The organism is Mesorhizobium sp. M0016, assembly GCF_040324035.1.
In the GTDB taxonomy this organism is placed as follows: domain Bacteria; phylum Pseudomonadota; class Alphaproteobacteria; order Rhizobiales; family Rhizobiaceae; genus Mesorhizobium.
The window spans coordinates 1-57671 of record NZ_JAMYVM010000033.1; the positions used below are offsets into that span (position 1 = coordinate 1).

Below are 57671 nucleotides of genomic sequence, written 5' to 3' on the forward strand. Positions count from 1 at the left end.
CGCGGGGGGTCCTGAACGGGCGCGGGCCCAAATCCGGGCGCCCCCGCCCCCCCCCCGGGCTCGGGGGGGTTGGGGGGGCCGGCACCCGGCTGGGCGGGGGGCTCGACCGTTCACCAAAGCAATGCGGATCATGCTCGGCCCCGCCCACTGTTGCGCCAGACGCCGTCATCGGCCATCAGCTCGCTCAAAATGCCTTCGCGTAAGCCCCGGTCGGCGACGCGCAGCCGCTCCGACGGCCACACCGCACGGATCGCTTCAAGAATAGCACAGCCGGCCAGCACAAGATCGGCACGGTCGGCGCCGATGCACGGGTTGGCGCAGCGCTGCTGGAAGTCCCAGCCGACCAGTTTTTCGACCATGCGGTCGACGCTGTCGCGGTCCATCCACAGCCCATCGACGCGGCGGCGATCGTAGCGTTCGAGGTCGAGATGGACGCCGGCCAGCGTCGTCACCGTGCCTGATGTGCCCAGCAGATGGAATTTCGGGCTGGTCAGCACGTGGCTCAACCGGTCGCGGCCGTCGAAGGATTTTAGCCGCACCGCGACATCGTCGACCATGGCGGCAAAGATCTCGCGCGTCACCGTGCGGCCGCCAAAGCGTTCGGCCAGCGAGACGACGCCGACCGGCAGCGAGGTCCACGACACGATGTGGTTGGCCAGCCGCGGCGAGCGCTGGCCGGTGAGGTCGATCAGCGCGATTTCGGACGAGCCACCGCCAATGTCGAACAGCACCACGCCTTGCGTGTCGCGCTCGACCAGCGAGCCGCAGCCGGATACAGCAAGCCGCGCCTCGGTCTGGCGATCGATGATTTCCAACTTCAACCCCGCCTCTCGTTCGACGCGCTGCAGGAATTCGACGCCATTGTCGGCGGTGCGGCAGGCCTCGGTGGCGATCAGCCGGGCTTTCCTGATCTTGCGGTTGCGCAATTTGTCGCCGCAGATCTTCAGCGCCTCGACGGCGCGGTCCATCGCCGCCTGGCTCAGGTGCCCATTCGCCGTCAGCCCCTCGCCCAGCCTGACGATGCGCGAGAAGGCGTCGATGACGCGGAACTGGCCATGGCGCTGCGGCACCGCGACCAAAAGCCGGCAATTGTTGGTGCCGAGATCGAGCGCGGCAAACACCGGCAGTTCCTGCATCGGCGGACGATGCATTGGCTGTTCCGGTCGGGATTGTGGCGCCGAGGGCAAAGGCACCGGCGCTGGAGCGGCCGGGCCGACGGAGGCCGGCGCACCGACCGCCGCGGCCGTTGCGACAGGGCTGTCGTCGCGCGCAAAAACCTTGCGCCCACGCCGGCGCTTGCGCCGCTTTCTCGCCTTGCCGCGCTGATGCTGGGCGTCGCCGGCCTGTCCGTTGCCGGACTGGGGCCCCGCCTGGCGGGGCCGCCCGGCGGATGGGCTTGGCCCGCCTGATGGCGGCGAAGCCCTGGACACGCCCACTTCCGGCGCGCCAGCACCGGTGTCGTGGTCTTCCACTTCAGTTCCTTCCGGCGCCGCGCGAACCGGTAAACCGGACGCAGCAGGCGCTTCAATCTTTTAAGTTGCCGCCAGAGTAGCAGCGCCGGACCGGATCACCAAGAGCAAGGACTCAAATTTTGCCGGCTGCGTCCTGCCAGATCCCCGCTGCTTTGCAGCGTCCCGGCGTTCGCTAGCCTTTCATCTTGCCACTGGCACGACGAATTCGCCGTTGGCGAACCGGCTGCTCACCCTTGCCGGTTGAATAGCCGGCTTCAATGAGGCATTTCTGAAATGAGGGGGAATTGGTGAATCGCGGACGTTTTAACGCCCGCCTGGGCGATGGGCAGCAACACATGACGACAACTCCATGAATTGGGGGGCCACGAATTGGAAGCGCTATCTGTGGCCGGTCATCGGTGTCGCGGCGGTCATCGGGTCGCTGTTGTTGCTGTGGCATGAACTGCGCGGCATCTCGATCGACGATGTCTGGGACGGCATATCCGCCATCCCGACGCGCGGCTGGATGCTTGCGGCACTGAGCTCGGTGGTCGCCTATGCCTCGCTCGCCGGCTATGACCACATCGCGCTCTTGCATATCGGCAGACGAGTGTCGTGGCTGTTCGTCACCTTCTGCTCCTTCACCACCTACGCGCTGTCGCACAATATCGGCGGCTCGGTGTTTTCGGGCGCCGTGATCCGCTACCGCGCCTACGGCACCAGGGGGCTGACCGGCCAGGATGTCGGCATTCTGGTGGCGATCTGCTGGATCACCTTCGTGCTCTCCAGCATTCTGGTCGGCGGCCTGGTGCTGGTTTTCGAGCCTGCAATCATCGACCGCTTTTCCGGCGCCCCGCACCACGGCCTGGCGATCGCCGCCGGCATCGCTTTGCTGATCCTGGTCGGCGCCTACATCTTCGGCAGCTGGCTGCATCTGAAGCCGCTGAAAATCGCCGGCTTCCAGTTGCACTACCCGGCGCTGCCGATCGTGGCGCGGCAATTGCTGATCGGCCCGATCGAGCTTCTGGCGGCGGCGGCGATCATCTTCTTTGCCCTGCCCGTTGCCGGCAATCCCGGCTATTTCGTCATCCTCGGCGTGTTCCTGGTGTCGTTCTCGGTTGCGCAGATCTCGCATGCGCCCGGCGGGCTTGGCGTGTTCGAGGTCGTGTTCCTCGCCGGCCTGTTTGATATGGACCCGGTCGGCGTGCTGGCGGCACTTTTGGTGTTTCGCCTGTTCTACCTGATCATCCCGCTGCTGATCGCGCTCGGCGTGGTGCTGTTCTTCGAGCATTCGCAATACAGCCGGACAGAGAGCTGAGGATCATTGGGTGCGGCGCGCCACCCGGGCGTAATTGCCCCTATGAAACGCTGTGATTGAAACGCAGCTTAGGCTTGACTATTTTCCGGCGGCGGCTACAAGGCACGCGCGGCTGCTTCGGCGGCCCACCAGCGCGACAGCGCCTGCTGGGGAATAGGTTAACGGTAGACCCACGGACTCTGACTCCGTTAGTCCTGGTTCGAATCCAGGTTCCCCAGCCAAGGCACGTCATGCCCACTGACAGCCAGTACATCCTCGAACGCATCCGCCAAGGATGCGTGGAGTTGTCCGACGACGAGTTCGTCATCGACAGGCTGGTCAAATATGTCGGCAATGGCAGGATCCGCTGGCATGTCGAATTGCGTAGGCACCGCATCGAACTGACGACCGGCCAGATCAAGAAGCAGCCGACCTTTCGCAGGAAAATCCTCGAACAGGCTGGCGTGCTGCCGCCGCAGCGTACCGGGGCCGACTACCGGCGATGGGCTCTCGATCTGAGGCGGAACGCCATCGAGCTTCCCTGGCGGGACAGGCCGGTCGATGCCGGTTTTGCCATCGACAGGCTGACCAGCCACGGCGATGGGCGCTGGACGGTGGAATACCAGGGCAAGGCGATAAAATTCACGACGACCAAACTGCGCAGGCAGCTCAGCTTCCGTAAACGCATGCTGGCCAAAGCCAAGGTGCTGCCGCCCGAACTGGCCCCAGCCGCTTATCGAAAGTGGATGGACTGGCTTATTCAAAACGCCACTGAGGCGGCATCACAGGCCGGCGAAATCTTGATGACGGAGAAAAGCTGGCTGGACGACCTGCCGGAGCTGGCCGGCTGGCAAGATGAGGCGCCGCCCGAGAATTGATTGGGTTCCAATGATGTCATGCGCCGCTGGCGTGCGATCCGGTCGACGCTGTTGGGCACTTCACGTAAACAAGCTAAGATCGGTCCCGGCAGGGAGGACTTATGCAATGGCCGAACGAGAGGACAGAGATATCAGGGAATCGCGCCGCATCCTCCGGGACATCAAGCAACAGAACGGCCCGGCAGGCTTTAGTCGTCTCCCTTACGAGGACCGGTTGCTTAGCCTGAGCGAGAAATATCCTGATCAGATCGTACGGTATTGGCCAGTTGGCCTTATCGTTGTCTTTGGACTCCTCGCCCTGTTGATCTATTTCGCCTAGCGCAGTGGGCATTGCCCTCGGTGCGCTTTGACGAGGTTCCTCGGCATCCCAACGCGGATCTATCCGCATTTTAACTAATGTAGACAATCCTCACGGAGAACGTTCTCCCGGCTGGTGAGCAGTGTGGAATGGACTAACCTTGTGGATGAGGATGAGCTTCCGGCACCCAGCCGATCAGGCCGCTGGCGCACAATAGCTTTGGCGGCACTCCAAATCGTCCCACCGGTCATTTCGGTGGGATGCGCCATCATGGCCGGCTATTTCACCTATGGCTTCAAACAACAAGCCGCCCGCGGACATGGCCGCTTTGGCCGTGTCGATCATGAAATCCGGCGATGCCTCTCCGGAACTGCGCGATTGGGCAGCGGACGTTCTGGGGATACAGACCGATATCGGAATGCCTGCCAAAACTGCCCAGCAATAATCGCCTACCCGCCTCATATTCCTCCGGCGGCAATTTGGTCGCCGCCCAAATCAGCGGCCGGCGCCGCTCATTCAAGAGATGGCCTGAGGAGGCGCCGGCCAGGCGGGCATTGGGGTACCCGCCGACGCTACATTAGCATTCACGCATAGATTTGGTATGGCGCGAACGCGGAAGTGCCTTCACAGCAGCATTACCGCAATTTTTCCCAAGACCAGGAACCCGCAACGGTGCAAGGGTTGGAACGCCCAGCGTTTCGGCGCGGCTTGCCTGGAGACAATCATGGCGACGTTTCTTACCGCTCTCGCATCCGAAGGTCCGCCAGCCGACCGGGCGAAAGACATGGACCTGTATGGATGGTTGATCGGCAGTTGGGACATGGAGACGCTCCACCACCGCAACGACGGCACAATTCAGAAATGGGATGGCGAGTGTCACTTTGGTTGGGTGCTCGAAGGCCGCGCCATTCAGGACATCTGGATCAGGCCCAGGCGCCCTGCCCCGTCCACCATGTATGGCACGACCTTGCGCGTCTTCGATCCCGGGATCGGTGGCTGGCACATTATCTGGAGCGATCCGCTCAACCAGGATTACTCGCGCCAGATCGGGCGGGCCGAAGGCAAGGACATCGTCCAGATGGGCGCCGACTCGCGCGGCCTGCAGGCGCGGTGGCGGTTCACCGAGATCACCGCCGACGGCTTTCACTGGATCGGCGAGGAGAGACGCGCGGAGAGCGACCCCTGGCGCGTGACCTATGAACATTTCGCCCGCCGGGCGGGTTTCTGAAGCACGCCTGCGCGTTCCGCCCTCGTGCCCTTGCGCAACGCTCGATCATTTTCCCAACCGGCGCGATAACCCTCGTCCCGGTCGACGCCCCCGGCGAGAGCACGAAGGCGGTGGTCCCGCCGCCTGCCCCGCCCGCGAAAGGCAACAGCGCGCATACCGGCGTTTGAGCGAAAGACGGAAGCTTACTCCGCCGCTTTCGTAGCCTGCGATGCCCCTGATCGAGAGGAAATCCTCGAGCCTGTATCCGGCGTATTCGGCCGTTGCCGGATTGCTTTGCGCCGCCCGACCGGCAGCCTGCGCCAGCCGGGATGGTTGATGCAGACATTGTGGTGCGCATGGCGGGCGAGGTACGACCATAGATTAGCGATAGCTCAATTAACACCAAACGAGTATCTCAAAACCCGCCGGTACAAGCGCGCCCAAGAACCTTCATATGTACTGAGCGCGAACAGAGGCTAGACAAGCGAAGATTCCAATAGCATTGTTGGCACTGGGACGGGGCTCGACCGGCAAACGCAAACGATGCTTGTCGGTGGTTGGCAACTGCTAAACCGTACAGCCGTAATTGCCACGGCTGCGAGACCAAGGAGTCCCAAGGATGCCGAACCCAAGCCAAACCAGCGATCAATGGTGGGTCAACGACCAGACGCCGGACAACCCGTACGGCAAAAGCGAAGATTACGGAGCCTTCCTCACCTATCTTGGAGCGCTGGACCGGTCGATAACGCCGGCGATCGCGGCGGGAACGCTGAGGATCAATGTCTCCGAGCTCAATGACCATCCCGAATACAAGGCCGCCGCGATCGGCGCCTTGCAGATGTGGGCCAGTGTCACCCCGTTGAAGTTCGAAATCGTCGACAATGCACCATACAACAGCGCAACGGACTGGATGCAGGTTGTCAGCCCCGAACTGGGCGAAGAGGACGACGGCAGCGCCTATTCCAACGACCGCTATGTCAGCATCGGCCAGCGTTTCCACGACACCGAGGTCAACAAGACGGATATTGGCGGCTATGTCTTCGATTCCTTCATCCATGAATTCGGTCATGAGTTCGGCCTGAACCACCCCGGGCTCTACAATTACAGCGGCCCCGGCGGCGTACAGATCAATTATCTGAACAATGCGACCTGGACCTACGACCGTCAGCAATACAGCGTCATGTCCTATTTCGACGGGATCGATGTCGGTGAAACCAGCCGCTGGTCGGCGTCAACGCCGATGATGGCCGACATCGAGGCAGTCATCCGCCGCTTTTTCTCCACCGTCGACGAGAACGGCGTGCGCACCTATCAGCATATCGATCTCAACACGGGCGACAACGTCTACGGCTTCGGCAGTGCCGTGGATGGCTACCGGCTGACCTCGTCGGGCATGCAGCACGATATCGGTTTCGTCATCCATGACACCGGCGGAACCGACACGATCGACTTCTCCGGCTCGACGGCCGGCACGATCCTCGATTTGCGCGCCGGACAGTTCTCCAGCGTCAACGGCCACAGCAACAATGTGTCGATCTTCGCCGGGCACAACGCCGACGGCACCGACTATTACATCGAGAACGGCATCGGCAGCAGCTATGACGACGTCCTGATTGGCAATGACGGAGCCAACGTGCTGGATGGCCGCGGCGGCGGCGACCGCATGGCCGGCAATGGCGGCGACGACACCTACTTCGTCGACTCCCTCGACGACATCGTGCGCGAGGAAGCCAATGGCGGGAATGACACGGTCGTTCTGCTGAACCGGAACTTGAATATCCGGAAAATCGCCAACGTCGAACACATCATCTACGCCGACGGGTCGACACTCCAGCCTGGAGGCGGCGGCACCGAAACCCTGCCGATCATCGGCGACAACACGCTGACCAGCGTCATCTTCGGCGACAATGGCAACAATACGCTCGACGGCGGCGCCGGCGACGACACGATCTTCGGCCAGGGCGGCGATGATCTCATCATCGGCGGCCGCGACTCGCTCGCCAGCCGCGACATCAACAACACCATCGATGTCGCCGACCTTCCAGACCAGACCGAGAGCGACGACGGCAATGACACGCTCTATGGCGGCCGCGGCAACGATACGATCCTCGGCGGCCAGGGCAACGACATCCTCGACGGCGGCGACGGCGACGATACGCTGAGCGGCCAGGATGGCGTCGATATATTCAGGGGCGGCGCCGGCGTCGACACGGTAGACTTCAGCAAGGAGAGCCCCTTCCAACTGCTCGTCAACCTCGAGACGAACGTGGCCAGCGGCGGAACCGCCACGGGCGACACCTTCTACAGCATCGAGAACCTGATCGGCTCCGATGACCGCATCGACCGTTTCATCGGTACGTCGGCGGCAAATCATTTCTGGGGCCGGGGCGGCGGCGACTATTTCAACGGCGGCGGCGGCAACGACATACTGGATGGCGGCAATGACGGCGACATCCTGTACGGAGAAGCCGGCAACGACACGATCATCGGCGGCGCCGGCCAGGACTATCTGGATGGCGGCGCCGGCATCGATACGGTCGTCTACGAAGGCAGCTCCGCCAGCGTGACGATCGACCTCGCCAATGGCACGGCCAATGGCGGCGATGGCGATGGCCCGGTGCAGATCGTCGGGCGCGGCACCGTTATCCGACACGACATCCTGGTCGGATTCGAAAACGCCGTCGGGTCGTTCTTCGACGACCATCTCATCGGCAACGCCCAGGCCAACAAACTTTCCGGCGGCGCCGGCAACGACACGCTGACCGGCGGTGGCGGCGCCGATATATTGAATGGCGGCGCCGGCAGCGACACGGCGGACTACGCCGACGCGGCCATCGGGCAAAACCTCAAGCTGGGTGGCGGCAAATCCGGCGGCGACACCTATATCTCGATCGAAAATCTGGCTGGCTCGGGCTTCAACGATCACCTGACCGGCGATGGCGCGGCCAATGTGCTGACCGGCCAGGGCGGCGCCGACAAGATCGACGGCGGCGGCGGCGATGACACCCTGCTCGGCGATTTCGCCTATCAGGGCGATGCTCCGCCACGCCCGGGCATGGGCACCGGCTACGCCACGCTCGGACCGGACGCGACCAACAATTCGGTCTCGACCGCCTTCGACATCTCGAACAACTTCTCGCTGACGGCTGACCCCGACATCTTCGATTCGACGACCACCCTTCACACCACCGTCAATGCCACCGGAAACGGCCTCGGCGGATATTACAGCATCAACCTGGCCGCCGGCACGATCATCACCATCGACATCGATGGCATTGCCGACCCCAATGTCCATGACAGCATCGTCAGGGTGCTGGACAGCGATGGTAATATCGTCGCCCAGAATGACGATGGCGGCAACGACCCCGGTTCCAACAACGGCCGCGATTCGAGCACCAGCTTCATCGTTCCGGAAACCGGAACCTACTATATTGTGGAGGGCGAATGGTCGGACTCGGCTCCTGGCGATGGCTGGGTCGAATCCGTGCCGGAGGGCTCGACTTACAAGCTGAACGTGTCGGTCGAATTCCCGCCGGCACCAGCTCAGCCGGGCGTTGCGGGCGCCGATACGCTCAACGGCGGCGGCGGCAGCGACCTTTTGGATGGCGGGCTGGCTGCCGATACGCTGACCGGCGGCGCCGGCGACGACTATTTCCGCTTCTCGACAGAACTCGGGAACGGCAATATCGACTGGATCAAGGACTTCAAGGTCGCCGACGATACGATCCTGCTGGACAACCTCATCTTTGCCAGCGTTGGCGGCGACGGCGCCCTCGCTCTGGGCTCATTCTACAAGAGCGCAGCCGGCGCTGCTCATGATGCCGACGACCGCATCATCTACGACACCGACAGTGGAATATTGTCTTACGACGCCGATGGTTCCGGACAGGGAGCGGCCGTTCAGTTTGCACACCTGAACACAAATCTGGATCTTTCGGCTGCAGACTTCATTGTCATCTAACGCGTTGCCGGGAGGGGTGCCGTCAGGCTGCCCTCCCGCATACCCCAGCGCAGTGAAAAGGGAGAGGACGCGATGACTGACCGCCGCACAGTGTTAATGGCCGCCGGAGTTGCGGCAGTCGCCGCGGCCACCGGGGCAGCGGCAGCGCAATCGCCAGATATTCGCGCGCCAGATATTCGCGCAACAGATATTCGCGGCGCCGTCACCTTTGTGGGCGGCAAGGCTATCCCGGAAGGTCATCTCGAGATCTATCTTGAGGATCCCGCCATTCAGGACAGTGGGCGACGCCGCGCCGCCAAAACCAGCCTCAAGAGCGAGGGCGGCTCAAAGACGATAGAATTTTCCTTGCCCCTGCCCGCAAGCTCGACCACTTCACCAACGCTGCAGGTCGTTGCGCGCCTGGAGCGTGCGGACGGCTGGCTGGTGGCGCGGGGCAGCGCACAGTTCCAGGCCGGCCTGCCCGTCCATGTCACACTCAAGGCAGTTATCTATTGAAGGACGAGATGCCATATCCTGATTGCGAGCCTGCATGCAGCTGACGCCATCGACGCCGCTTACGCTGGTCGGAATCCTGGCGTCCTTTCGACGTGCGTTTTCGGGCATCGTCCTGATGAGCGGGGTCGTCAACGTGCTGACCCTGACCGGCTCGTTCTTCATGTTGCAAGTCTATGACCGCGTCGTTCCGGGTCGCAGCGTGCCGACGCTGGTCGGCCTGGCGGTGCTTGCGGGAACATTGTTCGTGTTTCAGGGAGTGCTGGAGCTGATCCGCTCTCGCCTCATGGTGCGGCTGGGACAGGGGTTGGACGCAAAGCTGAGCCCGTCGGTCTATTCGGCGCTGATGCGCCTGCCGCTGCGCGCCAAGCCTTCCGGCGACGGGCTGCAACCCCTACGGGATCTCGATCAGGTCCGCTCCTTTATCGGCAGTGCCGGACCGACCGCTTTGTTCGACCTGCCATGGATGCCGCTCTATATCGGCATCTGTTTCATTTTTCATTTCTGGATCGGCGTTACCGCGCTTGCCGGCGCCGTTGTCCTGTTTGCACTGACGCTTCTGGCCGAATTCCGGACCCGCGGCCCGACAAGGATCGCCGGACAGCACGCGGCCGTTCGCAGCACGTTGGCCGAGGCGACAAGGCGCAATGCCGAAGCCATGCAGGCCATGGGTTTTGGCGGGCGTATCGCCGAGCGGTGGTCTGCCGTCAATGCCGAGTACCTGAACGCCCATGCGGCGGCCAGCGATGTCGCGGGAACGCTTGGCACGATTTCCAAGATCCTGCGGTTGATGCTGCAATCGGCAATGCTGGCGATCGGCGCTTATCTGGTCATCCAGCAAGTGGCGACCGGCGGCATCATGATCGCAAGCTCGATCATGATGGGCAGGGCGCTGGCTCCGATCGAACTGGCGATAGCGCATTGGAAGGGTTTCATTTCAGCGCGGCAAAGCTGGGCACGCCTGAAGCAGCTTCTGTCCGCGCTGCCGGAAGGCGCAACCGGCGTGACCCTGCCCGCGCCTGTCAGCGCGCTGGCGGTCGAGAATGTCAGTGTCGCGCCGCCGGGCGAACGCACGCCGGTGGTGTGGGATGCAAGTTTTTCACTGGCCAGGGGAGCGGGCCTGGGGGTCATCGGCCCGAGTGCTTCCGGCAAATCATCGCTGGTGCGTACGCTTGCAGGTGTCTGGCTTCCGGCGCGCGGCGCCGTGCGGCTGGACGGCGCGACGCTTGACCAGTGGCCGGCCGACGAGCTGGGTAAACATATCGGCTATCTGCCGCAGGATGTGCAGTTGTTCGACGGCACGATTGCGCAGAACATCGCCCGCTTCGACCCGGATGCGTCGTCCGACATGGTGCTTGCGGCAGCCAAGGCCGCCGGCGTGCATGATCTCGTCGTGCATCTGGCGGACGGTTACGACACAAAGGTCGGCGAAGCCGGCGCCTCGCTGTCGGCGGGGCAACGCCAGCGTGTCGCCCTTGCCCGCTCTCTCTACGGCGATCCGTTCCTAGTCATCCTGGACGAGCCGAATTCCAATCTCGACTCGGAGGGTGAAGTGGCCTTGTCCGCCGCCATCCAGGGCATCAGGGACCGCGGCGGCATCGTTATCGTCGTTGCGCACCGATCCAGTGTGCTGGCCAATGTCGACACCGTGCTGGTGATGGCCAATGGCCATGTGCAGGCCTTCGGTCCGAAGGACGAGGTGCTGAACAAGGTCTTCCGATCGGCGGCACCGCTCAAGGTCGTTGCCGCCACGGAAAGAGGCGTTCCTGCATGAGCGAGGACAGAAGCGCTTTGCATCATCGGCAGGTCCGCCGCTATCTCGTGGCTGGCGTTGCTACCTGTCTGCTGCTTGTCGGAGGTGTTGGCGGCCTGGCGGCGGTGACCAAGATGTCGGGTGCGGTGATCGCAGCTGGCCGGCTGGTGGTCGATTCCAATGTAAAGAAGGTTCAGCATCCGACGGGCGGCGTGGTCGGCGAGATCAGGGTGCGTGAAGGCGACCGGGTCAAGGCGGGCGATATTCTGGTGCGGCTGGATGAAACGACAACACGCGCCAATCTGGCGATCGTCTCAAAAGGTCTGGATGAGTTTTATGCACGGTTGGCGCGCCTGGAGGCGGAGCGTGACGGCAAGGACACGATCAGCTTTCCGGACGTTTTGACATCGCGGCGCGACGAAGCCGGTGTCGCCGCATCGATGGCCGGAGAACAATCGCTGTTCGATTTCCGGCACCAGGCGCGGTCTGGCCAGCGATCGCAATTGCGCGAACGGATCGCGCAGTTGAAGCAGGAGAGTGCCGGCCTGACCGAGCAGCTGCAGGCGAAACGCCGCGAGATCGAGCTGATCCAGATCGAGCTGGAAGGTGTGCGGTCGCTCTGGCATCGCAAGCTGATAGGAATCGACCGCATGACGTCGCTGGAACGGGACGCGGTGCGGCTCGAAGGCGAGCATGGCCAGTTGACCGCGGGAATTGCCCAGGTGAAAGGCAAGGCGTCCGAGATCGAACTGCAGATCATCCAGATCGACCAGGATCTTCGCAGCGAGGTCGCGACCGATTTACGCGATACCCAGGGAAAGATCTCCGAGTTCGTCGAACGCAAGGTAGCGGCCGAGGACCAGTTGAAGCGCATCGATCTGCGCAGCCCGCAGGATGGCGTGGTGCTGCAGTTGGCGGTGCATACGATCGGCGGGGTCATCACCCCCGGCGAACAGGTGATGCAGATCGTACCGGTGACGGACGACCTGACCGTTGAAGCGCATATCGCACCGCAGGATATCGACCAGGTGACGATGGGCCAGAATGCGATTTTGCGCCTGTCGGCGTTCAATCGGCAAACCACGCCGGAGCTGACCGGGACGCTGTCGCGGATCTCGGCGGATCTCACCATCGAAGAGCGTACCGGAGCAGCCTTCTATGTGGCGCGGGTGACGCTTCCGAAAACCGAGGTCGCCAAGCTGCGCGGGCTGGCGCTGGCGCCGGGCATGCCGGCCGAGGTGTTCTTCCCGACGGGCGACCGGACGATGCTTTCCTATCTGGTGAAGCCGCTGTCGGATCAGATCCAGAAAGCCTTCCGCGAAGAATGAAGCCGCACCTTTAAGAGCTGAAGCCTCGAGACCGGCTGGTTGCCGGTCCCCAAGGGTTAGGCCTACTCCGCCGCCTCGTAGCCGGCGATGCCCTTGATCTCGAGGAAATCCTCCAGCCCGTATTCGGCGTATTCGCGGCCGTTGCCGGATTGCTTGTAGCCGCCGAATGGCAGGCCGGCGTCCCATTGCGGATAGTTGATGTAGACATTGCCGGTGCGCATGCGGGCGGCGACTTCGCGGGCCTTCTGGATGTCCTTGGCCTGGATGTAGGACGCCAGCCCATAGACAGTGTCGTTGGCGGTGCCGATCGCCTCTTCCACTGTGTCGTAAGGCATGATCGCCAGCACCGGTCCGAAGATTTCCTCGCGTGCGATGCGCATGTCTGATGTGACATCGCCGAACACGGTCGGGCGGATGTAATAGCCGCGGTTGAGTTCGGCCGGACGGCCGGGGCCACCGGTAACGAGCGTCGCGCCTTCATCTATGCCGGCCTGGATCAGGTCCTGGATCTTGTCGTACTGGATTTGGCTGACCACCGGGCCGAGCTTGGTGCCCGCCGCATCGGCCGGGCCGACGGTGAACTTTTCCGCCGCCGTTTTGGCATAGCCCGTCGCCTCGTCGTGGCGGTCGCGCGGCACGAACATGCGGGTCGGCGCATTGCAGGACTGACCTGAATTGCTGAAGCAGCCGGCGACGCCCTTGCTGACGGCCTTTTCCAGGTCGACATCGGGAAACAGGATGTTGGCCGACTTGCCGCCGAGTTCCTGATGCACGCGCTTGACCGTGTCGGCGGCCGCCTTGGCGACCTGGATGCCGGCGCGGGTCGAACCGGTGAACGACATCATGTCGACATCGGGATGGCTGGACAGCGCCTGGCCGACGCCCGGGCCGTCGCCATTGACGAGGTTGAAGGCGCCCTTGGGAACGCCTGCCTCGTCGATGATTTCGGCAAAGATGATGGCGTCGAGCGGGGCGATTTCCGAGGGCTTCAGAACCATGGTGCAGCCGGCGGCAAGGGCGGGGCCGACCTTGCAGGTGATCTGGTTCAGCGGCCAGTTCCACGGCGTGATCAGGCCGACGACCCCGATCGGCTCCTTGACGATCAGCGACGAGCCCTTGACGTGGCGGAATTCGAACGACTTCAGCACCTCGGCCATCTTCCGCAGATGTGCCAGGCCAATGCCGACCTGGCTGTCGAGTGCCATCTGGCGCGGCGCGCCCATCTCGCGCGATACGGCCAGCGCCAGATCGGCGCTGCGCTTCTTGTAGACCTCGATTATGCGGTTGAGGATATCGAGGCGCTCCTCGACCGAAGTGAAGCCGAATGTCTCGAAGGCGCGCTTGGCGGCCGCAACCGCCTTGTCGACATCGGCCTTTGAGCCGAGCGAAATCTGCGCGAAAGCATCTTCGTTTGACGGGTCGATGACGTCGAGTGTGCTGGGCACGACAGGATCGACCCACACGCCGTCGATATAGAACTGCAGATTGTGTGACACGGGCTTCTCCTCGGGGGATTCTGAATTGATGGGGGCGATCGCCAGATCGTCGTATCGGGGATAACGATGGGGCAAGAGCGATGTCAAACGCAAGGGCGGGCGATTGAGCCTACGGCTACAGAAGCGTGTGCCCCGCCGCGACCAGAAGCCCCCTTGCCGCGGCTTCATCCTTGGCTTTGACGAGCAGATGGTCACCATCGAAGGTGGATACCAGAAAAATGCCGAGTTCGCTTTCCGACAATGGCTTTATCACCGACAGGACGATGCCGGTTTCGTCGAAGGCAAAGGGACCTTGGAGTTTCAGGGCGACCCAGTCCCTGTCATGCTTCACCCCGTCCGGCACCCGATCCTGCAGGCAGACGACCGAAAGCTCGTCCTCTGTCCTGGTGATGCTGACGAAGCCCGGCCCGTCCGCCCAGCCGGGAATGCTGTCTTTTGCTTCGAGGCGCGAAACCGCATACCGCCCCGTGAGCGGCTTCAACCGGACCCTGACTGCCATCCGATCCTCCCTGTTATCGGCCATCACCCAGTTTCTTGCTCATATAGACCGTCATGCCGTTCATGAACGGCTCCTCCCGGTCGATCGTATAGCCATGCCGTTTGTACAACAACACATTGGCCATGAAGGCGCCGTTGGTCAGCAGGCGCAGCTCGAAGCAGCTGGCCTCCAGCGCCTTCTGCTCCGCCCGTTCCAGCAACAGCCGGCCGATGCCCCTGCCTTGCGCCTGTGGCGCGACGCAGACATTCTCGATCCAGAGATGATCGTCGGCCAGGATGGTCTCGATCATGCCGACGATGCGGCCATTTTCGATGGCGAGATCGAACGGATGTTCGGCGACCGCCTTGTCATAGTCGGCGCGCATCGGCAGCGGCTCGCGGCCGATCAGAGGCACCCATTTGGCATAGGCGGCACGCACAATGTCCCTGATGGCGGCAGCGTCCGCCGGTTGGGCCGGCCGAAACAGGATGGAAGAATTGGACATGGCAAAGGCTCCAGACATGAAAACCCCGCCGGCAGACGTCGCGGGCGGGGCTGGAACGAACGAACCGGAATTTTATTGGGCCGGTCCTTTTCGTCGCGCAAACAGCTTGCCGCGCTGCGTGGTGCAGGAACGGCGTCGCTTGGCGATGGCGAACGAGAAAACGAACATGACGACACGCTGGAGCAGGAAGCGCGGCGCTGTCAAGATTTTGGCGTTGGCCCAGCCTCCGAGTTGACCCGCGCGGCTAGAGCGGGCGGCGCCGGCAAGGCCACAAGTGTACTGCCAGGCAACGCCAGTCTTCACCTTGCGCGGTGGTTGCTCGCCTAAACTGCTGCGCCGTCGAGTATGGCTCTCGTACGCGTACAAAAAAACAGCAACAGCTAATATTGTTGGACATTCAACCTACCATTGGTTCAAATTTCTATTTGATCTAATCTTGGCATCATAATATAAGCGGAGAAGCACTGGACGGGCTGACGGGGGGGGCGCCATGCATCGAGGGCTGGCAAAGCGTACAATCTCACGTTTGTTAGGCGCGATGACGGTCGTCTACGCGCTCGCGGGCACGACGTCAGCGCTCGGGCAGTCTTGTAGTCCCACACAGACAGCTCATGCTTTTAGCTTTACTGGCGGCGACCAGTCCATCTCGGTTCCTGGCAACACCCATTCCGCCACAGTATACCTCAAGGGAGCGCAAGGCGGGGTTGGCAAGAGCGGCGCCGGCACCATCGGGGGCAGCCCATTGAGCCCAGGCGGCGCCGGCGGGCTCGGCGGCCAGGTGAGCGGTTCCTTGACTGTCGCGCCGGGTGACATCCTTTCTGTCGGCGTTGGCGGCCGTGGCTCGCTCGCGGTCAATCCCGGTGGCGCGAGCGGTACTCCCGACGGCGGCAATGGTGGCGGGGCGACCGACCTGCGGCTGGGCGGAACCCGCCTGGCAATTGCTGGCGGCGGTGGCGGCGGTGGCAACGGGGGCTGGCACACTACAAATTCGATAGCTGGTGGCGCCGGTGGCAAGAGCGGGGGATCCGGCTCGGCAGGAACCGATGTTTCGGGCGGCCTTGGCCCCTTTGGCGGTGAAGGTGGCACTGTAGGTGCCGGTGGCGCGATCGGCGCTGGGTGCGATAGTTTTCCTGGCACGGCCGGTCAGACAAATGGCCAAGGCGGAACTGCACGAAATTTCTCAGGGTCTTTCCTGGGCGCCGGATATGCTGGTGGCGGCGGTGGCGGGGCTACTGTCGGCGGCGGTGGTGGCGGCGCAGGCGTCGGCACGACCTCGTGCCAGCAGAACTGGAACGGCGCCGGCGGCGGCGGCGGCGGCGGATCATCGGATGCCGGCTCGCTGCAATCGGCTGCGGTGGCGGAAGGCGTCAATTCAGGCGATGGGTCCGCATTGATCTGTTTTGATGAGCCGCTCTATGTGATCAGCGGCACGGCGAGCGGTCAGACCGGGACGGTGAGTTTGAAATTGACATCAAGCTCGCCGGCAGGGACGCAAACCAGGGACGTGAATGTCGGCGATACCACCTTTGCCTTTGCGGATGGCCTGCTGACCGGCTCCAACTGGAGCGTTGAGGTTACTGCCAAGCCGGCCGACCAGACATGCACGGTCACGACGGCCTCGGGCACGGTGGCGGGAGCCGACGTGACCAATCTTGTCCTGTCCTGCACCACGGTGACGGTGGAGTTTTCGCCGGCAACATTGCCGAATGCACATATTGGCACGCCGTACAGCCAGACCATCACCGCAAGCAGCCCCAATGGCGGCGCCGCACCCTACACCTTCACCGTGGTTTCCGGCTCGGTGCCTCCCGGCCTCGCACTCTCGCCTGGGGGTACACTGGCTGGCACACCCACTGTCGCGGCCAATTACGATTTTACGGTGCGGGCCACGGACAGCAACGGCTTTACCGGCCAACGTGACTACACTGTGGTCGTCGAGATCCACTTGCCGTCGGCACAGGACCACACGCTGGACGTGATGGCCGGAACGACCGGGTCCCTCGACCTGACGCAAGGGGCTACGAATGGGCCGTTTACCAGCGCCACGATTGCCTCGCCGCCGCCGAGCGAAGCTGGCACGGCTTCCATTGTGCCCGATGGCGGCGCTTATATCCTGCAGTTTGCCGCGGCAGCCACCTTTGCCGGCACAACCAGCCTGACCTACACGCTCTCGAATGCCGACGGAACGTCACCTCCCGCAACCGTGACCATCAACGTCACGGCACGGCCCGACCCCTCCCGCGATCCGGAAGTGATCGGCCTGATTCGGGCACAGGTGGAGGCGGCAAAGCACTTCGCCGACATTCAGATCCAGGGATTTGGACAGAGGCTGGAACAGCTCCACAACGAGGGCGACCAGCGCCACAATTCGATAGGCCTCAGCGTTGCCGTCCAGCAATCGTCGGACAATCCCGACGCATACGCTCAGCAGCAGAATGCGGCGAACGATCCGGCGCTCGCCGCAATCGCCACGGCATCGTCGCAGTCAACTTACGGAGCGCCCAATCCGGAGCGCATTCAGCCCAACGCCAACGCAAAGCAGGACAGGACCTCGACCGGCGCGTCGCCGATCAAGACCGGACAGTCTTCAACTGGCACGGACGTGGACACCCAGACGTCGTCACTGCCGGCCGAGAACCCATTTGGCGAACTGGCCTTCTGGAGCGGCGGCTACGTCAATTTCGGCACCGATGACGATGGAGCCATCAAGCTCGACCATACGCTGGTCGGCGTGAGCGTCGGTGCCGACTACCGCTTTTCCCCGACCTTCACCGCCGGTCTCGGGTTTGGCTATGGCCATGACGTCACCGACGTCGGGAGCAACGGCACCGAAAGCCGCGCCCATGCCATCTCGGTCGCCGCCTATAGCAGCTACCGCCCGGCGCCAGGTTTTTTTGTCGATGGCCTTGCCGGCTATGGCGCCCTCAATTTCGACAGTGAGCGCTATGTGACCGATACCGGCGATTTCGCGTCTGGAACGCGCGACGGAAGCCAGGTCTTCGGGTCGCTGACGGCGGGCTACGAATTTCGCCGGCCGGACTCTCTGATATCACCCTATGGACGTCTGTCGGGGTCCCACTCCACGCTTGGCGGCTTCACCGAGACGGGTGGCGACATCTATAATCTGACCTTCGGCAAGCAGACCGTCGACACGCTGTCGGGCACCCTTGGCCTGCGCATCGAGAACAACATTCCTACCAGCTGGGGTCTGCTCACACCGCGCGCGCGCTTTGAGTATACGCACGACTTTGCCGGCTCCAGCCGCGTCAGCCTCGGCTATGCCGATATCGGCACCACGCCTTACGCGCTGGACGCAGATGCCTTTTCCAACGACTATTTGTCAATCGGGCTCGGCGTCGATGCGCAAATCGGCGGTATTGCCTTCGGGCTGAACTACAGCACCGCGGTCGGCAGCAACGGCGACAGCCAGGACCATACGATCGCCGCGCGAATTGGGATGAAATACTAGGGCATGATCCCAAAAAGTGGGGTTAGATCGTGATGGGAATTCATCATGGTCTAGGGCGGCTCCAGGTTTCGCCCGGCCGCTCTTTCTCATTCTGACCTCGGCCGCCCTAAACGTTCACAAAAATCGATCATTTCAACAAAAACAATTCGTTGGAAAGATCGATTCTGGAATGACATTCTCCTGAGGTACTTGCGTGGAGAATTGCATTGTCTTCCGCCGCCCAGCTAGCGAACGATATTCCGATCAGCATGATTTCCGCCGACCTGGCCGTGGGCCGGAAGCGGCTCGGTTCCGTGTGGAATGGCGTCATCCCCGGGATCGTGCTGGTGGCGATGATTACGGGGGTGGCCTTCTCGGCCCATAATGTCTCCGGCTTCGCGCTGTTCAGCCCGATGATCCTCGCCGTCGTCGCCGGCATGATCTATTCCAACGTGCTCGGCACGCCCGCCCACGCCAAGGCCGGCATTGCATTCTCGCAGAAGCGCCTGCTGCGCTTTGCCATCGTGCTGCTCGGCTTTCAGCTGACGCTCGGCCAGGTCGTCTCCATCGGCGCCGGCGGCGTCGGCATCGTGGCGCTGACCCTTGGAGCGACCTTCGTCTTCACCATTACGCTTGGCCGGCTGATCGGCGTCGACGCCAAGCTGGCGCAGCTGATTGCCGCCGGCACCTCGATCTGCGGCGCTTCGGCGATCGTTGCCACCAACATCGTCACCGATGCGCGCGACGAGGACGTCACTTATGCCGTCGCCTCGATCACGCTGTTCGGCACCGTCGCCATGCTCGGCTTTCCGCTGCTGGCGCCGGTGCTCGGCCTCGACCAGCACGCATTCGGCCTGTGGGCCGGCGCCTCGATCCACGAGGTGGCACAGGTCATCGGCGCCGGCTTCCAGAACGGCGCCCAGTCCGGCGAGATCGCCACCGTCGCCAAGCTGACCCGCGTCGCCCTGCTGGCGCCGATGGTCATCGCGCTCGGCCTGATGGCGCGCCGCAAGAGCAATGGCGATCGCCCAAGCGACCAATCCGGTGCGCGGCCGCCGATGCCGTGGTTCGTCGCCGCTTTCATCGCCGTCGTGGCGCTGAACAGCCTGGTTGCCGTGCCGGCCGAAGTGAAGTCGGCCATGGCGTTCGCCACCACCATCATGCTGACCATGGGGCTCGCCGCCATGGGTCTGCAGGCCAACATTTCGCAGCTGCGCTCGCGCGGCCTTCGCCCGCTGGCGCTCGCCTCCTGCGCCTTCCTGTTCATCGGCTGCTTCAGCCTGATGCTGGTGAAGTTCGCTTAATCCTCGAACGAACTCGCCGCGACATAGATCGCGGCAAGCGCCTCGATGCCGGCCTGGTCGTCCTTGTCGAAGCGGCCGGGCGTCGGGCTGTCGAGGTCGATCAGGCCGAAGACGCCGTCATTGTCCCTCAGCAGCACGACGAGTTCCGAGCGCGAGTCGGCGTCGCAAGCGATGTGGCCGGCAAATTCATGCACATCCTTGACCAGCATCGACATTTCGAGATCGATGGCGGTGCCGCACACGCCCTTGCCGACGGCGATGCGCACGCAGGCCGGCTTGCCCTGGAACGGTCCAAGCACCAGCTCCTCGTCCGACGCCAGGAAATAGAAGCCGGCCCAGTTAAGATCGGGCACCATCTGGAAGATCAGCGCCGATGTGTTGGCGGCGTTAGCGACGGAGTCGCTCTCGCCTTCCAGCAGCGCCTTCAACTGGGTGGCCAGTTCGCGGTAGAAGGCCGGCTTGTCGGTGCTGTCGATGGTCTGGGCCGCAAACATGGCGTCGTCTCCATTGCCGGCGGGCCAAAAAGCCCGCTACATTTCCTGTCTGCCACCAATGACGCTCCCAGGAAATACACAATTGTGAATACCGACCGTGCCAGCCAAACACACGACCGGGCGCAACCCGCAGCGAGCGAACGTCCCCTCACCTTCGCCGTGCTGGTCTTTCCCGGCTTTCCGATGATGGCGTTCAGTTCGGTGATCGAGCCATTGCGCGCCGCCAACGTGCTGGCCAAACGCGATTGTTACCGCTGGGTGATCGTCGGCGCCGACCAGGACACGGTCGAGGCATCCAATGGGGTTGTCATACAACCGGGATTCTCAGCGTTCGGCGCGCCGAAGGTCGACCGCATCGTCGTCTGCTCCGGCGGCAATGCCGACCTCGTCGTCGCCGACGATGCGGTTGCCTGGATGCGCAAGAGCCTGCGCGCCGGCGCTCACATAGGCGCGGTGGCCGACGCCGCCTTCTTCCTCGCCAGGGCCGGCCTGCTCGACGGCCATGCCTGCACCTTGCACTGGACCAGCCAGGCGGCATTCACCGAGGCCTTCCCGGATATCGAGCTCCGGCGCGATCTCTACGTCATCGACCGCAAGCGCTTCACCTCGGCCGGTGGCGTCGGCAGCCTCGACATGATGCTGGAGATCATCACCAACGATTATGGCGGCGAGCTCGCGGCGGGCGTTGCCGAATGGTTCGTGCACAGCCCCTTGCGTTCGAGCGTCGACCGCAAGCTAATGCCGCTCAGGCTGCGCACCGGCGTCCAGAACGAACTGGTGCTGTCGGCCATCGCCATCATGGAGGATGCGGTGGAAGAGCGGCTCGGCATGACGGAGCTGGCGGCAAGGCTCGGTGTCTCCTCCGACAAGTTGGAGCGCAATTTCCGCGCCCAGCTCAGCATTTCGCCCAATGCATATTACCGGCGGCTCCGGCTGCGGCGCGCCGCCGACCTGTTGGCCCATTCGACGCTGATGGTGCGAGACGTGGCGCTGGCCTGCGGCTTCGCGTCGATGTCGAGTTTTGCCAGGGCTTTTCGCGAAGAGCATGGCCACGCGCCGAAGGCGATGCGGCGGCATTAGGGGGCGCTGCGCGCTAACGCGGTGAGATGCTGGCGGGACAGCGCCCCCCTCTGTCCTGCCGGACATCTCCCCCACACGGGGGGAGATCAGATGTCGCCTCGGCTTTCGCCAATCACCAACGTTGCAGCGAGCGGGACGCGAAAGCTGCTAATCTCCCTCCTTGTGGGGGAGATGTCCGGCAGGACAGAGGGGGGCGCGAAGGATCGCAACATTGCCCTTTGTATCCATGCCCTTCTTGCGGCATTTCGCACGACATCTGCGGATTCTCGCACAGACATTTTTCGGCGGATGGCTATGGTCTAGCCCTTCAGGAGGCGCACCCATGAGCATCGTCGTTTTCGACCCGGACAGCACCGAGGATGTGGATTTCAAGGACCGCATGCGCCACCCGGTCGCGGCCGACTCCGCCGGCGGCATGTGGCTGTCGGATACCGAGCCGTCCTTCATCGATGCCGACGCCTTGCGCAAAGGGCGGCTGGCGAAACTGCGCGGCTGGATGCGCGAGGCGGGCTATGGCGGCGTCGTTTTGTTCGACCCCTACAACCAGCGCTATGCCACCGGCTCGCGCAACATGTTCGGCTATTTCCTGCGCAACTCGACGCGGTATTTCTTCATCCCGACCGACGGGCCGATCGTGCTGTTCGAATACCCGCAGAGCTACCATGTCTCGATGGTGCTCGACACGATCGACGAGGCGCGCCCGTCCAAGCTGGTATGGTCTTCGGTCTCGGGCCGCGACGACGAAACCGCCGGCCCCTTCGCCGACGAGATCGCCGAGCTTTTGAAGAAACATGGCGGCGGCTCGATGAAGCTCGGGTTGGACCGCTGCAGCCATTTGCAGGCGCTGGCGCTGGAAAAGCGCGGCTGCGAGGTCAAGGATTGCCAGGGCGAGATTTTGGCGGTGCGCGCGGTCAAGACGCCTGAGGAGGTCAAATGCCTGCAGGTGTCGATGGCCGGCGCGGAAGCCGCTGTTTATGCCGTGCGCGAGGCGATAAAACCCGGCGTTTCCGAAAACGAGCTGTTCGCCATCATGTATGGCGAGGTGATCCGCCAGGGCGGCGAGTTCATCGAGACGAGGCTCCTCACCTCGGGCCAGCGCACCAATCCGTGGTTCAACGAGGCCAGCGGCCGCAAGATCCGGCCGGGCGAGCTTCTGGCGCTCGATACCGATACGATCGGCTGCTATGGCTATTATTCCGATTTTTCGCGCACCTTCCGCTGCGGGCCGGGCAAGCCGACCGACTATCAGAAATCGCTTTACCGCATGGCGCACGACCAGGTTCAGCACAACATTTCGATCGTCAGGCCGGGCATGGCGTTTCGCGAAATCGCCGAAAAGGCGTGGAAAATCCCGGACCGTTTCGTCGACCAGCGCTATACCTCGGTGATGCACGGCGTCGGCATGCATGGCGAGACGCCGTTCATTGCGCACGCCATGGACTATGAAACCTATGGCCGCGACGGCATTATCGTGCCCGGCATGGTGGTGAGCGTGGAAAGCTATATCGGCGAGAAAGGCGGCCGCGAGGGCGTCAAGCTGGAGGACGAGATCCTGATCACCGACACCGGCACCGAGCTTCTGTCGCGCTTTCCCTACGAGGATGAGTTTCTGGAGAAGCAGGTTTGATCGCAGCGTCCCTCACTAACGTCAGCGCGGTATCGCAAACCTTCGGGAATAGTCGCGGCAGCTATGCCTTCGTCATCCTAGGGCGAAGCAAGGAGCGCAGCGACGCGGCGCAGACCCTAGGATCCATGCCGGGACTCATCCGCGCCGCAACGGTGCAAGTTCTGCTCCGCCGCACCCCACGGCCAACCTCACGGAATGGATCCTCGGGTCTTCGCGACGGAGCTTCGCTCCTGCTTCGCCCGTGGATGACGAAGGTGGGGAGGCACCCGCTAATCGCCACCGTTTGCGTCGACACGACCCGAGCGGCGTTGGCGACGACAGGCATAAGCCTATCCGCATGAAAAGCCCCATCTCGATCAAACGCGGCACGGTCGCCGCGGCGTTCATCGACCTCCAGGAAGAGCATCGGCAGGACAAGCGCTATCTGGTCGAAGGTTTTGGCGAGGTGCTGGCCAACGTCCAGCGCCTGCAGGCGGCGGCGCGGCGCAACTTCGTGCCGCTCTATCACTGGGCCTATGTCGTCGATACCGCCAAGGCGCGTCCGTTCCATCCGCTCGACGCCGACGGCAAGTCTGCCTTTTCCGACAAGACCGATCCGCTGACCGAGATTTGCCATGAGGTGGCGCCCGCGGCCGGCGAGACGATGCTGGTCAAGACGCAGGCCAGCGCCTTCGGCGCCGGGCCTGCCGCAACCGAATTCAAGGCGCGCGGCATCGAATGGCTGATCGTCGCCGGCGTCTGGACCGAGGCCTGTATCGACGCCACCGTGAAGGACGCGGTCGCATCCGGCTTTCGCGTGCTTCTGGTCAAGGATGCCTGCGGCAGCGGCAGTGCCGCCATGCACCAGACCGCCATCCTCAACCTTGCCAACCGGCTCTATGGCGGCGCCGTCACCAACACGATAGACGCGTGCCGGCTGATGGCGGGCGACACTGTCAGCGCATGGCGGGTCGAGGGCTCGGTGCCGCTGCGCTTCACCTTTGAAAACGCCGAACGTCTCTACGGCGAGCTCTGAGAGATGGGCACGGTCCACAAGCTCAAGACCACCAGGCGGGGGAAATACGCCACCCTGCTCGACCCGGCGCTGTGGGAGCATATCGACCTAGTCAATGACTGGTTCCCGCCAGAAATCGCCGAACTTCCGATCGCCGAGCAAAGGTCGGTCTATGATGCGATGTGCCGCGCCTTCCATCAGGGTTATCCCAAGGGGGTTTCGGCCAGCGACGGCATCATCGCCGCCGATGAGGGACACGCCATCCCGATCCGCTACTACCGGATGGCGGGCAAGCCCGTGCGCGCCGTCATCCTCTACTATCATGGCGGCGGCTTTGTGCTTGGCGGGCTCGACAGCCATGACGACATCTGCGCCGAAATCTGCGCCGGCACCGGTTTCGACGTCGTCTCGGCCGACTACCGGTTGGCGCCGGAGCATCCGCACCCGGCCGCCTTCGACGACGCGCTGACCGTGTTCGAATGGGCGGCGGTGACAACGGACCTGCCGATCGTGCTTGTCGGCGAAAGCGCCGGCGGCAACCTTGCCGCCGCGGTCGCGCACGCCTCGCGCCGCCACCTGCGCCGGGCGGTCGGCCAGGTGCTGATCTATCCCGGCCTTGGCGGCGACGAGAGTGCCGGCTCCTATGTCGAACATGCCGAGGCACCGCTGTTGACACTGCGCGACATCGCGTTCTACCGCACCATTCGCGCTGCCCCGGCACAGTCGCCCGACGACCCGACTTTTTCGCCGCTGAGCGACAATGACTTCTCCGGCCTGCCGCCGACTGTCATCATCACGGCCCAATGCGATCCGCTGTCATCGGACGGCGAGACCTATCGCGACCGCATCGTTGCGGCAGGCGGCCGCGCCTGGTGGTATGAGGAGAACCGCCTCGTGCACAGTTTTCTGCGCGCCCGCAAAAATGTTCCGCGCGCCGGCGAGGCGTTCGTGTGCACGCTTGCAGCCATCGCCGCCGTCGCCGTGCTCGGCAAGAACGACTGGCCATATTGAGGCGGCGAAGCGCTGATCTCCCCCTCATGGGCAGGCAATCGCATATGAGATTTTTGCGAAGAGGACCCCCACCCTAGCCCTCCCCACAAGGGGGAGGGAACGCTGCCGCCCGCCATATTGCGGCGCTCAACGTGGCCAATCTGCCGAGTTCAGCGCTGCCGAGTCTCCCTCCCCCTTGTGGGGAGGGATTAAGGGTGGGGGTATTCGTGGAGCGCAAAGCGGCGAAATCCATATGCGATTGCCGCGCCCACAAGGGGGAGATTGTCTGCACTCCCACTGCGGAGTGGCGCACAAGAATTGCGGAAAAGAGAACATTTCCCGGCCCGCTTTATCATCACCTGCTCAGGCAACGGCGCCCGATGATCGCATCCGCCCCAGCGGAGGCGGACCGTCGGGGCGCCCAACAAAAGAGGGAACGACGATGAAATTCATGCTGACCGACCGCAATTTGCACCCGCAGGCCAAACCCGTCGCCCAAGATTTCACAAAGGGCGGCGTCAACCGGCGCGAATATCTCGCCATCATGGCCGGCTTCGGCGTCAGCGCGGCCGGAGCACTGGCATTGGGCGGCCTCAGCGCGTCGCCCGCCCGGGCAGAGGAGCCGAAGCGCGGCGGCACCTTGCGCGTCGCCATGAACGTCAAGGGTTTCAAGGATCCGCGCACCTTCGACGGTGTCGAGATGTCCAATGTGGCGCGCCACTGCAACGAATATCTGGTGCGCTGGAACCGCGACTTCACCTTCGAGCCGTGGCTGCTCGAAAGCTGGGAAACCAGCGACGACGCCAGGACGCTGACGCTGCATGTGCGCAAGGGCATCGCCTGGTCGAATGGCGACGTCTTCAACGCCGATGACGTCATCCACAATCTCAACCGCTGGTGCGACGCTTCCGTCCCCGGCAATTCGGTCGCCGCGCGCATGGGCGCGCTGGTCAATGCCGACACCAAGAAGCCGGTCGATGGCGGCATCGAGAAGGTCGACGATTTCACCGTAAAGCTCAATCTGCCGAAACCCGACATTTCGCTGATCGCAGGGATGGCCGACTATCCCGCGCTGATCATGCACCGCTCCTATGAGGGCGGCGACGATCCGATGAAGGCGCTCGCAATCACCACCGGCCCTTGCGAACTGGTCAGCTGGAATGCCGAGACCAGTGCGGAGGTGAAGCGCAAGGACAAGCCCTGGTGGAAGGGCGACTTCTACCTCGACGGCATCAAATGGGTCGATTACGGCTCCGACCCCAACGCGATGCTGTCGGCGTTCGAATCCGGCGAGATCGACACCGACCACGAGACCGCCTCCGACGCCGTGTCGCAGACCGAGCAGATGGGCTTGCTGAATTCCGAGATCGCCACCGGATCGACCATCGTTGCCCGTTTCAATGTCGGCAACGCGCCCTATGACGACGTCAAGGTGCGCCGCGCCGCCCAGCTTGCCGTCGACAATTCCGCCGTGCTGGCGCTGGGCCTCGGCGGTCGCGGCAAGCCCGCCGACAACCACCATGTCGGTCCGATGCATCCTGAGTTTGCCGATATCGGTCCGGCCAAGCGAGATATGGATCAGGCGAAGAAACTGCTCGCCGAGGCCGGCAAGACGGACCACGAATTCGAGCTGATCTCGGTCGACATCGAATGGCAAAAGAGCACCGGCGACGCGATCGCCGCGCAGATGCGCGAGGCCGGCCTGAAGATCAAGCACCGTGCTGCCGGCGGCGACCTTCTGGAACGACTGGAGCAAATACCCCTTCTCCACCACCGAATGGCTGGGCCGCCCGCTCGGCGTCCAGGTGCTGGCGCTCGCCTATAAATCGGGCGCCGCCTGGAACGAAAGCGCTTACGCCAACAAAGAGTTCGACGAACTCCTCGACAAGGCGCTGGCAACGCCGGATGCTGCCCAGCGCAAGGAGATCATGGCCAAGATCGAACAGAATCTGCGCGATGCCGGCATCATCATCCAGCCCTACTGGCGCTCGGTCTACCGCACCTATCGCAAAGGCGTGCAAGGCTGCGAACAGCACCAGTCGCTGGAACAGCATTTTGAGAAGGTGTGGCTGGAGGGGTGATCCTTCGGGGACGCCGCACACCGGCTGGCACCTGAGCGGTATGTCGCTCAGGGAAATACCTGCAGCGCACTCCGAGCATTTACGACGGTGTTTGGCTTGACGCGGCGATCGTGGATCGGTCTGGTGTGTCGACGAGGCGCCGCTGTGGGCTCGCGTCATTCCGGAGAATACACATGCGCGCCCGTTGGGCTTTCATTCTTGCACCCATTATTCCGGCGATCCTGCCCGGCTACAATTGGCATGCGAACCACCCTGAGACGGGGCCGTTGTCGGGCTTCATCTTCGTAACCCTTGTTTTCTATGTTGTGGAGGCGGTGGTAGGAATTCCGGCCTTCTATGTCCTCACCCGACGGCGCTGGCAGTTTTTTTGGGTATACGTCGTCGTTGGCTTTCTGGCAGTTTTTGTTCCAGCGTTTGTCTTCGGCCTCATTAAGTGGAGTCCTCCATTGGGAGTCGGCGGAGTTCTCTATGCATGCTCCTTCATAGGGATACTCGGTGGCGCTACAGGGCTGATCTTCTGGTTTTTGGTGCGCCCAGACAAGGACCGTGTCGAACAGATTGCTTCGCACTTTACCTAGGTCAGCACCCCAAGATTAAGTTCAAGGCCTGATACACTTTGGCCGCGATATTTTGCACGAGAACGCATGGACCACTTCGACCTCGGCACCTATCGCCGTCCAATCTCCACCGCCTCGGCCGAGACGCAGCGCTGGTTCGATATCGCGCTGAACTGGTGCTACGGCTTCAACCATGAGGAAGGCATAAAGTGCTTCGAGAAGGCGCTGGAGACAGATCCTGATTGCGCCTTCGTGCATTGGGGCATCGCCTATGCCGCCGGGCCTTTTTACAACCTCACCTGGAACGAGCACGGCAAGGACGAGGCAGACCGTGCGGCCAAACGCTGCTTCGACCATGTCCAGCTCGCGCGGGATGTGGCGATCACCTCGTCGTGCCTGTGTCGGACGAGCGCGGAGGCGGGGCCAAGCTGTTGTCACTGAAATCCCGCCGCCCGACCAGCCGAGTCGGCTTCGCCTTCTAAGAGAAAATCTCCGCCAGTTCATCTACGCTGGTGCCTTCCCTAACCTGGCGCAGTTCAAGATAGGCGACCGCAATGGCCACCGATGCCACCGTGGACACGACCGTCACGATAAGGACGCTTCCGAAAGCGCCGAAAATCAGGGCGACCGTCGAGAGGCCGCTGAAGAAAGCGAAAATCAGGCCGATCAGCAGGGCAAACATCATCTGGAAGGCAAGCGCCGCCAAAAACAGGATCAGCAAGACACCGAACATCGGCCAGCGGCTGCCCTTGGTCAGAGCACGGCTGCGCGACATCGCGCCAAACACGCCAAGCCGCTCCTGCATCAGCACCGGCACGGAAACCGATATGCCGAGTAGCCACCTGATGCCGGCAACGAGCAACACCACGAAGGCAATGATCGCTCCGAAGATCGGCACCAACATTCCGGCGATGCCCATCACGATGAGGCCAAGGATCATGGCCAAAAAGACAATCAGCCCCACCCCCAACGTCGGCAATATGCTGCGCAAGGCTATCTGGATGCAGTCGCCGATCACCGGGCGCTTGCCGTTCAGGTCCTCTATCGTCGCTTGCACCAGCGAGGACTGGAACAACAGCGCGCAAACGAAATAGATCAGGCTTGAAACGAGCGATAAGAACGAGCTGCTCATAATGACCCACTTCGCGCCGAGTGGAGGTGTGGCGATGTAGCCGTTGGGGCCGGCATTCCAGTGGTTCGACAGATTGAGCGCAACTGCTGGGAGGACCAGGAAAAGCGCCGCCAAAGCAATCATCAGACCGGGATTGCGGTCGATCACGGCGAAGGTGTTGTTGAAAACCCTGCCGATCTGGAACTTCTCAAGCCGCGCCGCCGCCGTCGATGCCACGATTACCCCTTCCGGCCCGAGCTAGATACCGGCCAATCGCGCCAACATGACTGGCTGTTCTCGGGCCAAAACCTTCGTTACGAGAATATCTGCGCCAGTTCGTCGACGCTGGTGCCTTCCTTGACCTGGCGCAGCTCGACATAGGTGACGGCAATCGCCACCGAAATCACCGCCGAAACGATTGTCGACAGCAGGCTGCTTCCGATGGCGGCGGCAATGAGTCCGGTCGTGCTGATCCCGCCGCTCGCAATAGCAGCCTGAAACAGCAAGGTGAAAACCACTTGTAGCCCTATCGCAACAATGCCGAGGACCAGAAACAGCGCGAATATCCGCCAGCGGCTTCCCTTCGTCAGCGCCCTGCTTCGCGAAATCGAGGCGAAGACGCCAGGCCTTTCCTGAACTGCGACGGGCACAGCCACCGATATGCTGATCAGCCACATGGCTATGGGGATGAGCGACAGAAGTGCAATCACACCGCCGACGATGGGGATGGCCATGGTGATGACCGTTAATATCATCGCCACCAGAAACATTGCCACGATGATCACAATACCAATTCCGAGCGTGGGGAGGAAGCTGCGCAAGGCTACCTGAATGCAATCGCCAATCGACGGGCGCTTGCCGTTCAAATCTTCGATTGTCGCTCGTACCAGCGCCGCCTGCGCCAGAAAGGCCAAGATCAGGAGCACCAGGCCGGCAATCATCGAAACGGCACCATAGCCCGCCATCGCCGATTGCTCGAAGCTCGCCCCAGGTACTGCTATCTTTGCAATCTGTCTAAAGCTCCAGATGTTGTACAGCAGCGCAGGCAGCGTCGAAAAAAGGCCGACGATGGCGGCAAGTGGGACGAAGCTTCGTCCGATTACCGAAAACGTATTGCTGAAAGCCCTGCCGATGCTGAACCGTTCCGGCCGCTCGCTCGCGATTGACGTCATGTTACATTCCCCCCGACTAATGGATACCCGAAATCAGAAAGTATAAATCACCGATATTGATACTTGCGGTTGCCGCCGCTTGCAATTGCCTTGGCGTATTGCCAGTGTCGGCCCGCGAACCGCAGGTTGCATGGGGGCGAAAAGGTGACTGCTGCACAGCCGGACGCTGCGCAAGCCGAATGGCTGGCCAAACTGCACAAGCAGTTGCTGTCAGACGATTCGATCCAGTTCGACCTGCCGGCCTACAGACCACCCGAGACACCCGAGTGGCTGAGACCGCTGGGCGAGTTCCTGAAATCGCTCGGCCCGTACATGATCTACCTGTTCTGGGGCGCGGTGATCACAGGTGCCGCGATCATTCTGCTGCTGATTGTCCTTGAAGTGAAAGGCGTCGCCTGGCGCCTGCCCTGGTGGCGCAAAAAGAGCGTGACCGAGGCGGAAGCGACATGGCACCCCGACGTTGGCGCCGCGCAGGTCCTGCTGTCGGAAGCCGATGCGCTCGCCGCCCGGGGCGAGTATGACGAGGCGGTGCATCTCCTGCTGCGCCGCAGCGTTGCCGACATTGCCGGCCGCCTGCCCGACTTCCTGCGCCCGTCGCTGACCGCGCGCGATATCGCGGGAGCGGCGTCGCTGCCAACGCGGGCGCGTGGCGCCTTTACCCAGATCGCGCGCATCGTCGAGGCCGCTCTGTTCGCGCGCCGGCCGGTCGGGCCCGAGGGCTGGCAGGAGGCGCGCAGCGCCTATGAGCGATTCGTCTTCAGGGATGCCTGGACGTGAGCGACGCGACAGCCGACATCGCCCAGCAGGAACCGTTCAGCCGAAGGACGCTGTTCTGGGGCATTTTCGCCAGCCTGCTCGCGGCAGCGGGCTTCTTCCTTTTGTCCACCTATGCGCCCGACTTTCGCCAGCCGAGCGTCGGTGGCGCAACCCCACTGTCGAAGAGCGGCATCGGCTATGCCGGCTTGGCGGAATGGCTGAAGCTGACCGGCGAGCCGCCGGATATGGCGCGGTCCGACAGCGATCTTGAGATCGACACGGCGCTGCTGATCGTCACCATTTCGCCTGACAGCGACCCAGATGCGCTCGCCAACATCATCAAGCTTCGCAAGGGCATGCATACGCTGTTCGTGCTGCCCAAATGGGCGACCTTGCCGCTGTTCCAGCACGAGGGCTGGGAGATGAAGATCCAGCGACTGCCGGATGTGGTGGTCAACGACTGGCTCGGCCGCATCGCCAAGGCCAAGCTCGGCGAAGGTGAGACCACGGTCAAGCAACTCGACGTCTCAGGGCAAATGGTCAGCGTTCCCGACCAGTTGCAATGGGTGGCCGACGAACACCCGCTGATTGCCGCCGGCAACGGCAAGGCCGTGCTGACCGAGGTCGAAGACGAGCGGTTCTACATTCTGACGGACCCCGATCTCATCAATAACGCCGGCTTGAAAGATCCCGACAAGGCGGCGGCGGCGCTCAAGCTGATCGAGCTCCTGCAGCCCGAAGAGGGTGCTGTCATGTTCGACCTGACGCTGCATGGCGTCGGGCGAAAATACGATCTCGCCAAGCTTCTGGTCGAGCCGCCCTTCCTGGCGCTGACGCTGACCATCCTGGCGGCGGCGGCACTTGCCTTCCTGCATGGCCTTGGCCGGTTCGGGCCGCCACGGGCCGATCAGCGCGCCATCGCCTTCGGCAAACGCGCGCTGGTCGACACCACGGCGATGCTGTTGCGCCGCGCCGGCCGGCTGGAAGAACTAGGCGACCGCTATGGAACCCTGGCGCGGGTGCGCGCCGGCGCGCTGCTCGGCGCGCCGCACGGTTTGCAGGGCGAAGCGCTCGACCGCTGGCTCGATTCCCGCGATAAGGACGAAGCCGGCGGGTTCACGACCCGCCTGCAAGCTGCGAACGCGGCAAAGACCCTGACACAAATGCATGATGCAGCCGAAAAGCTGCACGACTGGACGGCAAGGAGGCTCGGTGAACGTCGATGATGTGAAGGCCCTGGCGACACAGATCAGGGAAGAGGTGGCCAAGGCCATCACCGGGCAACACGATACGGTCGATCTGATGCTCACGGCATTGTTCGCCGGCGGGCATATATTGCTCGAGGGGCCGCCGGGCACGGCCAAGACGATGACGGCGCGCTGCTTTGCCCACGCGCTGGGCGTCGCCTATGGCCGGATCCAGTTCACGCCCGACCTGATGCCCGGCGATATCGTCGGTTCCAACATCTACAATTTCCAGACCGGGCAGTTCACGCTGACGCGCGGCCCGATCTTCTGCGATCTGCTGCTCGCCGACGAAATCAACCGAACGCCGCCGAAGACCCAGGCAGCCCTGCTGGAGGCGATGCAGGAGCATGCCGTCACCTTCGACGGCACCACCCATGCGCTCGGCCCGAACTTCATGGTGGTCGCGACGCAGAACCCAATCGAGCACCAGGGCGTCTATCCCCTGCCCGAAGCCCAGCTCGACCGTTTCCTGTTCAAGCACCGGGTGAGCTACCCCGGCCCGGAAGAGGAAAAGGCGATCATCATCCACCATGGCGGCGGCACCGCCTCGCACGACATCAAGCAGTACGGCATCAAGGCCCAGGCCGACCGCAAGACGCTGGAAAAGGCGTTGGCGACCGTCGGCGAGGTTACGCTGGTCGATGATGTCGTCGACTATATCGCCAGGCTGGTGCGGGCCACGCGCGAAAGCCCCGACCTCGAGGTCGGCGCCAGCCCGCGCGCGGGCGCCATGCTGGCGAGAGCTGCACGGGCTCGGGCAGCGCTCGACGGGCGTGCCTATGTCATCCCCGACGACGTCAAGGCGCTTGCCGTGCCGGCGCTGCGCCACCGGGTGATCCTGTCGCCTGCGGCGCAGATCGACGGCCGCCTGGTCGAGCAGATCGTCACCGACCTCGTCGACCAGACGGAAGCGCCACGTTGATCTATCCGAGCGGCCGGGCAGTCTGGGCATGTGCGGCCGGTGCAATACCGGCCTTCCTGATCGCGCTCGCGCTGCCGTCTCTGTGGTATCTCGGTCTTTTGTGGATTTGCGTGCTGCTTGCTTTCCTGGCCGTGGACGCGGCCGCCGGGCGCGGTCGGGCTTCTCTGAACGCCAGCATCCATGCACCGCCGCAGGTCAGCGTCGGCAGCCAGTTCACCGTCCACGTCACGGCCAGGCTTGGCGGGCGTCCGCGCGCGGTGCAGGCGCGTCTCGGCCATAATGCGCGGCTAGAGCCGCTGGGCGGCACCGGCGGGGCATTGACTGCTGAGGCCGGCAGCGCATCGCTCGACCTCAAATTCCAGGCGCTGCGGCGCGGCATGGCCAGGTTCGACCGCCTGTGGGTGCGCTGGCGCGGGCCGTTCGGGCTGGTCTGGAACCAGGTCGTGCTGCCGATGGACAGCAAGGTGGCGGTGCTGCCCGACGTCAGCAGCGCCCGCGACGAGGCGATCACGCTTTTGCAGCGACAGGCGCTGCCCGACGGCCATGCGCAGCGCCGAGCCGGCCAGGGCCGCGAATTCGAGGCGCTCAAGGATTACCAGCCCGGCATGGGCCGGCGCATGATCGACTGGAAGCGCAGCGCCCGCCACGGCAGGCTTCTGGCGCGCGAATTCCGCATCGAGGAGAACAACAACATCGTGCTGGCCATCGATAGCGGCCGCTTGATGTGCGAGCCCGTCGACGGCGTGCCGAAGGTCGACCGCGCCGTCACCGCCGCTTTGCTGTCGGCGTTCATTGCGCTGAAGGGCGGCGACATGGTCAGCCTGTTCGGCTTCGACGCGCGACCGCGCGTTTCCAGCGGCGCCGTGCGCGGCTCGGCCAGCTTCGCCATGATCCAGAAGCGGGCGGCGGAGATCGACTATTCTACCGAAGAGACCAATTTCACCCTGGCGCTGACGACGCTGGCGGCGCGGCTCGACCGGCGCTCGCTGGTGATCATCTTCACCGATTTTGTCGATCCGATCAGCGCCGAACTGATGCTGCGCACCGTAGGCCGGCTCACCGAACGGCATCTGGTGCTGTTCATGATGATGAAGGATGTCGAGCTGGAGACACTGGCCGACATGCCGCCGGACACGCCGGAGGATGTGGCGCGCTCCGTCGTCGCCGGCGGGCTGCTGCGCGAAAGGCAGGTCGTCATCGGCAGGCTCAGGCTGCTCGGCGCGCACGTCATCGAAGCCGACCACCAGAGGCTCGGACCGGCGCTGGTCGAGCGCTATCTCGAGTTCAAGCCGGAGGATCTGTTGTGAACGCGCTGGTCGGCAAGGATGCCGTGCGCCAGTCGCTGGCGAGCTTCCGTTCGGAGCGCGAGGCCGACTGGAAGGCGTTCGAGGCGCTGCTCGCCCGGGTCGAGAAACGCGCGCCGCGCACGCTCTCGGAAGACGAGTTGCTGTCGCTGCCGCTGCTCTACCGCTCGGCGCTGTCCTCGCTCTCGGTGGCGCGGGCGACCTCGCTCGACAATGCCTTGGTCGGCTATCTCGAGGCGCTGTGCCTGCGCGGCTATTTCTACCTCTATGGCGCACGCCGAGGGTTGCGGCAGCGCATCGGCGATTTCTTCCTGCATGACTGGCCGCATGCCATTCGCGATTTGTGGCGCGAGACCTTGCTGTCGGTCGTCCTGACGTTTGTCGGTCTCGGCGCCGGCTACTGGCTGGTGGCGAAGGACAAGGGCTGGTTCGACGCCATCATTCCGCCGAGCCTGGCCGGCGGGCGCAACCCGGATGCATCGGCGGAAGTGCTGCGGCAGGTGCTTTATGACGGCGCCGACAGCAATTTCCTGTCGGGCTTCGCCGCCTATCTGTTCACGCACAATGTCCAGGTGGCGATCCTGGCCTTCGCGCTCGGCTTTGCCTTCGCGGTGCCGAGCGTGCTCCTGATCCTGATGAATGGCTGCCTGCTCGGCGCGATGTTCCAAATCTATGTCGCCAAGGGGCTTGGCATCGAGCTGGGCGGATGGCTGTCCATCCACGGCACCACCGAGATGTTCGCGATCGCCTTGGCGGGCGCCGCTGGCATGCGTATCGGCACGCGTATCGCCTTCCCCGGTGAACTGACGCGGATGACGGCCGCAGCCGATGCCGGGCGCGTGGCGGCAACCACCATGGTCGGGGTGACGATCATGCTTTTGTTCGCCGGCCTGCTCGAAGGCATCGCCAGGCAGGTGATCACCAGCGACGTGACACGCTATGCCATTGGCGGCGTCATGCTGACGCTGTGGCTTTGCTATTTCTATGTGTTCAGGGTGGTGCGGCATGGCAACCGCTAGGCGTGCTGCCGTCTCGACAATACGGCCGCTGGTCACGCCGGAAGGCGTCGATCTCCGGATCAAGCTCGCCGATGCCGGCACCCGCGCCGCCGCCTTCCTGCTCGACTTTGTCATCATCATCGTCACGGCGATCGTGATCTCGATCGTCGCGCTGTTCGGGCTGGCCGGCCTCAAAGGCGAAGGCGCGCAGCCGCTGTTCATCGTCTGGATCATCCTGATCTTCTTCCTGCGCAACGCCTATTTCATCGTCTTCGAAGCCGGCCGCCGCGCCGCCACGCCCGGCAAACGGATGCTCGGCATCCGGGTGGCGTCGCGCAGCGGCGCCGGCCTGTCGATCGATCAGGTCATTGCCCGCAATCTGATGCGCGAGATCGAGATATTCCTGCCGCTGTCGATCATCCTTGGCCGCAGCCAGATGGGGCTCGCCGACACGCTGTCGACGATCTTCGGGCTGGTGTGGACGCTGCTGTTTGCACTGTTCCCGCTGTTCAACCGCGACCGCATGCGCATCGGCGACCTGCTGGCCGGAACCTGGGTGGTCGAGGCGCCGAAACTGGCGCTGGTCGAGGACCTGTCGCAAAGGCGAAATACCAACGCACGCGCCTTCCGATTCACCCAGGCGCAGCTAGATGCCTATGGCATCGCCGAACTGCACAAGCTGGAAGAGGTGCTGCGCCGCGACGACTATTTCGCGCTGAAAGCGGTGGCCGAGACGATCGGGCGCAAAATCGGCATGACGATCGAGCCGGTCGATTCCAGGGCCTTCCTCACCGCCTATTATGGCGAGCTGCGGGCACAGCTCGAACGCAAGCTGCTGTTGGGCAACCGCAAGGCGGATAAGTATCAGCGGTGAGCTGTGCCTCAGATGGGAGTCGATACATGAGACATTGCTTCCTGAACATAGTTGATAAAAGTGTGTTTGCAATTCCGATGGCTACCACCCGCGACGGCTGGGAGAAGTTCGCAGGTCCCGTCATTTTGATTGGCGAGCTACCTTCGGTCTCCGACAAAGAGATCGGTCTAGCAACACTCAACGCGCTTGGTGCTTATGCCAGCGATGTGCCCGACGACATCGTACACACGGTTCTTCTTGACAGCTCGGCTTCGCGGTTCGGCTTCAAGTCGTACAACTCCCTCCTTCGGAAATCCCGTCAGATGTCGGTCGACCAGGGAAGGGACGACAAATTCACACTTACCCCCTATGCCAAAGTCAACAGAGAGAGTGCCGTGCCGCTGGACACGATCTTGTCTTCAACAGATACGCCAGAGGATCTCGGGCGTGCTGTTCGAGAGTGCATTTCGCTTTGTCGTTAACAGCGTCGAGTAATCGGTCACCATGAACACCTCTCCATCCGAGCTCGAACTCCAGGAAATGGAGGCGCGCGTGCTGCCGCAGCCCAGCCCGGCCCATGGAAATCATGGGTCGAGGGTCGGGATTTGCTGAGCAGATCGAATTTCATTCAAACCGACGAAGGCGCGGATCGCGGCGACGATATCGAAATGGCCAGCGCCACGGCCGAAGACCAGGATTTCATGGCTGCGGCGCGGCAGGACATGCCTCGCCTGATCGCCGAAGTGCGCAGGCTGGGCGCACTTCTCAATCAAACGAAGTAAAAGCGGCGAGGCCGCCTACCCCACCCACTTTTCATAGTCGGACACCAGCAGGTGCACCGGCGCAATGTCCTCGTGGATGTTGGAGAAGCGGCCGATCGGTTCGCGGAAGACGTTGTCGGTAAGGTCGTCATTGACGGTCGAGACCTCGCCGATCAGCACATCCTTGCCCTCGGCCCAGAAGGCGTGCCAGACGCCGGGCAGCAGCGTCACGCTCTGGCCCGGGTCGAGCTTCAGGAGCCCGCCTGCCGGCAGCCTGTGGATGGTGCCGTCGACCGGCACCGTCACTTCGGCCTTCGGATCGATGCCGCCGTCGCGATCGTGCATGAACAGTTCCAGCACGAGCTTACCGCCGCCGCGGTTGATGATGTCCTCGGCCTTGATGTTGTGGCGGTGCATCGGTGACAGCTGATCCTTGCGCGAGATCATGATCTTCTCGGCGTAAAGCATGCCCATGCCCTTCTTCATGTCGGCATAGACGCCGTTGCGAACGGTGAACAGGAACAGGCCGAGTTCGTCGAATTTTTCCTGGCCGTAATCGGTGATGTCCCAACCGAGCCGCGAGGTGAAAATGGCGGCGGAGTCGGCCTTGCGCGCCTTCATCTCTTCCGGGCTCCAGTAGGCGAAGGGCGGCATGATGTAGCCGAACGAGCGGATGAAGGCGTCTGCATCGCGGATGATGTCGTTGACGGTGGAGCGTTTCATGATCGTGATCCCTTCGCGTCGCGTTCCCTGGAGTTATCTGAAGCGCATAGCCGAACAGCGCTGCGGTGTCGACGCAAACTGCGTGCTGGCCCCATGACATCCGTGCGGATCGGGGCCATAAGTCAGCCAGATTTCCCAGGGTGATATTTCATGCAAGGCATAGACGACCTCGACACGCCGGCGATCCTCATCGACGCAGCCCGCGCCGAAGCCAACATCACACGAGCGCAGGCGCATGCCGACCGCCACGGGCTGAAACTCAGGCCGCACATCAAGACGCACAAACTGCCTTATTGGGCGAAGAAGCAGATGGCGGCCGGCGCGGTCGGCATCACCTGCCAGAAGATCGGCGAGGCCGAAGTGATGGCCGATGCCGGGCTGACCGATATTTTCCTGCCCTACAACATCCTTGGCCGCGCCAAGCTGGAGCGCCTCAAGGCCCTGCATGGCCGCGTGACACTGTCAGTGACGGCCGACAGCCGCGAAACACTGGAGGGGCTCGCCGCCACCTTCACCGATGCAGGGCACCCCCTGCCCGTCCTGGTCGAATGCGATACCGGCATGGGCCGTTGTGGTGTGCAAAGCGCCGCCGAGGCGCTGGCACTGGCGAAGTTGATCGACCAAGCCAAGGGGCTCACCTTCGGCGGGCTGATGACCTACCCCGCGGCCGGCCGCGCCGCCGAGGCTGAATCCTGGCTGGCCGGCGCCAAACAAACGCTCGCGGCCTCGGGTCTCGCCTGTGATCGCATCTCCAGCGGCGGCACGCCTGACATGTGGCGCTCGGGCGAGGACAGCGTGGTGACCGAATACCGCCCCGGCACCTACATCTACCTCGACCGGTATCAGGTCGCCAAAGGCGTCGGCACGCTCGACGATTGTGCGCTGACGGTGCTCGCCACCGTGGTCAGCCATCCGACGCCGGCCCGCGCCATCCTCGACAGCGGCAGCAAGGCGCTGTCCAGCGACACGCTGGGCCTCACCGATTTTGGCGAGCTGCTCGGCATGCCCGGCGCCCGCGTCACCAGCTTGAGCGAGGAACATGGCACGGTCACGCTTGCGAATGGCGCGAGCCTGCGCATCGGCGAACGCGTTCGCGTGGTGCCTGATCATTGCTGCGTCGTGACCAACCTGTTCGACCAGGTGCATCTGATCGACGGTGACAAGGTGCTGGAAACGCTGAAGGTGGAAGCGCGTGGGCGGATGGGGTGAGGCTTTTCGTTTTGGAGGCTCGCCCTATTTCGACATTGACGAATTGTAATTTATAACTTACTAGTCCCCATGGCAATCCTGAAGCAGACAGCCACCTTTCGGAGGTGGCACCAAAAGCTGAAAGACGGAAGAGCCAAGGCGGCAATTGCCGTTCGGCTGCAACGTTTGATTGTAGGAAATCCCGGCGACGTGGCCCCAGTGGGTGAAGGCATCAGTGAATTGCGCATTCACTATGGGCCCGGCTATCGCGTTTATTTTCACAAGCGCGGTGAAACGGTCATCCTGCTCCTGTGCGGCGGGGATAAAAGTTCACAAGAAACCGACATACGGACAGCAAAGCGCCTGGCCGTAGAATGGAGTGACGACAATGGTTGAAAAAATCTATGATTTCGATCCTGCCGAAATGCTCGATTCCGATACGGCAATCGAGGCGTTTCTGGCAGAGGCAATGGAAACCGGAGACGCCAAATTCGTCGCGTCCGCCCTCGGTGTCGTTGCCCGCGCCAAGGGGATGAGCAACATTGCCAGAAAGACCGGCTTGGCTCGCGAGCATCTTTATACCTCGCTCAGCGAAAACGGTAATCCTACGCTGGAAACCACACTGGCGGTCATGAAAGCATTCGGCTTTCATTTGGCCCCAAAGCACGATGCAACTCAGGTCTAATCTACGCCAGCGCGCGTCGAGCGCGAGGTTGTTCGGGCCAACTGAAATCAGGACGGATAAACCGGACCCAGCGCCGCCTTCAGCGGATCCAGCGCGTCGCCATACAGCTTCCAGCGCTCGACCGAGGATGAATAGATCGGCTGGCGCACCTGCCAGCGGCTCGGCGTCCGCACGGTGCGCTCGGTCTCGTTGAAACGCAGGCAGGCATCGTCCCACTCGACGCCGAGGAATCCGATCAATCCACGGGCGCGATTTTCGAAATCGGCGACCGTTTCTTCGTAGGGCATGTCGTGGATATTCAGCGGGATGACCTTGGTCCAATGGCGCATCAGGCGGTCATACTGCCGGTAATACTGCCCAAGCTTGGTAAGATCGGCATTATAGCCGTGCGCCTCGGAAAAATTATGCATGAAACAGGACGCGCAATTGTCCATCGGGTCACGCCGGCAATGGATGATGCGGGCATTCGGCAAGATCAGGCTGATGAAGGCCAGCAGCTCGAAATTGTGCGGCATCTTGTCGACGACAAGCCGCACCGTGTTGTTGCGCTTTTTGAGATCGTCGAGATATTTCGATCCAAGCTCCTTGGCCTTGGCTGCAGTGAGCGCCGCCATGGCCTTGGTGAAAATGGCTGGGTCGAGCTTGTCGAACCCAAGTTCGCCGGCAAGTGAACGAATGGTCGACAACTCCCCGGCGCCATGGATATCGCGATGACTGGCGCATATCTGCTCGGTCAGCGTCGTTCCCGACCGTGGCATGCCGACGATGAAGACCGGGCGTCTGGATGGATTTCCCAAATTGGCTCGCGCCTCGAAGAAGCCGGCGTCGAAAGTGTCGATGAAGCTGTCGTAAAGCTGGGTGTGCCGGTCGATGTCGAAATCATTGCCGGAAATCGCCTTGGCCCTCGCGAAATGGCGGATGGCCGGGCTATACTCGCGCTGATCATTGAGCATCTTGCCGGCGGCGTGGTGCAGCACTACCCGCTCGCGATCGGTGGTTGTCGGCAATTCCAGGCGTTTCAGCACCAAAGGCAACGTCGGATCGTCCTTGACCGCCCGGCGCGCAAGCGCCATTCCAGCCAGCGCCTCGACATGGCCCGGGTCGATGGCAAGGGCCTTGCTGAAGCATTCGACCGCCTCGGCCGGCCGGCCAATGTCGGTGAGCAAATCGCCCATACCGGCAAGTGCCATCACCGACTGGCCGTCGATAGCCAGCGCCTGGCGATAGAACCCTTCGGCAATGTCGCCCTCGAGCTGGCTGCGGTAGGAGCGGCCGAGATTGCACAGCGCTTCGATGAGCCCTCCGTCGAGCTCGATCGCCTTTCTCAGATGTCTGCGCGCCTTGTCGACGTTGCCGGTGACATTGTAGGCATTGCCGAGATTGTTGCGGAAGATGGCGTTGTCCGGTTCGAGCTTGACCGCCCTTTCCATATAGGCAATGGCGGCGTCATGATGCTCGGCCTCGATGGCGAGCGTGCCCATCAGGTTCAGCGCCATGGCATTTTTGGGCTGCGTGCGAAGCACCGTCTGGTAGCAGAACTCGGCCTCGCGAAAACGCTTGCGCCGTTGCAGGTCGATGCCGCGCTGCAATGTCTTTTCCGCCGGCTCACCGGCGGTCGGCAGCGAGGCTGGGATCATTGCCGGCAGGCCCAGGGGTTGCCGGCGTGGCAAGAGCGGCATCCGTCAAATCCCGGTCGCGGCCTGCGACGAACCAATCAGAACTTCAGGGTTACGCCAAGCTGGAGATTGTGGGAGTACAATTTGGCGTTCTCGTATGTGCCGCCGCCATCATTGTCGTCTAGATCCACGCTTGTCACGGCCTTAAAGCGGTAACCGAAATCGAGGTCGACATTCTGCGTTACCGCGTAGGTAACACCGGCGCCCACTTGGCCGGCGAAACCCCAGCCGCCAGGCCCGTATCCAAAGGCGTGGCCATCAAAGTGAGTATCGGCGGTAACATAGGCCGCGCCGACACCGCCGCCGACATAGAGTTTGGCATCACCAAAATGCGCAACATCGGCCCAGACGTTGGCGAGAAGATAGGTGGCCGACAGATTGCCGGAAGCCGGATAGTTGCCGACGCCCGTGTAGCTGTATTCGCTTGCCTTGTAGCGCGCGTAGGACAGTTCGCCTTCGACACGAAACACATCGTTGATGCGCCGACCGACAGCGCCGCCGATTACGAACCCGGTATCAAGATCGACTGAATAGCCAGTACCATTGTAGTCCGTTTTCACATGGTTCGGGAAACTGGCGCCGCCGAAGAGCGTGACGTACCAGAGATCCTCCGCCCTCGGAACGTCGACAATCGCGTCGGCGGCGTAGGCCGAACTCCAACCAAGCGCCAATGCAAATGTCGAGACGCCAGCCAACAAGCGCAGTTTCATCGCCGATTCCCTCGCTACAACTAGTGACTGGTATCACTCTTGCTTCGCGGCTGAGCTGTCAAGAAAGCAAACGAGATCAAGGAGCCAAGCGAAGTCGGGAACAATCTTTTGAGAATTCTTGTTGCTGCACCGCAACATAACAGCACAGGCTAATGTTTGGCGGCAGGCGTATGGCTTCGGTTTTGAAAATCGCGCTAGTCGGCCTGCCGTGCCGCCACCCTGCGCATGGCGATCACCCGCCGGCGGCGGATTTCGGTGCGCATCGCCGTCAAATGCAGCGCGAAGAACAGCACGGTGAAGCCGAGCGCCATCACCAGCAGTGGCCATAGCAGGCTGGGATCGATCGTCGGTCCGCCGAGCCGGAACACCGAGGCCGGCTGGTGCAGCGTGTTCCACCAGTCGACCGAGAATTTGATGATCGGGATGTTGATGAAGCCGACGAGCGTGATGATGGCGGCGGCCCAGGCGGCGCGGCTGGCGTCATCCAGCGCACGCGTCAGCGCGATGATGCCGAGATACATCAGGAACAGGATGAAGACCGAGGTCAGGCGGGCGTCCCAGACCCACCAGGTGCCCCACATCGGCTTGCCCCAGATCGAGCCGGTGACCAGCGCAAGCGCGGTGAAGGTGGCGCCGATCGGGGCTGCCGACTTCAGCGCGACATCGGCCAAGGGATGGCGCCAGACCAGCGTGCCGAGCGCGGCGACGGCCATCACCGTGTAGCACATCATGGCGAGCCAGGCGAAAGGCACGTGGATATACATGATGCGCACCGTGATGCCCTGCTGGAAATCCTCAGGCGCGGCAAAGCTCATATAGAGACCGATGGCGAGCAGGATCGCGGCGATCGACGCCAGCCACGGCACCAGCCTATCGGCCAGCCCGACAAAGCGCGTGGGGTTGGCGAGGTCGGTCCAGCCGGCGAGGCGTGAGGAGGTATCGCTCATAAGGTCTAGATAGACCGGCGGCGCGTTCGGGGCAATCGAGGGAGTGTCGCAGTCTTATTTACCCTCCCCCTCGTGGGGAGGGTCGCTGCGAAGCAGCGGGGTGGGGGTGGTGGGGCACTACCCCCACCCGGACCCTACGGGTCCGACCTCCCCACAAGGGGGAGGTAAAAAAGCTACGCCGCTTCGATATTCACGGTGCGGCTGAGGCGGCGGACTTCCTCGTCGTTGAGCAGGCCGCCGGCGCGCAGCAGGCTGGCGAAACGGCCATTGCGCAGCGACAGTTCGGCGAAGCCGCCCATCTCGACCACCTTGCCCTTGTCCATGAACACGACCAGGTCGGCGTCGCGGACGGTGGTCAGGCGGTGGGCGATGATGAAGGTGGTGCGGTTGCGCCTCAGTTCGTCGATGGCTTCCTTGACGCGGTCCTCGGTCTCGACATCGAGCGCGCTCGTTGCCTCGTCGAGCACCAGGATCGGTGCGTCCTTGAGCACGGCGCGGGCAATGGCGATGCGCTGACGCTCGCCGCCTGAAAGCTGGCCGCCGCGCTCGCCAACGACGGTGTCATAGCCGGCGCTCTTGGCAAGGATGAAATCCTGCGCGGCAGCCGCATTGGCGGCGGCGTGAACCTCGTCATAAGTCGCCTCGGCACGACCGACGCGGATGTTGTCCTCGATCGAGCGGTTGAGCAGGCCGGCATCCTGGAAGACGGTGGCGATCGAATGACGCAGCGACTTGCGGGTCACCGTGCGGGTGTCGATGCCGTCGATCAGGATACGGCCATGAGACGGCGAGAAGACGCGCTGCAAGAGGTTGATCAGCGTCGTCTTGCCGGCGCCGGTCGGGCCGACGATGGCAACCGTCTGCCCGGCCTGGACTTCGAAGGAGACGTCGTCGACGCCCTGCCTCGAATTGGCAAACTCGAAGCCGACATTCTCGAAGCGGACGTGGCCGGTGACGTTGGTGAGGTCGCGCAAGCCGTCCGGCTCGGCGGAGTCGGCGGCCGAATCCTCGAGGTGATAGAAGTCCTCGAGCTTGGCGCGGGCTTCCGAAATCTGGTTGGCGAAAGCCGACATCTGGTCGAGGCGGGCAATCAGCAGCGTGGCAAAGCCGGTGAAGGCGATGACGTCGCCGATCTTGAGCTGGCCATGGGTGACCAGATAGGCGCCGATCAAAAGCACAACCATCATCGATATGGTCGACGACAGGCGGTGCAACGCATTGGCCATCGCCCACCAGTCGAGCACCGGGTTCTGCGCGTCGAGCAGGTTCTTGACATAGCGGCGCAGCGTATCGGCCTCGTGGCCGAGACGGTTGTAGCTCTGCAGCACGGCGACATTGCTGACCGAGTCGGTCACATGCGCGAAGACCTGATGGTAGTGGCGCTCGACCGCGGCCTGGCCCGCCTTGGTGCGCTTCATCACAAGCCGGCCGATGCCGACATAGAGAACGCCCAGCGCCATTAGCACCAGCGACATGCGAAGATCCATGCTTATCGCGGTCGGAATCAGCAGAGCCAGCGCAACCGCCGTCGACAGATGCTGGCGCATGAATTCAAGCCACAGGCTGAACAGCGTCTCGACGGCGCGCAGCAGCGTGTGCAGCGCGTTGGAGGTGCCGCGCTGGTGGTGCCAGGCGAGCGGCATGGTGATCACGCGCTCGAACGACTGGCACAGCACCTCGCTGCGCCGCTTGTGGGCAAAACGGTCGGCGCCGCGCGCCACCAGCACGAAGGCGACGATGTTAAAGGCGCCGAGACCGGCCCACAGCGCCAGCGTCGAAAACACCGAACCCTTATCGGAGATGGCGTCGATTACCCGGCCGAACATGATCGGCTCGAGGATGGCGATAATGGCGAGCGCGACATTCGCACCGCAGATAAACGCAACGCGCTTCCTGTCGGCTGCGAGATAACCCAGCGCTCTCCAGTAGATTTGCAGAAGTGACACTTCAGCTACTCCGCCCAAAACATTATTGTGCACCGCACCATTTCTTGACACGTACCGGTTAACGGGTCGCAAAACAATGCCCGTCTACCTCTTCCGTTCCCATTCTGCGAACAAAAGATGACGACGTTGCGAAATCTGCCGTGATCACCTAACGGTTTGAGATAAAAGGTGAAATGTCAGTCTTGCGGCAAAATCATGGCAGCATCTGGCGCTGCCACATTTTTAGTCACTGCACGCTTGGACCGCCGGTATCCGGGAAGGCACGCCGTTCTTCGCCAGGAGCATGCCGAAGTAGAAAACGCGCGCCTCGAAAGGCGCGCGTCAATAACCTGAAGCCTTTGATTTTACGCGGGTATCTTGACGACCACCTCGGTCTTGTCGCCGGCTTTCGGCTGAAAACCGGAAGACTTTGTCTTGGTTCCATTGACTTCGAGCGAGATGGATTTGGCCTTTTTGTCGCGGATGACGCGAACCTTGATCTCCGACCCCAGCATCTTCAGCGTGGCAGAATAGCCGTCCCAATGGCTGGGCAGTTTCGGCCGGAACGTGATCTGCTTGCCCCGCCGCTCAATGCCCAGAATTCCTTCGACCGCAGCACGGTAGAGCCATCCCGCTGAGCCCGTATACCAGGTCCAGCCGCCGCGACCGCCCTTGTCCTCACCGGAATAGATGTCGGCGGCGACGACGTACGGCTCGACGCGATAATGCTCGGCCGATGCATCGTCGAGCGCATGGTTGACCGGGTTCAGCATCGAGAAGCAGCGATAGGCATCGTCGGAGCGGCCCATTTCGGCGAGCGCGATCACGAACCAGGTCGCCGCATGGGTGTACTGGCCGCCGTTCTCGCGCACGCCCGGCGGATAACTCTTGATGTAACCAGGGTCCTTTCTCGTGTTCTGGAAGGCCGGGGTAAACAGTTTGACGATCTTGAGCTTGTCGTCGACCAGCAGGTTCGTCGCCTGCTGCATCGCCGTGGTCGAGCGCGCGGGGTCGCCCTCGCCGGAGAGCACGCTCCACGACTGCGCGATGGAGTCGATCTTGCACTCGTCCGAATTGTGCGAGCCAAGCGGCGTGCCGTCATCGTAGCTGCCGCGGCGATACCACTGGCCGTCCCAGGCGGTGCTTTCCAGCGCCCGCTTCAGCACATCGGCGTGTTTTGTCCAGGCCTGCGCCCGCTTGGTGTCGCCCTGCCCCTTGGCCACGGTGGTAAAGTCGCCCAGCGTCTTCAAAAGGAACCAGCCGAGCCAGACACTCTCCCCCTTGCCGGCTTCGCCGACGCGGTTCATGCCGTCGTTCCAGTCGCCGCCGAGGATCAGCGGCAGCCCGGCCGGGCTGCTGCGCTTGATCGCAAGGTCGAGCGCGCGCGCGCAATGGTCGTAAAGCGAAGCGTTCGTCTTGGAGATTTCCGGCGTGAAGAAGGCGTCGTGCTCGCCCTCGCCCAACACCTGCCCGTCGATGAAAGGCAGCTGCTCCTTCAGGATCCCTGTATCGCCGGTCACCTCGATGTAGCGATTGGTGGCATGCGCCAGCCAGACCACATCGTCGGAGATCATGGTGCGCACGCCGGCGTCGGTGCGCGGCAACCACCAATGCTGGACGTCGCCTTCGGGGAACTGCCGGCGCGCCGCATTGAGGATCTGGTCGCGCGCCAGTTTCGGATCATGCGCAAGCAGGGCCAGCGTGTCCTGCAGCTGGTCGCGGAAGCCGAAGGCGCCGCTTGCCTGATAAAAGGCCGAGCGGGCGCGGATGCGGCAGGCCAGGCTCTGATAGGGCAGCCAGTGATTGACCATGGCGTCGAGCGCCTTGTCGGGCGTCTCGACCTGGATGGTGTCGAGGAAGCCGCGCCAGACGCGTTCATTATCGGCCAGCCGCTGGTCGAAATCCTTGCCCGAATGGGTCTGCACCAACGCGCTCGCTTCGGCTGATGTAGCGGCGTCGCCAAGCAGCCAGACCAGCGTGACGTCGCCGCCGGCAGGGATGTCGATGTCGCTGGCGACAGCTGCGCACGGATCGTCGCCGGCCTCGACGCGGCCCGACAGGCCGGCGCCGCTGACGACAGTGTGCGGGAAGGCGCTGGTGCCGTGCCTGCCGATGAACTCGCCACGATCGGCTGTCACCGAATGCACCGGACCGGTGGCGGCCAGGAAGGCCACCCGGTCGCCGAAATCGAGACCGTAGGGGTTTTGCGCCAGAAGCGCGCCGGTCGCTGGATCCCTGGACGGGATGATGGTCGCAGCAGTGCTCGAGCGATGGCTGCCGAGAACCCATTCGGCATAGGCATAGACGCGCAGCCGCGCCGGCCCCGAGCCTGAGTTCTGGATGCGCAGCCGCGTGATCTTCACTGGATCGACGGGATCGACGACGTGCGTCAGATCCATCGACAGCGGGCCGCGTTTGGACCGGAAGGTGGAGAAGCCCTGGCCGTGCCATGTCTCATAGGTCATCGAGGGATCGCGGACCACGGCAGCCAGCGGCGAGAATGCCTTGCCGCTGGCCTGATCGTAGATGTAGATGCCCTCGCCCGGCCGGTTGGTGACCGGATCGTTCGACCATGGCGTCAGCTGGTAATCGCGGCTGTTGCGGCTCCAGGTGAAGGCAGCGCCTTCGGCCGAGACATGGAATCCGAACGAGGCGTTCGAGACGACGTTGATCCAGGGCTGCGGCGTCGAGCGCCGCCCGGCAAGGCGGGTGACATAGTGGCGGCCGTCGCCCTCGAAACCGCCAAAGCCGTTCCATTGGCTGAGGCCGCTGCCGTCGGCGCTGCTGTCGGACGCGGCATGGTATGCAGGCGCCGCCGGCACCGGCAGAGACGGCTCGCGCAGCGACGCGGGGGCCACCGGCTGCAGGGCATCGCGTGCTTGCAAGGCTGCCGCCTCGGCGCGTTCGATCTGGTCGAAGATGGTGCCGTTGCGCGTGTGCAGAACCACGCGGGCAACCGCCAGCAGCGTCTTGTACGTCGCCTCGTCCATCAGGTCGCGGCGCACGGCGAAGATGTGCTGGCGCGGCCCGAGTTCCTTGCCGCGCAGGCGGCTGTTTTCGCACAGCGTCTCGACCGCGCGCTGCAGGTCCTGGACATAGGACGATGCCTGCTCGTTGACGACCACGAAGTCGATCATCATGCCGCGGGCGCGCATATACTCCTGGAAGCGCAGCGCCTGGGCGACAATTTCGAGGTCGGCCACGTCGCCGATGCGGACCAGGAAGATCGGGAAATCGCCCGAAATGCTGGTCGGCCACAGGCTGGACTGCTTGCCCAGCCCCGAAGCGATGGATTCGCCGGGCAGGCGCAGGAACGGATCGGGATAGATCAGGAAGCGCGCCAGCTTCTGCACGTTGGCGGCGTCGGTCAGGCTGAGACCAAGATGGCGGGTCTGCACCTGCGAACGCGTCCAGGCAAGCATCGCCTGGCGGGCAAAACTTTCGGGATGGTCGAGCCTGGCGATGGCCTCGTCAAGTTCGGCGCGGTTGGCGCCGACGGCGGTCCAGAAGGTCAGCGATATCTTCTTGTTGGCCGGCACCCGCACCTGGCGGCGCAGGGCCGCTACCGGATCGAGGGTGAAGCCGTGGTGACCGCCAAGCTTGGCGCCGGGATCGAAGGCCGCCGCTTCCGCGATGGTACGGCCACGGCCGATGAAGGCACGGCGGTCGGTTTCGGCCTCGGCATCGCGCGCCGACCCGGACGGATCGGTGACGAAATGCACCATGGTGACGTCAGGCTCGTGCTTGTCGCGCTTGCGCCTGGTGGCAAAGATGGCACCGTTGTTGGCAGCGATCTCGGTCTCGATAAACATTTTCGAGAACGCAGGATGGGCATTGTCGGAGGCTTCGTTGCCCAGCACCAGCTCGGCAAACGAGGTCACCTCGATATGCCGGTCAGTGGCGCCGTCATTGTAGAGCGTGACGCGCCGTCCCTCGCCATTGCCTTCCGAGATGACGATGCATTCGACCTCCGAACGCAGCGAGCCCACTGTTTTGACGAAGCTCGCCTTGTCGTCGGAAAACAGCGTTTGCACTCTCTCGCCGGTCGCCTGCTTCGGCTCTGCGGTGGCCGACCACCAGTCGCCGCTGCCGGCGTCGCGCAGGAAGATGTAGGAGCCGAGCCGGTCTTCGGTCGGGTCGGGCTGCCAACGGGTGACGGCGAGTTCGCCCCAGCGGCTGTAACCGGAACCGGTGGCCGAGACCATGACGGAGTAGCGGCCATTGGACATGACGCTGGTGGCGCGCAACGCCCTCAGCGGGTCGAGGATAATGCGCGAGTCCGGGCTCTCGACCTCGGTCTCGTCCTTCGAACGCTCGTCGGCTTCGGTCCTGACCGTGGCGGTCGGGATGTCGCGCGGCGCCCTCTCCTGCAGCAGGAGTTCGGCAGACTCGATCACCGGATCGCTGTGGAAGCGGTCGCGCAGCCGGCCCTCGAAGATGGCGTCGGCAACGGCGGCGATCGACATGCCGGAGTGATGCGCCATGTAGTTCAGGACAACGGCATGGTCGGTGCCTTCCGGCACGCGCTGCGGCGTGAAGTCGACGGCGTCGTAAAAGCCATGCCGGCCGAGAGCGCCGATGGAGCGCAGCCTGGCCAGATTCTGGACGGATTCGCGCGGTGTGAACTGCGCCGCGAGGATCGTGGCGTAAGGCGCGATCACCGTGTTCTGGCCAAGGCCGCGCTTGAGACCAAGTCCGGGCACGCCGAAATTGGTATACTGGTAGGTCAGTTCGCGGTCGCGGGCATTGTAGGCCGCTTCCGAAATGCCCCAGGGCACGTTCTTCGAACGCGCGTACTGGATCTGGCGCTTGATGATCAGCTTGCTGGTCTGGTTGAGGATCGACCCCTGCGGCTCCTTCATTACCAAAGGCGGCATCAGATACTCGAACATCGAGCCCGACCAGGACATCAGCGCACCCTGGAAGCCGATCTCGACGATCGGCCTTCCAAGCCGGAACCAATGCTCCGTCGGCAGGTCACCCTTGGCGATGGCGAACAGGCTGGTCAGCCGCGCCTCGGAGGCGAGCAGATCGTAGCAGCTCTCGTCGAGCTGGTGCTCCTCGACCCGGTAGCCGATCGAGAGCAGTTTGCGCTCCTGACGCATCAGGAAAGAGAAATCCATCTCGAAGGCATAGCGGCGGCAGCGTTCGCGCAGCGCCAGCAGCTTGGCGCGCAAGGCTTCGACGGCGTTTTCGTCGCTGTGCGAGTCATGCACATGCGCCTCGCAGGTCGCTTCCAGCCGGGCCGCCCAGTCGGCGATAATGTCGCTCCGCTGCGATCCGGCCTCGGTGTGGATGGCGGTGGCGAGCTTGCGGATCTCGCCGGCAAGCACGGCCAGGTTGATCGTGCGGATCGAGGCCATCTCCGGCTGCGCCTTGATGGTCATGACGGCGCGCCGCATGCCATCGAGGCGATCGGCCAGACGCTGGCGCAACGGCCGCAGTTGCCGGCGGTCGTCAGGCAATTCCTCGAGGCTCTCGTCGAGGATACTCACCGTGTCGAGGACGCCTTCGAAATCGCCCTGCAGGTGAACGGACGGGGCTTCCGCCCATTCGGCGCAGGCAGCCGCCACCGCGACCAGATGTCCGGCGAGATTGCCGCTGTCGACGGCGGAGATGTAGAGCGGATAGAGCGGTTTGAGCGTCGTGGTGTCGTACCAGTTGAAGAGGTGGCCACGGTTGCGCGGCATGCTCTCGATGGTCGTCATCGTGGCGTCGATCCGGGTGATGGCGTCGGAGAGCGCAATCCAGCCGAAATCGCGTGCCGACACCACCGACAGCAGGTAGACGCCGATATTGGTCGGCGACGTCCGCGGCGCTACAACGGGCGCCGGGCTTTCCTGGAAATTGTCGGGCGGCAGATTGTGGTGCTCGGCCGTGACGAAGGTTTCGAAATAATGCCAGGTGCGGCGCGCCACGGTGCGCAGCGCGTGGATGTCGGCCTGCGATATGCGCAGGCGGTCCTCGGTCTCGGCCGAGCGGCTGATCCAGCAGGCAACCGCTGGCGAACCGATCCAGAACAGAGCGAAGAAGAAGGCGACGAAGGCACCGGTGGAATCGGCCAGCACGGGGATAGCGAGACCGACGACGCCGATGATCACGGCGCCATACATCATGCTGTAATAGGAGCCGATATCGTTGTCGCCGCCCTTGTGCGCCTGCGACGCGGTGCGCCATTCCAGCAGGTTCTGGCGGCTGACGAACAGGCGGTAGAGCGTGCGCACGATGGCGTCGCCCATCATCCAGGCATTGTGCGCCATCAACAGCACTTTCAGCGCCACAAGGGCCGTGCCGAAGACGGTGTCGTGCGCCAGCGCGGAGAAATGGCCGCGCGGCGTCTGGTCGCCGCTCTTGGGCAGGATGGCGTTGACGACATCGAAGGTCGGCGCCATGAACAGCGACAGGATCAGCAGCGCCTGCCACTGCGCGGCCTGCGTGAAGGGCAGCAGCGTCCAGCCGGCGATCGCCGCCATCACCCAGAAGATCGGGGTCAGCGAGCGGCGCAGATTGTCGACCATCTTCCAGCGCGACAGCGCCGGCACGCCGGAACGCGGCGAGAAGATGAAGCGCAGCAGCTGCCAGTCGCCGCGCGCCCAGCGGTGGTGGCGCGAGGCGTCGACCGAGTAGCGGGTAGGATAGTCCTCGACCAGTTCGACGTCGGTGACAAGTGCTGCGCGCGCCAGCGCACCTTCGAGCAGATCGTGGCTGAGGACGGTGTTTTCCTCGATGCGGCCCTGCAGCGCCGCCTCGAAAGCGTCGACGTGATAAAGGCCCTTGCCGGTGAAGGAGCCGTCGCTGAAGACGTCCTGGTAGAGATCCGAGACGGCAAAGACGTAAGGATCGAGACCGCTGTTGGACGAGAAGACGCGCTGGAAGAAAGAAGCGTCGTCGCCGCTGGTGAGCGAGGCTGTGATGCGCGGCTGCAGAATGGTGTAGCCGGCGGTAACGACGCGCTTTGTCGCGTCGAAATGCGGGCGGTTGAGCGGATGGGCGAGCTTGCCGACCAGTGACGACACGGCGTCGCGCGTGGTGCGCGTGTCGGCGTCGAGCGTCATGACATAGACGACCTTTTCCGGCAGCGGCACGTCGAGCGGCAGGAAGGTGGTGTCGCTGTCGCCGCGCAAGAGAAGGTTCAGCTCATGCAGCTTGCCGCGCTTGCGCTCCCAGCCCATCCAGGCGCCCTGCGCCTGGTTGTAGAGCCGGCGGCGATGCAGGATATAGAAACGCGGCGCGCCTTCCGAGGGATAACGGGCATTGAGCCTGGCGATCTCGTCGCGCGCATATTGCAGGATCTCGATGTCGGCGGCGTCGATCTCGGTCTTGGAATCCGGCCAGTCGGACAGCAGCGCGAAATGGATTTCTTCGGCCGTGTTGGCGAGGTGATGCACCTCGATGTTGCGGATGTTTTCCTCGACATCATCGCGCGAGCCGATCAGCGACGGCACCACGACCAAGGTGCGTGATGCCGCTGGAATGCCGTGCTTGTAATCATAGCCGACGAGCCGCGTCGGCTTCAGGAACAGTGAAACAACGGTGTTGAAGAAGGCGAGCGCGCCTTCGCTGGCAGGCACCGCAAACAGCGCCAGCATCAGCGTGATGGATTCCACCGACAGGCCAAGATGGGCAAGCGCATTGCCGGAGACAACCAGCAGTAGCACCGTAAGCAGGAAGACCGGCACAACGATGCCGAGCCAGCCCGTGGCGGTGAAGGCGCGCTTGAAGGTCACATGGAAGGGCGGCCGGTAGCCGATCGCCTCTTCCAGATCCGGCCGGCGCGGGCCGACCAGGAAGAAGCCGACATCGGTATGCATGGCCGGATCGGCTGATGCATCCGGCACGCCGGAGGCATCGGTGACGCCGGGGACATGGCTGGCCAGTTCGATGGCCTTTTCGGCGACACGGAATTCGGACAGGTCGGAGCGGCGCGCCAGTTGCTCGATCGACGTGCGGTACTGGTCGCGCGAAAAGAAATCGAGCGCGGCGAAATCGGTGCGCTCGCGCAAGAGCGTGTCGATGCGGCTGACGCCCTCGAACCACACCGTCCAGTCGACGTCGTTGATGAGGCGCAGGCCGCGGATGATGTTGCCGGTGGTGACATTGCCGCTGGACAGCGTGCGATGCTCGGAAATGATGATTTCCTCGGCGTCGGAGCCGGTTTTCTCGAGCTCGACCTCCAGCCATTCCAGCGCCCTGCCGGCATTCTGCGAGCCGTCGCGCAGGCGGTAGAGCAACTGGGTGGCGAAGGTGGTGTCCTGCGCATGCGCGCCGTAGCCCGACAGGATCTTCCGGCGGTCTGCATTGTCGTCGGTCGCCAGCACGCGGTCGGCGACCTCGTTGGCGATATGGCGCATCTGCCTGGTGCGGTCGACGCGCACGGCGATGCGGCGCAGATTCTCGATCAAAACGAAGCGCAGCAGCGACGGCAGCGCCCAGAGCTCGCCGATCTTGAGCGGCTCGACCGACTGAAAACCCTCGACGATGGATTTGAACATGGTCGCCGAAACCGAACTGTCGGAATGGGCAACATAGCTCCAGGCCAAGGCCAGCGCGCGCGGCACTGCGGCGCGATCGGCCACTTCCAGGGTCGGCAACTGCCGGTAGAAACGGCGCGGCAGGTCGCGCTTCACCTGAAAAATGGTCTCCTCGACGAGATAATTGTTGTCGAGCAGCCATTGCGCGGCAGGCGTGATGGTTTCGCCCTTGGCCTGGGCGGCATTGGTCGAGCGGTAGACTTCGAGGATTTTCTTTGCGCTGTCGCGGATGCGGGCCTGGAAATCGAACTGCGTCAGGCCGAACAGGTCCTTGATGTCGCCCTTGGCGAGGCTTTCGCCCAGCGCGCGCAGCCGCTCTTCGGGCAGGAAATTGGAGCGTATCGGCTCTTCGGTGATGACCGGGAAGCCGGCGCTGGACTTTTCGATATGGGCAGGATTTGTCTGGATATTCATTGAAAATTCCGCATGGGGGACGCGATGCGGCGCCACCGCCACGGCAATGTCCCTAAAACCGATTCAAATGCAATTGGTTGCATGATTACACTGGCCGAAAGTTTTGCTTCGCACCACGCCAGAGGCGTTATCCCTTCGACATTTTAAGTGGGGCTTTCGACAACTTAAGGACGAGCACCCCTGCCCTCCCGTCCGCCTTGGAACGACGGAAGGATTCGGGCTTTTTCGTGATCCAGACAACAGCTTACGCCAGATTTCTCCGGCGTGCGATCATGTTTGGCAACAGGCGTTAATCGTTGTGCTGGCGGTGCGGCTAGCCCAGGCTGGCTATCCGGACGACGAACACGATCGTCGGCCGCACCGGTTCAAGCCGCAGTTTCGCGGCCTGCGGTCCGAGCAACAGCGTGTCGCGAGGTCCAAGGCGCGACGATGTCGCGCCCGTCACGCCGACCTCACCGTCGAACGGCAGGATCAGGGTCATAGCGCTGGTCGGCCGGATATCGGTCGGAACCGAAACCATCAGACGCTGGACCGAGTGCGTTGCCCGCCCGCGGCGGGTCATGACGTTGAGGTCGGTGATCGGACCGGAGATCAGCGCGGCCGTAGTCGGCACATCGGCCGGAAAGGACAGCGGGGCGGAAGCCGCCGTCACTTCGGCCGGCCGCCGGCCAGCAATGTCGAGGACGATGCCCTCGCCTTCCAGCACGGCCAGCGTGCGGTCGACGCCGGCAAAGCCCGAGAACGGCCCGCTATCCTCGACTCGCGCCATCGAAACGCGCCAGTCGAAATCGTCCAGCCCGGCGCCGTCCGGCGAGACGGCGATCTCGGTGGTCGTGCCGCCGCCATTCTTCCACGGCATGACCCGGTAGTCGGCGGCCCATAGGATGCGCATCATTTAAGCCAATCAGCCTAGAATACCGGGCAGATTGAGCTGGTGCTCCTTCGCGCACTCGATGGCGATGTCGTAGCCGGCATCGGCGTGGCGCATGACGCCGGTCGCCGGATCGTTCCACAACACGCGCTCCAGGCGCCTTGCGGCGTCCGGCGTGCCGTCGGCGACGATGACCATGCCGGCATGCTGCGAGAAGCCCATGCCGACGCCGCCGCCATGATGCAGCGACACCCAGGTCGCGCCCGACGCGGTGTTGAGCAACGCATTGAGCAGCGGCCAGTCGGAGACGGCGTCGGAGCCGTCCTTCATCGCTTCCGTCTCGCGGTTCGGCGAAGCGACCGAGCCGGAATCGAGGTGATCGCGGCCGATGACGACGGGCGCCTTCAGTTCGCCCCTGGCCACCATTTCGTTGAAGGCGAGGCCCAGCCTGTGGCGGTCGCCGAGGCCGACCCAGCAGATGCGCGCCGGCAGGCCCTGGAAGGCGATGCGCTCACGTGCCATGTCCAGCCAGTTGTGCAGATGGGTGTTGCCGGGGGTGAGTTCGCGCACCTTGGCGTCCGTCTTGTAGATATCCTCGGGATCGCCCGAAAGAGCAGCCCAGCGGAACGGGCCGATGCCACGGCAGAACAGCGGCCTTATATAGGCCGGCACGAAACCCGGGAAGGCAAAGGCGTTCTCGAAGCCTTCGTCCTTGGCGACCTGGCGGATGTTGTTGCCATAGTCGAGCGTCGGCACGCCGGCATTCCAGAACGCGACCATCGCCTCGACATGCTCGCGCATTGAGGCGCGGGCGGCCTTCTCGACAGCCTTGGGATCGGAGACGCGCTTCTCGCGCCACTCAGCTATCGTCCAGCCCTTGGGCAGATAGCCGTTAATCGGGTCATGCGCCGAGGTCTGGTCGGTGACCATGTCGGGGCGGATGCCCCGCTTGAACATTTCCGGCACGATGTCGGCCGCATTGCCGAGCAGGCCGACCGACTTCGCCTCGCCGGCCTTGGTCCAGCGCTCGATCATTTCCATCGCTTCGTCGAGCGTCTCGGCCTTCTCGTCGACATAGCGGGTGCGCAGCCGGAAATCGATCGAGTCCGGATTGCATTCGATGGCGAGGCAGCAGGCGCCGGCCATGACGGCGGCAAGCGGCTGGGCGCCGCCCATGCCGCCGAGGCCGCCGGTCAGGATCCATTTGCCCGTAAGGTTGCCATTGTAGTGCTGGCGGCCGGCCTCGACGAAGGTCTCGTAGGTGCCCTGCACGATGCCTTGCGTGCCGATATAGATCCAGGAGCCGGCCGTCATCTGGCCGTACATCATCAGGCCTTTTTTATCGAGTTCGTTGAATTTGTCCCAGGTCGCCCAATGCGGCACGATGTTGGAGTTGGCGATCAGCACGCGCGGCGCATCGGTGTGCGTCCGGAAGACGCCGACCGGCTTGCCGGACTGGACCAGCAGCGTCTCGTCTTCATTGAGGGTCTTCAACGAGGCGACGATGCTGTCGAAATCGTTCCAGGTGCGCGCGGCCCGGCCGATGCCGCCATAGACGACGAGCTCATTGGGGTTTTCGGCGACATCGGGATCGAGGTTGTTCATCAGCATGCGCAGCGGCGCTTCGGTCGTCCAGTATTTGGCGTTGAGCTTGTCGCCGCGGGGCGCGCGCACTTCGCGGATGTTGTGGCGAGGATTGTTCATCATTGTCCCTTTGGAGTAAGGCGGCGTCTCAGCGCCCGGCCCAGTCAATGGCGGATTGGAGGATTTTCGTCAGTGTGGCGCGCATCGGCGCGGCGAACTCGGCATCATAAGGCACCGGCCAATTGTCCGGTTCGCCCTTGCCCTCGGGCTCGCGCAAATAGCCGCGATCGGCAAGTTCCATCTGCAGCGCATGGTAGCCGCCTTGCGGATTGCCGAAATAGCGGGTGATCCAGCCACCCTTGAAACGGCCGTTGATGACATTGCTTTCACCGCTCTCGGCCATGATCTGGCCAACCAGCGCCTGCAGCGTAGGATCCGCGGTCTGGCCGTCATTGGTGCCGAGATTGAATACCGGCAGCGTGCCGTAGAACAGGCGCGGCAGCACCGACCGGATCGAGTGGCAATCGTAAATGACGACCTTCTCATGCAGGCCGCGCAGCCTGACGGCCTGGGCCGCCAGCATTTCATGGTAAGGCACGAAATACGCTATGCGGCGCTGGTCTATCTCCGACGGCGTCGGTTCCGCGCCGGGCAGATACAGCGGATCGCCGTCGAAGGTCTCGGTCGGGCATAGCGTCGTTGTCGTCTGCCCGGGATAGAGCGAGGCGCCGGAAGGATCGCGGTTGACGTCGATGACGGTGCGCGAGATCGACGTGTGCACAATCGTCGCGCCAAGGCCGGCGGCGAAATCGTAGAGATTGTCGATCCACCAGTCGCAATCGCGGCGGCCGAGCCAGGGCGAGACCAGCCGATTGTCGATGCCGGCGAGATCGATACCCGTGTGCGGGATGGACACCAACAGGGGTGCCGTGCCTTCCGTCACTGTCAGCCAGTCGGTCATGTCAGACTCCCGAAATCGAAGGCAGTGTCACCGCGCCGGCAGCCTTGATGGCAGCGCCGCTGCGCACCATGGCGATGGCTTTTTCCATGTCAGGGTGGAAATGCCGGTCATTGTCGAGATGCGGCACCTCGGCGCGGACCAGCTTACGAACCGCTTCCAGAGCTGCACTCGACGCCAGCGGCGCATGGAAATCGCAGCCTTGCGCGGCGGCCAGGAGTTCGATGCCGATGACGGCCGTGGCGTTTTCGATCATGCCGATCAGCCGGCGAGCGCCGTGTGCGGCCATCGAGACGTGGTCTTCCTGGTTGGCCGAGGTCGGGATGGAATCGACGCTCGCGGGATAGGCCTTCTGCTTGTTTTCGGAAACGAGTGCCGCCGCCGTCACCTGCGGGATCATGAAGCCGGAGTTCAGGCCGGGCTTCGGCGTCAGGAATGCCGGCATGCCGGACAGCGCCGGGTCCACCAGCATGGCGATGCGGCGTTCCGACAGCGAGCCGATCTCGCAGACGGCGAGCGCGATCATGTCGGCGGCGAAAGCCACCGGCTCGGCGTGGAAATTGCCGCCTGAAAGCGCAGTATCGTCCTCGGCGAAGATCAGCGGATTGTCGGTGAC

45 protein-coding genes, 1 tRNA gene and 1 pseudogene (1 of these 47 running past the window's edge) are annotated in these 57671 nt (G+C 63.2%); 30 read left to right on the forward strand and 17 right to left on the reverse strand.

The window, feature by feature from the left end:
• Positions 1 to 128 precede the first annotated feature (128 nt).
• Positions 129 to 1472 (reverse strand): Ppx/GppA phosphatase family protein, encoded by a 1344-nt coding sequence (locus tag NKJ88_RS30020; RefSeq protein WP_352446598.1) that lies wholly within the window; start codon positions 1470 to 1472, stop codon positions 129 to 131.
• 349 nt (positions 1473 to 1821) lie between these two features.
• Here NKJ88_RS30020 and NKJ88_RS30025 point away from each other — a divergent pair, with 349 nt between their 5' ends.
• The 10 genes from NKJ88_RS30025 (at position 1822) to NKJ88_RS30070 (ending at position 12665) form a co-directional block, all read left to right on the forward strand.
• Positions 1822 to 2769 carry a lysylphosphatidylglycerol synthase domain-containing protein gene (locus NKJ88_RS30025; protein ID WP_352446599.1) on the forward strand — a complete coding sequence of 316 codons (948 nt, stop codon included), beginning with the start codon at positions 1822 to 1824 and terminating at the stop codon, positions 2767 to 2769.
• A gap of 147 nt (positions 2770 to 2916) precedes the next feature.
• Positions 2917 to 2990: transfer RNA gene (locus NKJ88_RS30030), tRNA-Gln, on the forward strand.
• 9 nt (positions 2991 to 2999) lie between these two features.
• Positions 3000 to 3626, forward strand: a complete 627-nt coding sequence (locus NKJ88_RS30035) for a hypothetical protein (RefSeq protein ID WP_352446601.1) — start codon at positions 3000 to 3002, stop codon at positions 3624 to 3626.
• 106 nt (positions 3627 to 3732) lie between these two features.
• Complete coding sequence (locus tag NKJ88_RS30040) at positions 3733 to 3945, forward strand: hypothetical protein (protein WP_031199619.1); 213 nt, start codon at positions 3733 to 3735, stop codon at positions 3943 to 3945.
• A gap of 268 nt (positions 3946 to 4213) precedes the next feature.
• Positions 4214 to 4369 (forward strand): hypothetical protein, encoded by a 156-nt coding sequence (locus NKJ88_RS30045; RefSeq protein WP_023698054.1) that lies wholly within the window; start codon positions 4214 to 4216, stop codon positions 4367 to 4369.
• Positions 4370 to 4648: 279 nt separating this feature from the next.
• Complete coding sequence (locus NKJ88_RS30050; protein WP_023824582.1) at positions 4649 to 5152, forward strand: hypothetical protein; 504 nt, start codon at positions 4649 to 4651, stop codon at positions 5150 to 5152.
• Between the two features lie 598 nt (positions 5153 to 5750).
• The gene (locus NKJ88_RS30055; protein WP_352446604.1) at positions 5751 to 9092 is read left to right on the forward strand and encodes a M10 family metallopeptidase C-terminal domain-containing protein; all 3342 of its coding nucleotides are present in this window, start codon (positions 5751 to 5753) and stop codon (positions 9090 to 9092) included.
• Between the two features lie 72 nt (positions 9093 to 9164).
• Positions 9165 to 9587 (forward strand): hypothetical protein, encoded by a 423-nt coding sequence (locus NKJ88_RS30060; RefSeq protein ID WP_023698051.1) that lies wholly within the window; start codon positions 9165 to 9167, stop codon positions 9585 to 9587.
• 34 nt (positions 9588 to 9621) lie between these two features.
• Positions 9622 to 11358, forward strand: coding sequence for a type I secretion system permease/ATPase (locus NKJ88_RS30065; RefSeq protein WP_352446606.1), 1737 nt, complete (start codon positions 9622 to 9624; stop codon positions 11356 to 11358).
• Entirely contained in the window at positions 11355 to 12665 is a 1311-nt protein-coding gene (locus NKJ88_RS30070; protein WP_023689671.1) for an HlyD family type I secretion periplasmic adaptor subunit, read from the forward strand. The genes NKJ88_RS30065 and NKJ88_RS30070 overlap by 4 nt, the downstream gene beginning before the upstream one ends.
• Before the next feature lie 62 nt (positions 12666 to 12727).
• Here the strand turns inward: NKJ88_RS30070 and NKJ88_RS30075 are convergent, their stop codons facing one another.
• The 3 genes from NKJ88_RS30075 to NKJ88_RS30085 all read right to left on the reverse strand — a co-directional run bounded on the left by NKJ88_RS30075 (position 12728) and on the right by NKJ88_RS30085 (position 15144).
• Positions 12728 to 14161, reverse strand: coding sequence for an aldehyde dehydrogenase family protein (locus NKJ88_RS30075; protein WP_352446608.1), 1434 nt, complete (start codon positions 14159 to 14161; stop codon positions 12728 to 12730).
• A 115-nt stretch (positions 14162 to 14276) separates the two neighbouring features.
• Positions 14277 to 14660 carry an ACT domain-containing protein gene (locus NKJ88_RS30080; RefSeq protein ID WP_023705798.1) on the reverse strand — a complete coding sequence of 128 codons (384 nt, stop codon included), beginning with the start codon at positions 14658 to 14660 and terminating at the stop codon, positions 14277 to 14279.
• 13 nt (positions 14661 to 14673) lie between these two features.
• Positions 14674 to 15144 (reverse strand): GNAT family N-acetyltransferase, encoded by a 471-nt coding sequence (locus NKJ88_RS30085; RefSeq protein WP_023705797.1) that lies wholly within the window; start codon positions 15142 to 15144, stop codon positions 14674 to 14676.
• A gap of 742 nt (positions 15145 to 15886) precedes the next feature.
• Here NKJ88_RS30085 and NKJ88_RS30090 point away from each other — a divergent pair.
• Both NKJ88_RS30090 and NKJ88_RS30095 read left to right on the forward strand, forming a co-directional pair.
• On the forward strand, positions 15887 to 18613 hold the full coding sequence (locus NKJ88_RS30090; protein WP_352446611.1) for an autotransporter domain-containing protein: 2727 nt from the start codon (positions 15887 to 15889) through the stop codon (positions 18611 to 18613).
• Between the two features lie 248 nt (positions 18614 to 18861).
• On the forward strand, positions 18862 to 19896 hold the full coding sequence (locus NKJ88_RS30095) for a YeiH family protein (RefSeq protein WP_444848994.1): 1035 nt from the start codon (positions 18862 to 18864) through the stop codon (positions 19894 to 19896).
• Here the strand turns inward: NKJ88_RS30095 and msrC are convergent.
• On the reverse strand, positions 19893 to 20390 hold the full coding sequence (gene msrC, locus NKJ88_RS30100; RefSeq protein ID WP_023689662.1) for a free L-methionine (R)-S-oxide reductase MsrC: 498 nt from the start codon (positions 20388 to 20390) through the stop codon (positions 19893 to 19895). The genes NKJ88_RS30095 and msrC overlap by 4 nt on opposite strands.
• A 183-nt stretch (positions 20391 to 20573) precedes the next feature.
• Here msrC and NKJ88_RS30105 point away from each other — a divergent pair, with 183 nt between their 5' ends.
• The 7 genes and pseudogenes from NKJ88_RS30105 (at position 20574) to NKJ88_RS30135 (ending at position 28160) form a co-directional block, all read left to right on the forward strand.
• Positions 20574 to 21470, forward strand: a complete 897-nt coding sequence (locus tag NKJ88_RS30105) for a GlxA family transcriptional regulator (RefSeq protein ID WP_352446628.1) — start codon at positions 20574 to 20576, stop codon at positions 21468 to 21470.
• 322 nt (positions 21471 to 21792) lie between these two features.
• Positions 21793 to 23097, forward strand: coding sequence for a M24 family metallopeptidase (locus NKJ88_RS30110; protein WP_352446613.1), 1305 nt, complete (start codon positions 21793 to 21795; stop codon positions 23095 to 23097).
• Between the two features lie 337 nt (positions 23098 to 23434).
• On the forward strand, positions 23435 to 24112 hold the full coding sequence (locus tag NKJ88_RS30115) for an isochorismatase family protein (RefSeq protein ID WP_023752033.1): 678 nt from the start codon (positions 23435 to 23437) through the stop codon (positions 24110 to 24112).
• Positions 24113 to 24115: 3 nt separating this feature from the next.
• Positions 24116 to 25102, forward strand: coding sequence for an alpha/beta hydrolase (locus NKJ88_RS30120; protein ID WP_352446615.1), 987 nt, complete (start codon positions 24116 to 24118; stop codon positions 25100 to 25102).
• Positions 25103 to 25523: 421 nt separating this feature from the next.
• Positions 25524 to 27162 (forward strand): annotated as a pseudogene (locus NKJ88_RS30125) (ABC transporter substrate-binding protein).
• Positions 27163 to 27335: 173 nt separating this feature from the next.
• Positions 27336 to 27740, forward strand: a complete 405-nt coding sequence (locus NKJ88_RS30130) for a hypothetical protein (RefSeq protein WP_352446616.1) — start codon at positions 27336 to 27338, stop codon at positions 27738 to 27740.
• A gap of 66 nt (positions 27741 to 27806) precedes the next feature.
• Positions 27807 to 28160, forward strand: a complete 354-nt coding sequence (locus NKJ88_RS30135) for a hypothetical protein (RefSeq protein WP_502904779.1) — start codon at positions 27807 to 27809, stop codon at positions 28158 to 28160.
• Between the two features lie 37 nt (positions 28161 to 28197).
• On the opposite strand, the gene NKJ88_RS30140 is transcribed toward NKJ88_RS30135, so the two are convergent.
• Both NKJ88_RS30140 and NKJ88_RS30145 read right to left on the reverse strand, forming a co-directional pair.
• Positions 28198 to 29067, reverse strand: coding sequence for a hypothetical protein (locus NKJ88_RS30140; protein ID WP_352446617.1), 870 nt, complete (start codon positions 29065 to 29067; stop codon positions 28198 to 28200).
• Between the two features lie 77 nt (positions 29068 to 29144).
• Positions 29145 to 30002, reverse strand: coding sequence for a hypothetical protein (locus NKJ88_RS30145; protein WP_023824564.1), 858 nt, complete (start codon positions 30000 to 30002; stop codon positions 29145 to 29147).
• Between the two features lie 144 nt (positions 30003 to 30146).
• Here NKJ88_RS30145 and NKJ88_RS30150 point away from each other — a divergent pair, with 144 nt between their 5' ends.
• From NKJ88_RS30150 to NKJ88_RS30185, 8 genes are all read left to right on the forward strand, one after another.
• Entirely contained in the window at positions 30147 to 30779 is a 633-nt protein-coding gene (locus NKJ88_RS30150) for a DUF4129 domain-containing protein (protein ID WP_023824563.1), read from the forward strand.
• Positions 30776 to 31984 (forward strand): hypothetical protein, encoded by a 1209-nt coding sequence (locus NKJ88_RS30155; RefSeq protein WP_023824562.1) that lies wholly within the window; start codon positions 30776 to 30778, stop codon positions 31982 to 31984. The genes NKJ88_RS30150 and NKJ88_RS30155 overlap by 4 nt, the downstream gene beginning before the upstream one ends.
• Positions 31971 to 32927, forward strand: a complete 957-nt coding sequence (locus NKJ88_RS30160) for an AAA family ATPase (RefSeq protein ID WP_352446618.1) — start codon at positions 31971 to 31973, stop codon at positions 32925 to 32927. The genes NKJ88_RS30155 and NKJ88_RS30160 overlap by 14 nt, the downstream gene beginning before the upstream one ends.
• Positions 32924 to 34234 (forward strand): DUF58 domain-containing protein, encoded by a 1311-nt coding sequence (locus tag NKJ88_RS30165; protein WP_352446619.1) that lies wholly within the window; start codon positions 32924 to 32926, stop codon positions 34232 to 34234. Before NKJ88_RS30160 ends, NKJ88_RS30165 begins: the two co-directional genes overlap by 4 nt.
• Positions 34231 to 35250, forward strand: a complete 1020-nt coding sequence (locus NKJ88_RS30170) for a stage II sporulation protein M (RefSeq protein ID WP_352446620.1) — start codon at positions 34231 to 34233, stop codon at positions 35248 to 35250. The genes NKJ88_RS30165 and NKJ88_RS30170 overlap by 4 nt, the downstream gene beginning before the upstream one ends.
• Positions 35237 to 36103 (forward strand): RDD family protein, encoded by an 867-nt coding sequence (locus NKJ88_RS30175; RefSeq protein WP_352446621.1) that lies wholly within the window; start codon positions 35237 to 35239, stop codon positions 36101 to 36103. Before NKJ88_RS30170 ends, NKJ88_RS30175 begins: the two co-directional genes overlap by 14 nt.
• Positions 36104 to 36129: 26 nt before the next feature.
• Entirely contained in the window at positions 36130 to 36564 is a 435-nt protein-coding gene (locus NKJ88_RS30180; RefSeq protein WP_155921574.1) for a hypothetical protein, read from the forward strand.
• A 123-nt stretch (positions 36565 to 36687) separates the two neighbouring features.
• Positions 36688 to 36864, forward strand: a complete 177-nt coding sequence (locus NKJ88_RS30185) for a hypothetical protein (protein WP_023689648.1) — start codon at positions 36688 to 36690, stop codon at positions 36862 to 36864.
• A gap of 15 nt (positions 36865 to 36879) precedes the next feature.
• On the opposite strand, the gene NKJ88_RS30190 is transcribed toward NKJ88_RS30185, so the two are convergent.
• Positions 36880 to 37566, reverse strand: a complete 687-nt coding sequence (locus NKJ88_RS30190) for a D-lyxose/D-mannose family sugar isomerase (RefSeq protein WP_023689647.1) — start codon at positions 37564 to 37566, stop codon at positions 36880 to 36882.
• A gap of 150 nt (positions 37567 to 37716) precedes the next feature.
• On the opposite strand from NKJ88_RS30190, the gene NKJ88_RS30195 reads away from it, so the two are divergent.
• The 3 genes from NKJ88_RS30195 (at position 37717) to NKJ88_RS30205 (ending at position 39439) form a co-directional block, all read left to right on the forward strand.
• Entirely contained in the window at positions 37717 to 38775 is a 1059-nt protein-coding gene (locus tag NKJ88_RS30195) for a D-TA family PLP-dependent enzyme (RefSeq protein ID WP_352446622.1), read from the forward strand.
• A gap of 69 nt (positions 38776 to 38844) precedes the next feature.
• Positions 38845 to 39150: a type II toxin-antitoxin system RelE/ParE family toxin gene (locus NKJ88_RS30200; protein WP_352446623.1), complete on the forward strand. Its 306-nt coding sequence runs from the start codon at positions 38845 to 38847 to the stop codon at positions 39148 to 39150.
• The gene (locus NKJ88_RS30205; RefSeq protein ID WP_023672893.1) at positions 39143 to 39439 is read left to right on the forward strand and encodes an addiction module antidote protein; all 297 of its coding nucleotides are present in this window, start codon (positions 39143 to 39145) and stop codon (positions 39437 to 39439) included. The genes NKJ88_RS30200 and NKJ88_RS30205 overlap by 8 nt, the downstream gene beginning before the upstream one ends.
• A 47-nt stretch (positions 39440 to 39486) precedes the next feature.
• Here NKJ88_RS30205 and NKJ88_RS30210 read toward each other — a convergent pair whose 3' ends face one another.
• The 9 genes from NKJ88_RS30210 to hutH form a co-directional block, all read right to left on the reverse strand.
• Entirely contained in the window at positions 39487 to 41118 is a 1632-nt protein-coding gene (locus tag NKJ88_RS30210; RefSeq protein ID WP_352446624.1) for a tetratricopeptide repeat-containing sulfotransferase family protein, read from the reverse strand.
• A gap of 35 nt (positions 41119 to 41153) precedes the next feature.
• Positions 41154 to 41825 carry an outer membrane protein gene (locus NKJ88_RS30215; RefSeq protein ID WP_023742739.1) on the reverse strand — a complete coding sequence of 224 codons (672 nt, stop codon included), beginning with the start codon at positions 41823 to 41825 and terminating at the stop codon, positions 41154 to 41156.
• A gap of 194 nt (positions 41826 to 42019) precedes the next feature.
• Positions 42020 to 42772 carry a heme ABC transporter permease gene (locus NKJ88_RS30220; protein ID WP_023682911.1) on the reverse strand — a complete coding sequence of 251 codons (753 nt, stop codon included), beginning with the start codon at positions 42770 to 42772 and terminating at the stop codon, positions 42020 to 42022.
• 173 nt (positions 42773 to 42945) lie between these two features.
• Positions 42946 to 44718 carry a glucan ABC transporter ATP-binding protein/ permease gene (locus NKJ88_RS30225; protein WP_023672897.1) on the reverse strand — a complete coding sequence of 591 codons (1773 nt, stop codon included), beginning with the start codon at positions 44716 to 44718 and terminating at the stop codon, positions 42946 to 42948.
• 344 nt (positions 44719 to 45062) lie between these two features.
• Positions 45063 to 53642: a glycoside hydrolase family 94 protein gene (locus tag NKJ88_RS30230; protein ID WP_352446625.1), complete on the reverse strand. Its 8580-nt coding sequence runs from the start codon at positions 53640 to 53642 to the stop codon at positions 45063 to 45065.
• A 313-nt stretch (positions 53643 to 53955) separates the two neighbouring features.
• Positions 53956 to 54534 (reverse strand): HutD/Ves family protein, encoded by a 579-nt coding sequence (locus NKJ88_RS30235; protein ID WP_023831555.1) that lies wholly within the window; start codon positions 54532 to 54534, stop codon positions 53956 to 53958.
• Between the two features lie 12 nt (positions 54535 to 54546).
• Positions 54547 to 56217, reverse strand: coding sequence for a urocanate hydratase (gene hutU / locus NKJ88_RS30240; protein WP_023805061.1), 1671 nt, complete (start codon positions 56215 to 56217; stop codon positions 54547 to 54549).
• Positions 56218 to 56245: 28 nt separating this feature from the next.
• Positions 56246 to 57058 (reverse strand): N-formylglutamate deformylase, encoded by an 813-nt coding sequence (hutG, locus tag NKJ88_RS30245; RefSeq protein ID WP_023742743.1) that lies wholly within the window; start codon positions 57056 to 57058, stop codon positions 56246 to 56248.
• A gap of 1 nt (position 57059) precedes the next feature.
• A protein-coding gene (gene hutH / locus NKJ88_RS30250; protein WP_352446626.1) for a histidine ammonia-lyase crosses the window boundary here: on the reverse strand, positions 57060 to 57671 show its end. The gene runs 927 nt beyond the window's last position; only the last 612 of its 1539 coding nucleotides appear in the window; its start codon lies beyond the right edge, outside the window; its stop codon occupies positions 57060 to 57062.

Excerpts from the sequence above, each read along its gene's own strand:
- NKJ88_RS30025 (WP_352446599.1), top strand. The coding sequence starts at position 1,822 with ATGAATTGGGGGGCCACGAATTGGAAGCGCTATCTGTGGCCGGTCATC.
- NKJ88_RS30035 (WP_352446601.1), top strand. The coding sequence starts at position 3,000 with ATGCCCACTGACAGCCAGTACATCCTCGAACGCATCCGCCAAGGATGC.
- NKJ88_RS30040 (WP_031199619.1), top strand. The coding sequence starts at position 3,733 with ATGGCCGAACGAGAGGACAGAGATATCAGGGAATCGCGCCGCATCCTC.
- NKJ88_RS30045 (WP_023698054.1), top strand. The coding sequence starts at position 4,214 with ATGGCTTCAAACAACAAGCCGCCCGCGGACATGGCCGCTTTGGCCGTG.
- NKJ88_RS30050 (WP_023824582.1), top strand. The coding sequence starts at position 4,649 with ATGGCGACGTTTCTTACCGCTCTCGCATCCGAAGGTCCGCCAGCCGAC.
- NKJ88_RS30055 (WP_352446604.1), top strand. The coding sequence starts at position 5,751 with ATGCCGAACCCAAGCCAAACCAGCGATCAATGGTGGGTCAACGACCAG.
- NKJ88_RS30060 (WP_023698051.1), top strand. The coding sequence starts at position 9,165 with ATGACTGACCGCCGCACAGTGTTAATGGCCGCCGGAGTTGCGGCAGTC.
- NKJ88_RS30065 (WP_352446606.1), top strand. The coding sequence starts at position 9,622 with ATGCAGCTGACGCCATCGACGCCGCTTACGCTGGTCGGAATCCTGGCG.
- NKJ88_RS30070 (WP_023689671.1), top strand. The coding sequence starts at position 11,355 with ATGAGCGAGGACAGAAGCGCTTTGCATCATCGGCAGGTCCGCCGCTAT.
- NKJ88_RS30080 (WP_023705798.1), bottom strand. The coding sequence starts at position 14,660 with ATGGCAGTCAGGGTCCGGTTGAAGCCGCTCACGGGGCGGTATGCGGTT.
- NKJ88_RS30085 (WP_023705797.1), bottom strand. The coding sequence starts at position 15,144 with ATGTCCAATTCTTCCATCCTGTTTCGGCCGGCCCAACCGGCGGACGCT.
- NKJ88_RS30095 (WP_444848994.1), top strand. The coding sequence starts at position 18,862 with ATGATTTCCGCCGACCTGGCCGTGGGCCGGAAGCGGCTCGGTTCCGTG.
- msrC (WP_023689662.1), bottom strand. The coding sequence starts at position 20,390 with ATGTTTGCGGCCCAGACCATCGACAGCACCGACAAGCCGGCCTTCTAC.
- NKJ88_RS30105 (WP_352446628.1), top strand. The coding sequence starts at position 20,574 with ATGATGGCGTTCAGTTCGGTGATCGAGCCATTGCGCGCCGCCAACGTG.
- NKJ88_RS30110 (WP_352446613.1), top strand. The coding sequence starts at position 21,793 with ATGAGCATCGTCGTTTTCGACCCGGACAGCACCGAGGATGTGGATTTC.
- NKJ88_RS30115 (WP_023752033.1), top strand. The coding sequence starts at position 23,435 with ATGAAAAGCCCCATCTCGATCAAACGCGGCACGGTCGCCGCGGCGTTC.
- NKJ88_RS30120 (WP_352446615.1), top strand. The coding sequence starts at position 24,116 with ATGGGCACGGTCCACAAGCTCAAGACCACCAGGCGGGGGAAATACGCC.
- NKJ88_RS30130 (WP_352446616.1), top strand. The coding sequence starts at position 27,336 with ATGCGCGCCCGTTGGGCTTTCATTCTTGCACCCATTATTCCGGCGATC.
- NKJ88_RS30135 (WP_502904779.1), top strand. The coding sequence starts at position 27,807 with ATGGACCACTTCGACCTCGGCACCTATCGCCGTCCAATCTCCACCGCC.
- NKJ88_RS30145 (WP_023824564.1), bottom strand. The coding sequence starts at position 30,002 with ATGACGTCAATCGCGAGCGAGCGGCCGGAACGGTTCAGCATCGGCAGG.
- NKJ88_RS30175 (WP_352446621.1), top strand. The coding sequence starts at position 35,237 with ATGGCAACCGCTAGGCGTGCTGCCGTCTCGACAATACGGCCGCTGGTC.
- NKJ88_RS30180 (WP_155921574.1), top strand. The coding sequence starts at position 36,130 with ATGAGACATTGCTTCCTGAACATAGTTGATAAAAGTGTGTTTGCAATT.
- NKJ88_RS30190 (WP_023689647.1), bottom strand. The coding sequence starts at position 37,566 with ATGAAACGCTCCACCGTCAACGACATCATCCGCGATGCAGACGCCTTC.
- NKJ88_RS30195 (WP_352446622.1), top strand. The coding sequence starts at position 37,717 with ATGCAAGGCATAGACGACCTCGACACGCCGGCGATCCTCATCGACGCA.
- NKJ88_RS30200 (WP_352446623.1), top strand. The coding sequence starts at position 38,845 with ATGGCAATCCTGAAGCAGACAGCCACCTTTCGGAGGTGGCACCAAAAG.
- NKJ88_RS30205 (WP_023672893.1), top strand. The coding sequence starts at position 39,143 with ATGGTTGAAAAAATCTATGATTTCGATCCTGCCGAAATGCTCGATTCC.
- NKJ88_RS30210 (WP_352446624.1), bottom strand. The coding sequence starts at position 41,118 with ATGCCGCTCTTGCCACGCCGGCAACCCCTGGGCCTGCCGGCAATGATC.
- NKJ88_RS30215 (WP_023742739.1), bottom strand. The coding sequence starts at position 41,825 with ATGAAACTGCGCTTGTTGGCTGGCGTCTCGACATTTGCATTGGCGCTT.
- NKJ88_RS30220 (WP_023682911.1), bottom strand. The coding sequence starts at position 42,772 with ATGAGCGATACCTCCTCACGCCTCGCCGGCTGGACCGACCTCGCCAAC.
- NKJ88_RS30230 (WP_352446625.1), bottom strand. The coding sequence starts at position 53,642 with ATGAATATCCAGACAAATCCTGCCCATATCGAAAAGTCCAGCGCCGGC.
- NKJ88_RS30235 (WP_023831555.1), bottom strand. The coding sequence starts at position 54,534 with ATGCGCATCCTATGGGCCGCCGACTACCGGGTCATGCCGTGGAAGAAT.
- hutU (WP_023805061.1), bottom strand. The coding sequence starts at position 56,217 with ATGAACAATCCTCGCCACAACATCCGCGAAGTGCGCGCGCCCCGCGGC.
- hutG (WP_023742743.1), bottom strand. The coding sequence starts at position 57,058 with ATGACCGACTGGCTGACAGTGACGGAAGGCACGGCACCCCTGTTGGTG.